54 protein-coding genes (2 of these 54 running past the window's edge) are annotated in these 55346 nt (G+C 64.8%); 34 read left to right on the top strand and 20 right to left on the bottom strand.

From position 1 onward, the window contains the following. The 4 genes from NLY36_RS27955 to NLY36_RS27940 form a co-directional block, all read left to right on the top strand. Positions 1–198, top strand: partial view of a substrate-binding domain-containing protein gene (locus NLY36_RS27955; protein ID WP_023673481.1) — the 3' portion only. The gene continues 750 nt to the left of window position 1, outside the view; the window shows 198 of its 948 coding nt (coding positions 751–948); its start codon lies beyond the left edge, outside the window; its stop codon occupies positions 196–198. Between the two features lie 171 nt (positions 199–369). Further along, positions 370–2001: a sugar ABC transporter ATP-binding protein gene (locus NLY36_RS27950; RefSeq protein WP_502882024.1), complete on the top strand. Its 1632-nt coding sequence runs from the start codon at positions 370–372 to the stop codon at positions 1999–2001. Continuing rightward, positions 1998–3014, top strand: a complete 1017-nt coding sequence (locus NLY36_RS27945) for an ABC transporter permease (protein ID WP_023735429.1) — start codon at positions 1998–2000, stop codon at positions 3012–3014. The genes NLY36_RS27950 and NLY36_RS27945 overlap by 4 nt, the downstream gene beginning before the upstream one ends. 10 nt (positions 3015–3024) lie before the next feature. After that, positions 3025–3522: a GNAT family N-acetyltransferase gene (locus tag NLY36_RS27940; RefSeq protein ID WP_023735430.1), complete on the top strand. Its 498-nt coding sequence runs from the start codon at positions 3025–3027 to the stop codon at positions 3520–3522. A gap of 66 nt (positions 3523–3588) precedes the next feature. Here the strand turns inward: NLY36_RS27940 and NLY36_RS27935 are convergent, their stop codons facing one another. Next, positions 3589–3822 (bottom strand): hypothetical protein, encoded by a 234-nt coding sequence (locus NLY36_RS27935; protein ID WP_031249097.1) that lies wholly within the window; start codon positions 3820–3822, stop codon positions 3589–3591. 147 nt (positions 3823–3969) lie between these two features. Continuing rightward, positions 3970–4599 (bottom strand): glutathione S-transferase family protein, encoded by a 630-nt coding sequence (locus NLY36_RS27930; RefSeq protein ID WP_023735432.1) that lies wholly within the window; start codon positions 4597–4599, stop codon positions 3970–3972. A gap of 210 nt (positions 4600–4809) precedes the next feature. On the opposite strand from NLY36_RS27930, the gene NLY36_RS27925 reads away from it, so the two are divergent. From NLY36_RS27925 to NLY36_RS27895, 7 genes are all read left to right on the top strand, one after another. Then, positions 4810–5796, top strand: coding sequence for a tagatose kinase (locus NLY36_RS27925; RefSeq protein WP_023735433.1), 987 nt, complete (start codon positions 4810–4812; stop codon positions 5794–5796). Continuing rightward, the gene (locus NLY36_RS27920; RefSeq protein WP_023699146.1) at positions 5793–7070 is read left to right on the top strand and encodes a D-tagatose-bisphosphate aldolase, class II, non-catalytic subunit; all 1278 of its coding nucleotides are present in this window, start codon (positions 5793–5795) and stop codon (positions 7068–7070) included. Before NLY36_RS27925 ends, NLY36_RS27920 begins: the two co-directional genes overlap by 4 nt. A gap of 52 nt (positions 7071–7122) precedes the next feature. After that, entirely contained in the window at positions 7123–7713 is a 591-nt protein-coding gene (locus tag NLY36_RS27915; RefSeq protein ID WP_023735434.1) for a DUF922 domain-containing Zn-dependent protease, read from the top strand. Between the two features lie 195 nt (positions 7714–7908). Further along, complete coding sequence (locus tag NLY36_RS27910; protein ID WP_023689809.1) at positions 7909–8994, top strand: ABC transporter ATP-binding protein; 1086 nt, start codon at positions 7909–7911, stop codon at positions 8992–8994. Positions 8995–9033: 39 nt separating this feature from the next. Beyond that, positions 9034–10359, top strand: a complete 1326-nt coding sequence (locus NLY36_RS27905) for an ABC transporter substrate-binding protein (RefSeq protein ID WP_023693796.1) — start codon at positions 9034–9036, stop codon at positions 10357–10359. A gap of 159 nt (positions 10360–10518) precedes the next feature. Next, on the top strand, positions 10519–11418 hold the full coding sequence (locus tag NLY36_RS27900) for a carbohydrate ABC transporter permease (protein WP_502882041.1): 900 nt from the start codon (positions 10519–10521) through the stop codon (positions 11416–11418). 1 nt (position 11419) lies between these two features. Next, positions 11420–12322: a carbohydrate ABC transporter permease gene (locus NLY36_RS27895; protein ID WP_023673469.1), complete on the top strand. Its 903-nt coding sequence runs from the start codon at positions 11420–11422 to the stop codon at positions 12320–12322. Between the two features lie 30 nt (positions 12323–12352). Here the strand turns inward: NLY36_RS27895 and NLY36_RS27890 are convergent, their stop codons facing one another. Next, on the bottom strand, positions 12353–13057 hold the full coding sequence (locus NLY36_RS27890; RefSeq protein WP_023705118.1) for an SDR family oxidoreductase: 705 nt from the start codon (positions 13055–13057) through the stop codon (positions 12353–12355). Positions 13058–13188: 131 nt separating this feature from the next. Here NLY36_RS27890 and gcvA point away from each other — a divergent pair, with 131 nt between their 5' ends. After that, positions 13189–14088 carry a transcriptional regulator GcvA gene (gene gcvA / locus NLY36_RS27885; RefSeq protein WP_023733984.1) on the top strand — a complete coding sequence of 300 codons (900 nt, stop codon included), beginning with the start codon at positions 13189–13191 and terminating at the stop codon, positions 14086–14088. 20 nt (positions 14089–14108) lie between these two features. On the opposite strand, the gene NLY36_RS27880 is transcribed toward gcvA, so the two are convergent. Both NLY36_RS27880 and NLY36_RS27875 read right to left on the bottom strand, forming a co-directional pair. Continuing rightward, positions 14109–15212 carry a flavin-containing monooxygenase gene (locus NLY36_RS27880; protein ID WP_023735436.1) on the bottom strand — a complete coding sequence of 368 codons (1104 nt, stop codon included), beginning with the start codon at positions 15210–15212 and terminating at the stop codon, positions 14109–14111. A 455-nt stretch (positions 15213–15667) separates the two neighbouring features. Further along, positions 15668–16084: a winged helix-turn-helix transcriptional regulator gene (locus NLY36_RS27875; protein WP_023673465.1), complete on the bottom strand. Its 417-nt coding sequence runs from the start codon at positions 16082–16084 to the stop codon at positions 15668–15670. A 137-nt stretch (positions 16085–16221) separates the two neighbouring features. Here NLY36_RS27875 and NLY36_RS27870 point away from each other — a divergent pair, with 137 nt between their 5' ends. Beyond that, the gene (locus tag NLY36_RS27870; RefSeq protein ID WP_023673464.1) at positions 16222–16809 is read left to right on the top strand and encodes a dihydrofolate reductase family protein; all 588 of its coding nucleotides are present in this window, start codon (positions 16222–16224) and stop codon (positions 16807–16809) included. Between the two features lie 95 nt (positions 16810–16904). Here the strand turns inward: NLY36_RS27870 and NLY36_RS27865 are convergent, their stop codons facing one another. Next, the gene (locus NLY36_RS27865) at positions 16905–17333 is read right to left on the bottom strand and encodes a VOC family protein (protein WP_156931523.1); all 429 of its coding nucleotides are present in this window, start codon (positions 17331–17333) and stop codon (positions 16905–16907) included. 247 nt (positions 17334–17580) lie between these two features. Between NLY36_RS27865 and NLY36_RS27860 the strand changes: the two genes are divergently transcribed. Then, the gene (locus tag NLY36_RS27860) at positions 17581–18789 is read left to right on the top strand and encodes an MFS transporter (RefSeq protein ID WP_023735437.1); all 1209 of its coding nucleotides are present in this window, start codon (positions 17581–17583) and stop codon (positions 18787–18789) included. Between the two features lie 30 nt (positions 18790–18819). Here the strand turns inward: NLY36_RS27860 and NLY36_RS27855 are convergent, their stop codons facing one another. Next, positions 18820–21114, bottom strand: a complete 2295-nt coding sequence (locus NLY36_RS27855; protein WP_023735438.1) for a cation:proton antiporter domain-containing protein — start codon at positions 21112–21114, stop codon at positions 18820–18822. Positions 21115–21352: 238 nt separating this feature from the next. Here NLY36_RS27855 and NLY36_RS27850 point away from each other — a divergent pair, with 238 nt between their 5' ends. Continuing rightward, positions 21353–22084, top strand: a complete 732-nt coding sequence (locus NLY36_RS27850; RefSeq protein WP_023673885.1) for a DUF2270 domain-containing protein — start codon at positions 21353–21355, stop codon at positions 22082–22084. A gap of 37 nt (positions 22085–22121) precedes the next feature. On the opposite strand, the gene NLY36_RS27845 is transcribed toward NLY36_RS27850, so the two are convergent. Continuing rightward, positions 22122–22466 carry a PQ-loop domain-containing transporter gene (locus NLY36_RS27845; protein ID WP_023673886.1) on the bottom strand — a complete coding sequence of 115 codons (345 nt, stop codon included), beginning with the start codon at positions 22464–22466 and terminating at the stop codon, positions 22122–22124. Between the two features lie 284 nt (positions 22467–22750). On the opposite strand from NLY36_RS27845, the gene NLY36_RS27835 reads away from it, so the two are divergent. Next, complete coding sequence (locus tag NLY36_RS27835) at positions 22751–23056, top strand: hypothetical protein (protein WP_023689804.1); 306 nt, start codon at positions 22751–22753, stop codon at positions 23054–23056. A 52-nt stretch (positions 23057–23108) separates the two neighbouring features. On the opposite strand, the gene NLY36_RS27830 is transcribed toward NLY36_RS27835, so the two are convergent. Together NLY36_RS27830 and NLY36_RS27825 are read right to left on the bottom strand one after the other, a co-directional pair. Then, positions 23109–23741: a Vgb family protein gene (locus NLY36_RS27830; RefSeq protein WP_023730380.1), complete on the bottom strand. Its 633-nt coding sequence runs from the start codon at positions 23739–23741 to the stop codon at positions 23109–23111. Positions 23742–23770: 29 nt separating this feature from the next. After that, positions 23771–24991 (bottom strand): hypothetical protein, encoded by a 1221-nt coding sequence (locus NLY36_RS27825; protein WP_023685490.1) that lies wholly within the window; start codon positions 24989–24991, stop codon positions 23771–23773. A gap of 389 nt (positions 24992–25380) precedes the next feature. On the opposite strand from NLY36_RS27825, the gene NLY36_RS27820 reads away from it, so the two are divergent. From NLY36_RS27820 to NLY36_RS27810, 3 genes are all read left to right on the top strand, one after another. Then, a complete protein-coding gene (locus NLY36_RS27820) occupies positions 25381–26133 on the top strand; it encodes a DUF899 domain-containing protein (protein WP_023695474.1) in 753 nt (250 codons plus the stop codon). A gap of 86 nt (positions 26134–26219) precedes the next feature. Further along, positions 26220–26492 carry a hypothetical protein gene (locus tag NLY36_RS27815; RefSeq protein WP_023672530.1) on the top strand — a complete coding sequence of 91 codons (273 nt, stop codon included), beginning with the start codon at positions 26220–26222 and terminating at the stop codon, positions 26490–26492. 48 nt (positions 26493–26540) lie between these two features. Continuing rightward, positions 26541–27545, top strand: a complete 1005-nt coding sequence (locus tag NLY36_RS27810) for a zinc-dependent alcohol dehydrogenase family protein (protein ID WP_023672529.1) — start codon at positions 26541–26543, stop codon at positions 27543–27545. 18 nt (positions 27546–27563) lie between these two features. On the opposite strand, the gene NLY36_RS27805 is transcribed toward NLY36_RS27810, so the two are convergent. The 3 genes from NLY36_RS27805 to NLY36_RS27795 form a co-directional block, all read right to left on the bottom strand. Beyond that, a complete protein-coding gene (locus tag NLY36_RS27805) occupies positions 27564–29426 on the bottom strand; it encodes an ATP-binding cassette domain-containing protein (RefSeq protein ID WP_081726142.1) in 1863 nt (620 codons plus the stop codon). Positions 29427–29497: 71 nt separating this feature from the next. Then, positions 29498–30643, bottom strand: a complete 1146-nt coding sequence (locus NLY36_RS27800; protein ID WP_032886623.1) for a sugar ABC transporter substrate-binding protein — start codon at positions 30641–30643, stop codon at positions 29498–29500. Positions 30644–30801: 158 nt separating this feature from the next. After that, on the bottom strand, positions 30802–31458 hold the full coding sequence (locus NLY36_RS27795; RefSeq protein ID WP_023715137.1) for an SGNH/GDSL hydrolase family protein: 657 nt from the start codon (positions 31456–31458) through the stop codon (positions 30802–30804). A 166-nt stretch (positions 31459–31624) separates the two neighbouring features. Between NLY36_RS27795 and NLY36_RS27790 the strand changes: the two genes are divergently transcribed. The 3 genes from NLY36_RS27790 to NLY36_RS27780 all read left to right on the top strand — a co-directional run bounded on the left by NLY36_RS27790 (position 31625) and on the right by NLY36_RS27780 (position 35972). Beyond that, the gene (locus tag NLY36_RS27790) at positions 31625–32860 is read left to right on the top strand and encodes an ROK family protein (RefSeq protein WP_023685483.1); all 1236 of its coding nucleotides are present in this window, start codon (positions 31625–31627) and stop codon (positions 32858–32860) included. A gap of 242 nt (positions 32861–33102) precedes the next feature. Beyond that, on the top strand, positions 33103–35652 hold the full coding sequence (locus NLY36_RS27785; RefSeq protein WP_023705135.1) for a caspase family protein: 2550 nt from the start codon (positions 33103–33105) through the stop codon (positions 35650–35652). A gap of 14 nt (positions 35653–35666) precedes the next feature. Beyond that, positions 35667–35972 (top strand): hypothetical protein, encoded by a 306-nt coding sequence (locus NLY36_RS27780; RefSeq protein ID WP_023705136.1) that lies wholly within the window; start codon positions 35667–35669, stop codon positions 35970–35972. 24 nt (positions 35973–35996) lie between these two features. On the opposite strand, the gene NLY36_RS27775 is transcribed toward NLY36_RS27780, so the two are convergent. Further along, a complete protein-coding gene (locus NLY36_RS27775; protein ID WP_023672522.1) occupies positions 35997–36359 on the bottom strand; it encodes a hypothetical protein in 363 nt (120 codons plus the stop codon). Between the two features lie 134 nt (positions 36360–36493). Between NLY36_RS27775 and NLY36_RS27770 the strand changes: the two genes are divergently transcribed. Beyond that, positions 36494–38590 carry an alpha/beta fold hydrolase gene (locus NLY36_RS27770; protein ID WP_031249098.1) on the top strand — a complete coding sequence of 699 codons (2097 nt, stop codon included), beginning with the start codon at positions 36494–36496 and terminating at the stop codon, positions 38588–38590. 9 nt (positions 38591–38599) lie between these two features. Here the strand turns inward: NLY36_RS27770 and NLY36_RS27765 are convergent, their stop codons facing one another. Further along, positions 38600–39217 carry a TetR/AcrR family transcriptional regulator gene (locus NLY36_RS27765; protein ID WP_023709407.1) on the bottom strand — a complete coding sequence of 206 codons (618 nt, stop codon included), beginning with the start codon at positions 39215–39217 and terminating at the stop codon, positions 38600–38602. Between the two features lie 442 nt (positions 39218–39659). On the opposite strand from NLY36_RS27765, the gene NLY36_RS27760 reads away from it, so the two are divergent. Genes NLY36_RS27760 through NLY36_RS27750 form a run of 3 tightly spaced genes read left to right on the top strand, consistent with a single transcriptional unit; the run spans position 39660 to position 43431 of the window. After that, the gene (locus NLY36_RS27760; RefSeq protein WP_023672519.1) at positions 39660–40154 is read left to right on the top strand and encodes a (2Fe-2S)-binding protein; all 495 of its coding nucleotides are present in this window, start codon (positions 39660–39662) and stop codon (positions 40152–40154) included. Further along, positions 40151–41134, top strand: coding sequence for an FAD binding domain-containing protein (locus tag NLY36_RS27755; protein ID WP_023672518.1), 984 nt, complete (start codon positions 40151–40153; stop codon positions 41132–41134). Before NLY36_RS27760 ends, NLY36_RS27755 begins: the two co-directional genes overlap by 4 nt. Further along, positions 41131–43431: a xanthine dehydrogenase family protein molybdopterin-binding subunit gene (locus tag NLY36_RS27750; RefSeq protein ID WP_023735441.1), complete on the top strand. Its 2301-nt coding sequence runs from the start codon at positions 41131–41133 to the stop codon at positions 43429–43431. The genes NLY36_RS27755 and NLY36_RS27750 overlap by 4 nt, the downstream gene beginning before the upstream one ends. Positions 43432–43615: 184 nt before the next feature. Here NLY36_RS27750 and NLY36_RS27745 read toward each other — a convergent pair whose 3' ends face one another. Next, positions 43616–44626, bottom strand: coding sequence for a zinc-dependent alcohol dehydrogenase family protein (locus NLY36_RS27745; protein WP_023735442.1), 1011 nt, complete (start codon positions 44624–44626; stop codon positions 43616–43618). Positions 44627–44732: 106 nt separating this feature from the next. On the opposite strand from NLY36_RS27745, the gene NLY36_RS27740 reads away from it, so the two are divergent. Next, on the top strand, positions 44733–45680 hold the full coding sequence (locus tag NLY36_RS27740; RefSeq protein ID WP_031249099.1) for a LysR family transcriptional regulator: 948 nt from the start codon (positions 44733–44735) through the stop codon (positions 45678–45680). Positions 45681–45775: 95 nt separating this feature from the next. Then, positions 45776–46276: a hypothetical protein gene (locus NLY36_RS27735; RefSeq protein WP_245260207.1), complete on the top strand. Its 501-nt coding sequence runs from the start codon at positions 45776–45778 to the stop codon at positions 46274–46276. Positions 46277–46416: 140 nt separating this feature from the next. Here the strand turns inward: NLY36_RS27735 and NLY36_RS27730 are convergent, their stop codons facing one another. Genes NLY36_RS27730 through NLY36_RS27720 form a run of 3 tightly spaced genes read right to left on the bottom strand, consistent with a single transcriptional unit; the run spans position 46417 to position 49177 of the window. Further along, entirely contained in the window at positions 46417–47307 is an 891-nt protein-coding gene (locus NLY36_RS27730) for a ribokinase (RefSeq protein ID WP_023735445.1), read from the bottom strand. Further along, the gene (locus tag NLY36_RS27725; RefSeq protein ID WP_023735446.1) at positions 47304–48179 is read right to left on the bottom strand and encodes a MurR/RpiR family transcriptional regulator; all 876 of its coding nucleotides are present in this window, start codon (positions 48177–48179) and stop codon (positions 47304–47306) included. The genes NLY36_RS27730 and NLY36_RS27725 overlap by 4 nt, the downstream gene beginning before the upstream one ends. After that, positions 48176–49177, bottom strand: a complete 1002-nt coding sequence (locus NLY36_RS27720) for a sugar phosphate isomerase/epimerase family protein (RefSeq protein ID WP_023672509.1) — start codon at positions 49175–49177, stop codon at positions 48176–48178. The genes NLY36_RS27725 and NLY36_RS27720 overlap by 4 nt, the downstream gene beginning before the upstream one ends. Positions 49178–49415: 238 nt before the next feature. On the opposite strand from NLY36_RS27720, the gene NLY36_RS27715 reads away from it, so the two are divergent. From NLY36_RS27715 to NLY36_RS27690, 6 genes are read left to right on the top strand one after another with little or no spacing between them, the layout of a single operon-like run. After that, positions 49416–50018 (top strand): CDP-alcohol phosphatidyltransferase family protein, encoded by a 603-nt coding sequence (locus tag NLY36_RS27715; RefSeq protein ID WP_023735447.1) that lies wholly within the window; start codon positions 49416–49418, stop codon positions 50016–50018. Between the two features lie 41 nt (positions 50019–50059). After that, on the top strand, positions 50060–51841 hold the full coding sequence (locus NLY36_RS27710) for a bifunctional alpha/beta hydrolase/class I SAM-dependent methyltransferase (protein ID WP_031249100.1): 1782 nt from the start codon (positions 50060–50062) through the stop codon (positions 51839–51841). A 4-nt stretch (positions 51842–51845) separates the two neighbouring features. Then, on the top strand, positions 51846–53201 hold the full coding sequence (locus NLY36_RS27705; protein WP_023735449.1) for a phosphatase PAP2/dual specificity phosphatase family protein: 1356 nt from the start codon (positions 51846–51848) through the stop codon (positions 53199–53201). Between the two features lie 10 nt (positions 53202–53211). Then, positions 53212–53646: a hypothetical protein gene (locus tag NLY36_RS27700; protein ID WP_023693832.1), complete on the top strand. Its 435-nt coding sequence runs from the start codon at positions 53212–53214 to the stop codon at positions 53644–53646. A gap of 3 nt (positions 53647–53649) precedes the next feature. Further along, complete coding sequence (locus tag NLY36_RS27695) at positions 53650–54318, top strand: lysophospholipid acyltransferase family protein (protein WP_023685463.1); 669 nt, start codon at positions 53650–53652, stop codon at positions 54316–54318. A gap of 20 nt (positions 54319–54338) precedes the next feature. Continuing rightward, complete coding sequence (locus tag NLY36_RS27690) at positions 54339–55268, top strand: phosphatidate cytidylyltransferase (RefSeq protein ID WP_023735450.1); 930 nt, start codon at positions 54339–54341, stop codon at positions 55266–55268. Between the two features lie 10 nt (positions 55269–55278). On the opposite strand, the gene NLY36_RS27685 is transcribed toward NLY36_RS27690, so the two are convergent. Then, positions 55279–55346, bottom strand: the final stretch of a protein-coding gene (locus NLY36_RS27685; protein ID WP_023735451.1) for an FGGY-family carbohydrate kinase. It continues 1540 nt past the right edge of the window; the window shows 68 of its 1608 coding nt (coding positions 1541–1608); its start codon lies beyond the right edge, outside the window; it ends in the stop codon at positions 55279–55281.

The following is a 55346-nucleotide window of genomic DNA, read 5'->3' as shown; positions in this document are numbered from 1 at the left end:
CTGGTCGCCGTGCGCGACGGCAAGCTCGCCGGCACGGTCGAGCAGTTCCCCGGCGAACAGTCGCGCAAGGCGGTGCAGATCGCGGTCGCCTTCGCCAGGGACAAGACCGAGCCGAAGGAGAAGCTGGTGCTGTTGACGCCGATCGTCATCGGCAAGGACAATCTCGACAAGGCGGAGAGGTTGAACGAGACGAAGTGAGAGTAAGGCCCATGACGGGTGGAGGTCGCGCTCTGTCGCGCCCCCCTCTGTCCTGCCGGACATCTCCCCCACTTGGGGGGAGATTGGCCGTCACGTCTGTTTTCGCCAATCGCCAACGCTGTAGAAAAAGTGCTGCCGGCAAAACTGCTGATCTCCCCCCGTGTGGGGGAGATGTCCGGCAGGACAGAGGGGGGCGCTGTCCCCCTGCCTATCGCAATCCGGGAGCAATGCTTGTCCGCCGTTGAGCCCACCGCATCATCGCCCCCGCTCCTTTCCGTCGAAGGCGTGACCAAGCATTTTTCCGGCGTCACCGCGCTCAGCGACGTTTCGCTCGAGGTGCGGCCCAGTGAGATCCTTGGCCTGCTCGGCGAGAACGGCGCCGGCAAGTCGACGCTGTTGAAAATCCTGTCCGGCGTGATGCCGCCGTCAAGCGGCCGCATCGTCTTCGACGGCGCCGACTACGCGCCGTCCAGTCCGCAGGATGCCAAGCGGCATGGCATCGTCACCATCTATCAGGAACTGAGCCTGATCCCGACGCTGACGGTTGCGGAAAACATTTTCATCGGCCGCGCGCCGCTCGGGCCGCTCGGGCTGGTCAGTTGGCGCAGGATGGAGGACGCCTCGCGCGCGATCATCGCCCGCGTCGGTCTCGACATCGATCCGGCGACGCCGGTGTCCTCGCTGTCGGTAGCCGAACAGCAGCTGGTCGAAATCGCCCGCGCTCTGTCGCTGGAAAGCCGCCTGATCATCATGGACGAGCCGACCTCGGCGCTGACCGAGACTGAGGTGCAGAAGCTTATGTCGATCATGGACAGGCTGCGCAAGGACGGCGTGGCCATCATGTTCGTCACCCACCGGCTGGAAGAAGCGTCCGCCATTTGCGACCGCATGACCGTGCTGCGGGACGGCAGGCTGGCCGGTCATCTCGACCGCGACGGCCGGCCCATCCAGATTCCGAAGATCATCGAGAAGATGGTCGGCCGCGCCGCCTCCGAACTCTACGCGCGGCCGACGCAGCGCGACGTCGCCGGCGAGGTCCGGCTCTCGGTGCGAGGCTTGCGAACGGTGCGCGATCCGCTGGCGCCGCACGCCATCGTGCTCGAAGGCGTCGACCTCGATGTGAAGGCCGGCGAAATCCTCGGCGTTGCCGGTCTCGTCGGTTCCGGCCGCACCGAGCTTGCCCGCGCCATTTTCGGCGCCGACCGCATCGCGGCGGGTAACATCACGCTGGACGGCAAGCCGATCGCCCCGGCCTCCCCCGCCGACGCCATCAAACTCGGCATCGGGCTGGTGCCGGAAGACCGCAAGCACCAGGCGATTTTTGCAGCACTTGGCATTCTCAACAATTTCTCCATCGCCTCGCTCGGCCGCTACAGCAATGGCGCCGGCTTCATGGCCGAACGGCGCGAGCGCGAGGCGCTGGCCGGCTATCGCAAGGCACTGTCGATCCGCATGGCTTCGCCCGAGCAGGCGATCGAGGGGCTGTCCGGCGGCAACCAGCAAAAGGTGATCCTGGCCCGCTGGCTGGCGCGCGACCCGAAAGTACTGATCGTCGACGAGCCGACGCGCGGCGTCGATGTCGGCGCCAAGGCCGAAGTGCACCAGATCCTGGTGCAGCTTGCCGCACGCGGCATCGCCATCATGATGATCTCGTCGGAGCTGCCGGAGGTGCTGGCAGTGTCGGATCGCATCGTTACGATGCGGCGCGGCCGTATCACCGGCGAAATGCCGGGCATCGAAGCGACCGAGGAAAAACTGATGGAACTGATGGCGCTCGACCGCAAGCAGGACGCAACGCAATGACCAGCACCACCGAACAGACCCAGCGCAGCGGCATCAACATCGCGCGGCTTCTGATGAGTTTTGGGCCGCTGATGTTCCTGGCGGTGTTGATCGTCATCTTCACCGTGCTGAAGCCGAGCTTCATCGATCCAATCAACCTGTTCAACATTTTGAGGCAGATCTCGATCACCGGGCTGATCGCGCTTGGCATGACTTTCGTCATCCTCACTGCCGGCATCGACCTGTCGGTCGGCTCGCTGCTCGCCTTCTGCGGCATGGTGGCGGCGGTGGTGGCCAAGGGCGGCACCGCCAACACGCTGTCGCTGTCGACCACGGGCACGCAAGGATATGGCTGGTTCGCCGCCTTGCTTGCCGCCGTCATCGTCGGGGCGCTGGCCGGCGCCGTCCAGGGCTTTGCCATCACCAGGCTGAAAGTGCCGCCCTTCGTCGTCACGCTGGGTGGTCTCACAGTGTTTCGCGGCCTGACGCTGACCATCTCCAATGGCGGACCGATCTCCGGTTTCGACGCCTCGATGCGCTGGTTCGGCACCGGGCTCATCGGACCGGTGCCGGTGCCCGCGATCATCTTCGCGGCGGCCGCCATCCTGTGCCACATCGTGCTGCGCTATACGCGCTATGGCCGTGCCGTCTATGCCGTCGGCGGCAATGCCGAGGCCGCACGCCTGTCGGGCCTGCGCGTCGACCGCATTCTGATCTCGGTCTATGTCATCGTCGGCTTCTTCGCCGGGCTGGCCGCCTTCGTTTTGTCAGCACGGCTCAACTCCTCCGAAGCCGTGGCCGGCATCGGCTACGAGCTTACGGTGATTTCGGCCGTGGTCATCGGCGGCACCTCGCTATTCGGCGGCATCGGCTCGGTCGGCGGCACGGTGGTGGGCGCAGCACTGATCGGCGTGCTGCAGAACGGGCTACAGTTCAACAATGTCTCTTCCTACACACAAAGCATCGTCATCGGCCTGATCCTGATCCTGGCCGTGGCCTTCGATCGGTGGCTGAAGTCGCGGGTAAGGCAGTAAGGGATCGGCCATGGTTCAGATCAGGGCGATGACAGAGAACGATGTAGCGTCGGTATCGCGGCTGCTGGGAGAGTCTTGGCGGCGCACCTATTCGTCGATCCTGGGACCTGAAAATACAGCGCGGCTCTCGGACGACAAGCATGCGCCCGAGCGGCTGGCAGAGGAACTTGGGGACGACAACAAGATGTCGTTCGTGGCCGAACGGCCGGACGGTTCGATCGCCGGCTACGCGATGGCGGCGATGGACGATCGTGGCGATGTCCTGCTCGACCGGCTGCACATCGACAAGACAGAGTTCGGCAGCGGGCTCGCCACCGACCTGCTGCACGCGGTGCTTGTCGCGCATGCCGGCATCCCCAGCATTGCGCTGGAAGTGATCGAGGGCAACGACCGGGCGATCGCCTTCTATCGCAAGCACGGTTTCGAAGTGGTCGAGCGCCACACGGCCGCGCACGGCGTTGGCGGCCACGCCTCGCTGATCATGCGCCGGCTGCTGTCGAGGGCGTAAGGGAAGGGAATAGGCCGTAGGGAATAGGGAATAAGGTGGCGCAGACCGATACCCTACGCCTACGGCCTACTGCGACGCCGCTTGCCGGCCGTCCTCGTCGTCCGGCATATCGAGAATTTCGATCAGCCGCGCCACCTTCGTTCCCGGCAAGGGGCGACCCTCGTTGACCAGCGCCTCGTCGGCACCGAGCCAAGCGAACGCCTCGCGCAGTTCTTCAAGGGTGGCGCCGGTCAGCGCGATGTCGGCTATGACCGCCTCGTCTACCGGCCCCAACACCGAAATGATGTCGTCGCGTGTCATGGTCACCTCCATGCTAAGTGCCGGCCGGTCGTCGAGTTGACGCCGGGATCCGGCCATCCAGTCAACGGATTGCGAGCGAAAGCCGCCGACAAAGCAGAATCTGGGTCTTCTTTTCGACTAAGCAAGGTGAACGCGCGCCTTTTGCCGTCAAGCAGCCGAGTGCGGATCGATGCTGTAGAGATGCACGGGATAGCCGGGACCGATGGCGTCGCGCACCCGGTCCGTCCAGGCGAGGACCGCCGGATAAGCCGCCAGCGCAAAGCCGCAATCTTCGGCACGGTGGCCGTAGGCATAGACAGCAATGTCGGCGATGGTGAGCGTGTCGCCGACAAGGAACGGCGTGTCGTTCAGGCTGCGCTCCAGCGCTGCCAGCGTGCGGGCGCCGGCTTCGCGCTTGGCCGGAACCATCGCCTGGTTGCGCTCCAGCCTTCCGGCCAGCGTCCAGAAGCGCAGGGAGCCGATGACCGGCTCGACATGGTACTGTTCGAACAACAGCCATTGCATAATTTTCGCGCTGACATAGCGATCCGCCGGCAGCAAGGGCGTGCCTTCGGCGAGATAAATGAGGATCGCATTCGATTCGGCGATCGCACGGCCATCCTCGAGTTCGAGCACAGGAACGGCGCCGGCCGGGTTGAGCTTCAGGAAGGCGTCGGTGTGGCTCTCGCCCTCGAAAATCGACACCAGGCGGCTTTCATAGGGAATGTTGAGCAGGCCGAGCACGACCCTCGCCTTCCAACCGTTTTGCGACGGCAAATAATCATGAAGCGTGAGCATGGCTGTCCTTTCGCTGCGGTCGACGCCTGATTTGCACGGTGCCACGATACCAGCCACCCGAATCCTGCAATGTGTACGCGCGGAAACAGATAAATTATACGCATGTAGAGTTTTATTGACTTCGCTGTATGTGCGATTTACCCGATAAACACTTGCGTCGGATAACTGCGCGGGCAAGCAATCAGTTTGCGTGTGAGAGGAATCGCAAGCATGAGCCTTTCGCGCCGAAGCGAGATCGCCGCCGAGGCCGTGGGGCCAACGATTGCCGCCGGCGAAATCCTGGTCGAGATCATGGCGACGGAACGGGGTTTCGGCTTCCTCGAGCCGCAATCGCTTGTCGGGCCATTCCCCAGCGGTGCGCCGGCGATCTTCATCGATCAGGTCGCCCGGCTGGGAGGCGGCGCCGGCATTATCGGCTGCGTCGGCCGCGACGATTTCGGCACGCTCAACCTGGACAGGCTGGAGCGCGACGGCGTCGACGTCTCAGCCGTCGATATCAGCGACCGCTTCCCGACGGGATGCGCCTTCGTGCGCTACCGGCCCGATGGTATCAGGGACTTCGTCTACAACATCGCCGAATCCGCCGCCGGGCAGATCCACCTGACCACTGCTGCGCGCCTGCTGGCGGACAGGGCCGGCCATCTGCATATCATGGGATCGACGCTGTCGGTGGCAGGGCTGAAGGAGATCGTCAGCTACGCAGTGCAGGCGGTTCGTGCCCGCGGCGGCTCGACCTCATTCGACCCGAATGTGCGCAAGGAGCTGATCGACGGCTCCGACGGCGCACTGTTTTCCGCACTCATCGACGATGCCGACCTGCTGCTGCCGTCCGGCGACGAATTGCTCGCTACGGCGGGCGTCGATGACGAGCACCGGGCGGTGGCGGCGCTGTTTGCCAGGGGCGTCGGCGAGATCGTGCTGAAGCGCGGTGCTGACGGCTCTTCCTGGTTCGGCGCCGACGGCGCCAGGATCGACTGCGCCGGTTTTCAGGTCGAGGAAGTCGACCCCACGGGCGCCGGCGATTGTTTCGGCGCCACCTACCTGACCTGCCGCCGCCAGGGGATGGAGCCCGGCAAGGCGCTGCTTTATGCCAATGCCGCCGGCGCCCGCAACGTCACCCGGCGCGGCCCGATGGAGGGCGTCACCAGCTTCGACGGACTCGATCAATTCATCAAGGGAACAGCGAGACGGACATGAGCGCCAACCCGCTTGCAGGCCTCGCCAGCGCGCGCAAAAACGGCTCGCCCTACGGCATCACCTCGATCTGCTCCGCGCATCCGCTGGTGATCCAGACGGCGATCAGGCGCGCCGTTGCCGACAGGGAGAAAAACCTGCTGATTGAGGCAACCTGCAATCAGGTCAACCAGTTCGGCGGCTATACCGGAATGACCCCGGCGCTGTTCGTCGCCTTCGTGCTGGAGATCGCCTGCCGCGAGGGGCTGGAAGCCTCGCGTATCATCTTCGGCGGCGACCATCTGGGACCGAACCCGTGGCGCGCAGAGCCGGCGGCGCAGGCGATGGACAAGGCCGAGGCCATGGTCGGCGCCTATATCGCGGCCGGCTTCACCAAGATCCATCTCGACGCATCGATGGGCTGCGCCGGCGAGCCGGCGGCGCTTGACGACGAGACCATCGCCACCCGGGCGGCGCGGCTGGCAAAGGCGGCCGAAACGGGCGCGCACGCCGCAGGCAGCACCTTGCCGGTCTACATCATCGGCACCGAAGTTCCCGCCCCCGGCGGCGTCGACCATGCGATCAGCGAGTTGAAGCCGACCGAGGCGGCGGCGGCGCGGCGCACGATCGAGGTTCACCGGGAGATCTTTGCCCGCGAAGGCCTGACCGAGGCGTTCGGCCGCGTCATGGCCGTGGTGGTGCAGCCGGGCGTGGAATTCGGCAGCCAGAATGTCGTCGCCTACGCGCCCGAAAAATCCAAGGGCCTGACCGGCTTGCTCGATGAGCAGCCGTCGCTCGTCTACGAGGCGCATTCGACCGACTACCAGACCCGTGCGGCTTTGACCGCGCTGGTCGCAAACGGCTTTCCTATCCTCAAGGTCGGCCCCGGCCTGACCTTCGCCTTGCGCGAGGCGCTTTACGGGCTCGACCTGATCGCCTCCGAAATGGCCAGGGACTATGGCGACCGGTCGCTCGCCCGCACCATGGAAAGCGCGATGCTGGCAGCACCCGGCCATTGGCACAGCCACTATCATGGCAACGAAGCAGAGCTCTATGTGCAGCGGCATTACAGCTACAGCGATCGCATCCGCTATTATTGGAGCAACCCCACCGCTGTCGCGGCGGTCGAGCGCCTGCGCAAGGCGCTGGACGACGTTGCCATTCCCGAAACGCTGATGCGGCAATTCCTGCCGGCGCTGCCGGCCGAACTCGGGCCGGCGGGCAATCCCGAGGCTATCCTTCTCGAAGCTGTCGATCAGGTGCTGGCCGACTATGACGCGGCCTGCCGTGGGACCTGAGTGCATTGCGCCGGGTTGATCTTTGCCTCAGCCCAGTGTCTCTGACGTTTCCATGAAACCAGCCATGTTCTTTCTCCTGTTCGCGGCCTCCCTGCTGGCGTCGCCGGCACGCGCCGACTGGAAGCCGGTCGAAAAGGTCGAGACCTACGCCATCGCAGGGCGGACCGGCCCGGAACTCTATGCCGCGATCGGCGAAGCCGGCCCCTTGCTCGGCAAGGGTCGGGTCATTGCGCACACCAATTTCAAGCTGACCTGGACCAGGGACTACAGGCCGCAAGGTGACGCCTGCGTGCTCAAATCGGCGCGCCCGAAACTGATCATCACCTACACCTTGCCAAAGCCGGCCGAACCGTTGCCGGCTTCCGTCCAGAAGAACTGGACGGTGTTCATCGCCGGGCTCGCCGCCCACGAGAGAGTGCATGGCGCAGCCATCGCCGAGATGGTGCGCAAGATCGAGGCGGTGAGCGTCGGCCTGACCGTTAATGATGACCCCGGCTGCAGCAAGATCAGAACCGAGCTGACGAGGCAACTCGTCCAGATCTCGCTGGCACAGCGGCAGGCGAGCCGCGACTTCGACCGGGTCGAATTCGGCCCCGGCGGAAACCTGCAAAAGCTGGTGCCGGCTTTTGTGAATGGGGGGTAGTTTGCCGGTGTGCCGTTCATTGCGCCGAGTGTTTCGAACGACAAGAAAACCGTCCGCATGGCCGCTTTACAGGCAGGCTTGGTAGCGCTACCGTCTGATCGTCACGCGACCTGTTGGGGGAATGGGAGACGGCCGCGAGGCGGGAGAGGAGCGGTTTCCTTCGGGGCGTCGCAAGAAGCATTCGGGAGGAGATCGATGGCGTCTGTCGCGATCGGCGATGTTTACAAATCGTTCGGGACCGTCGAGGTCCTGCATGGCGTCAGTGTGGATATCGACGACGGCGAATTCGTCACGCTGGTCGGCCCGTCGGGTTGCGGAAAATCGACCCTTCTCAGGATGATCGCCGGCCTGGAAAAGATTTCTCGGGGCGAGATCGCGATCGGGGATCGGGTCGTCAACAACGTTGCGCCGAAAGAGCGCGACGTTGCCATGGTGTTCCAGAACTACGCGCTCTACCCGCACATGACGGTCGCCGAGAACATGGCGTTCTCGCTCATGCTCAAAGGTGTTTCGAAGGCCGATTGCGCTACCAGCATTCAGCGCGCCGCCGAAATCCTCGGGCTGGTGCCATTGCTGACGCGATATCCGCGCCAGCTTTCCGGCGGCCAGCGCCAGCGCGTCGCCATGGGCCGGGCGATCGTGCGCGATCCACAGGTTTTCCTGTTCGACGAACCGCTCTCCAATCTCGACGCCAAGCTCAGGGTGCAGATGCGCGCCGAGATCAAGGAACTGCACCAGCGGCTCAAGACGACGACAGTCTATGTCACCCACGACCAGATCGAGGCCATGACCATGGCCGACAAGATCGTCGTCATGCATGACGGCATCGTCGAACAGATCGGACCGCCGCTGGAGCTCTACGACAGGCCCAACAATCTCTTCGTCGCCAGTTTCATCGGCTCGCCCGCCATGAACCTGATCAAGGGCGAGATCGTCACCGACGGGTCTCCGTCCTTTCGCGGCGCCGGGGGAATTTCCGTGCCGCTGGCCGGCGCGCCGGCGGTTGGCAACGGTCATCCGGTGGTGCTGGGAATACGGCCCGAGCATTTGCGGCTATCGTCAGACCAAGGCATTCCAGTCACCGTCGCGGTGGTCGAGCCGACCGGGTCGGAAGTGCAGATCATCGGCCGCACCGCCGGCGGCGACGAGATCGTCGCCAATTTCCGCGAACGCCATGCCTTCACACCGGGCGAATCCATACGGCTCTCTGCCGCGCCTGGCCTGATTCATCTCTTTGACGGCAAGACCGGAACACGATTTGAAACGCGTAACGGATGGTAAGGACCGCATAGCAAGGAAGATAAACCGGAGGAGACGACCATGAAATTCACGAGACGCGATGTAATCCGCACGACCGCAGGTGCCGCGGCGGGAGCTCTGGGAAGCCGGTTCGTCGGCTCGCCGGCTTTTGCCCAGGAGGGCTTGAAATACAAGCCCGAGGAAGGCGCAAAGCTGCGGCTGCTGCGCTGGTCGCCCTTCGTCAAGGGCGATGAGGATCAATGGCTGGCCAACACCAAGCGCTTCACCGAGGCGACAGGTGTCGAGGTTCGTGTCGACAAGGAAAGCTGGGAGGACATTCGCCCCAAGGCAGCGGTCGCCGCCAATGTCGGTTCCGGCCCGGACCTCATGTTCGTCTGGTTCGACGACCCGCATCAATATCCCGACAAGCTGCACGACGTGACCGAGCTCGGCGAGTATCTGGGCTCGAAATATGGCGGCTGGCACGACGGACCAAAGCAATATGCGACGCGGGACGGCAAGTTCGTCGGCCTGCCGCTGGCCACGATCGGCAATGCCATCGTCTATCGCGAAAGCTGGGTGAAGGAGGCCGGCTTCTCCGAATTTCCGAAGGACACGGCAGGCTTCCTCGAGCTTTGCAAGGCGTTGCAGGCGAAGGGACATCCGGCCGGCTTCACGCACGGCCACGGCGTCGGCGACGGCAACAATTACGCGCACTGGCTGCTGTGGAGCCATGGCGGCCAGATGGTCGACGAGAGCGGCAAGGTGGCGATCAACAGCCCCGAGACGCTAAAGGCGATCGGATACGCGCAGGAACTCTACAAGACCTTCATTCCCGGGACCGAAAGCTGGCTCGACGTCAATAACAACCGCGCCTTCCTGGCCGGCGAACTCGGCGTCATCGCCAACGGCATTTCCGCCTACAATACGGCCAAGATCAACAAGGACAACGATCCGAAGCTGGCTGAGATCGCCAAGGACATCCGCACCACCAACCTGCCGATCGGTCCCGTCGGGAAATCGGTCGAACTGTTCCAGGTGACCACCGCCGTCATCTTCAACTACACGCCCTACCCCAATGCGGCCAAGGCCTATCTGCAGTTCATGTTCGAGGATCCGCAGATGACCGACTGGATCACCTCCTCGGCGGGCTATTGCTGCCAGACGCTGAAGGCCTTCGACAACAATCCAGTGTGGACGGCCGACCCGAACAATGCCGCCTATGCCAAGGCCTCGGCGACGCTGCGCCCCAACGGCTATGCCGGGCCGCTCGGCTATGCCTCGGCGGCGACCATGGCCGACTATGTGCTGGTCGACATGTTCGCCAAGGCGGTGACCGGCCAGGCGACGCCGCAGGAGGCGATGGAGGAGGCGGAGAAGCGCGCCAACCGTTACTACCGCGTTTAAGAGCACAGCTGAGCCGGGCAGCAGCCATTGCGCTGCCCGGTCCGGTTCCTGAAATCGCTTGCCCGAAATAGCTTGGCGGTCGCCCGCACCGACCAAGGAGACCTCCTGAGGAAGCTGTCCATGGCCGTGCCGTCCGTTGCCGCCCAGCCGCGTCCGTCGATGCTTTCGCGGATCTCCGAAAGCCGCAACGCGCTGGGCTTCGGCTTCATGCTGCCGGCGGCGGTGCTGCTGCTGGTCTTCCTGACCTATCCGCTCGGGCTCGGCGTCTGGCTCGGCTTCACCGATGCCCGTATCGGCCGCCCCGGCATCTTCATTGGCACCGAGAACTATCAGTATCTGTGGAGTGACGCCGTCTTCTGGCTCTCCGTCTTCAACACCTTGCTCTACACGGTCAGCGCCTCGATCCTGAAGTTCGTGCTCGGCCTGTGGCTGGCGCTCATCCTCAATGAAAACCTGCCGTTCAAATCGTTCTTCCGCGCGATAGTCCTGCTGCCCTGGGTGGTGCCCACCGTACTGTCGGCCATCGCCTTCTGGTGGATCTACGATTCGCAGTTCTCCATCCTGTCCTGGGCGCTGCAGCAAATGGGCCTGATCGACCACCGCATCAATTTCCTCGGCGATCCGGAGAATGCGCGCGCTTCGGTTATCGCCGCCAACGTCTGGCGCGGCATTCCTTTCGTCGCCATCACGCTGCTCGCCGGCCTGCAGACCATTCCGCAGTCGCTCTACGAGGCGGCCACGCTCGACGGCGCCAGTCGCTGGCAGTTGTTTCGTTATGTGACTCTGCCGCTGCTGACGCCGATCATCGCCATCACCATGACCTTCTCGGTGCTGTTCACTTTCACCGATTTCCAGCTGATCTACGTGCTGACCCGGGGCGGACCGGTGAATGCCACGCATCTGATGGCGACATTGTCTTTCCAGCGCGGCATTTCCGGCGGCCAGCTTGGCGAGGGCGCGGCCATCGCGGTGGCCATGATCCCGTTCCTGCTGGCGGCGATCCTGTTCAGCTATTTCGGCCTGCAACGCCGCAAATGGCAACAAGGCGGCGGAGACTGACATGGTCAAGACGGCCGCGACAAGGAAGGCGAAACGTGGGGATATCGACGAAGGCGGCATGGGCTACCTGCAGAGCCTGCCGCGCCGCGTGGTGACGGTCTATCTGCCGCTGCTGGTGTTCGTCTTCGTGCTGTTGTTTCCGTTTTACTGGATGACGATCACGGCGGTTAAGCCCAATCTCGAGATGACCGACTATGCGCAGTTCAATCCGTTCTGGGTGGTGCATCCGACATTGGAGCATATCCGCTATCTCCTGTTCGAGACCTCCTATCCGGGCTGGCTGCTCAACACGATCATCATCTCGACCGCCGCTACTTTCCTGTCGCTGCTGGCGTCGGTGTTCGCCGCCTATGCGATCGAGCGGCTGCGGTTTTCCGGGGCGCGGCAGGTCGGCCTCGGCATCTTCCTCGCCTATCTGGTGCCGCCCTCGATCCTGTTCATTCCGCTGTCGGTGATGGTGTTCAACCTCGGGCTCTACGACACGCCCTTCGCGCTCATCCTTACCTATCCGACCTTCCTGGTGCCGTTCTGCACGTGGCTGTTGATGGGTTACTTCCGCTCCATTCCGTTCGAACTGGAAGAATGCGCGCTGATAGACGGAGCGAGCCGGTGGCAGATCCTCACCAAGATCGTGCTGCCGCTGTCGGTGCCCGGCCTGATCTCCGCCGGCATATTCGCCTTCACCCTGTCATGGAACGAGTTCATCTACGCGCTGACATTCATCCAGTCCTCGGAAAACAAGACCGTGCCGGTGGGTGTGCTGACCGAGTTGGTGCGCTCCGACGTCTACGAATGGGGGGCGCTGATGGCGGGAGCGCTGATCGGCTCGCTGCCGGTGGTGGTGCTCTATTCGTTCTTCGTCGAGCACTATGTCTCGTCGATGACCGGCGCGGTGAAGGAGTGACGCGCCGGCTCACGCGAGGCGACCGCGCGGTCAGATCGCGCCGATGATGCCGCCGTCGACGCGGATGTTCTGGCCGGTGATGTAGCCCGCACCTTCGGAAGCGAGGAAGGCGATGGTCGCGGCAATTTCCTCCGAGGTGCCGTAGCGCTGCATCGGCACGCTGTCGCGGCGCTCCTCGGTGGCCGGCAGGCTGTCGATCCAGCCGGGCAGCACATTGTTCATGCGCACATTGTCGGCGGCGTAGGTGTTGGCGAAGATCTTGGTGTAGGCGGCAAGACCGGCGCGGAACACGGCGGATGTCGGGAACATCGGGCTCGGCTCGACCACCCAGGCGGTCGAGATGTTGATGATGGCGCCGGCCCTCTGCTTGACCATCTGCGGCGCCACGATGCGCACCGGCCGGATGACGTTCATCAGATAGACGTCGAGACCGGTGTGCCACTGCTCGTCGGTGATTTCGAGGATCGGCGCGCGTGGCCCGTGGCCGCCGCTGTTGACCAGCACGTCGATGCGGCCGTAGCGCTCGAGCGTGAGGTCGGCGAGCCGCTGCAGATCGTCATTCGACTGGTTGGAGCCGGTGACGCCGAGGCCACCAAGCTCTTTCGCCAAGGCCTCGCCCTTACCTGAGGACGACAGGATCGCGACCTTGAACCCGTCCGCCGCCAGCCGCTTGGCCGCCGCCGCACCCATGCCGCTGCCACCGGCGACGACCACTGCCACTTTTTCTACATTCATCTTGATTTTCCTTCGCACGGGTTGGCGGGACTCTGAAGCCCATGTTTCCGACCTTCGAGCAATGCTATAAACGGTGTTGCCATCTGGTTCGAACCAGAAAGCCTGAAATCAAGCTGTAGAAAAACTCCTGCATGCCTGAAGCCTTCCTGAGCCTGCCACCATTGAATGCGCTGCGTGCCTTCGAAGCCGCCGCGCGTCATCTCAACTTCCGCATCGCCGCCGAAGAGCTGAACGTGACGCAAGGGGCGGTGGCGCAGCATATACGCGGGCTGGAGGCCGATCTCGGCACAAAACTCTTCGACCGGCTGCCGCGCGGCCTGGCGCTGACCGATGAGGGCCGCGCCTATATGCCCAACATCCGCCGCGCCTTCGAGCTGATCTCGGAGGCCACCTTGCTGCTGCGGCCCGAACCGGCGCGGCTGACGATCAGCGTCACGCCGAGCTTTGCCACCAAATGGCTGATCCCCAAACTGCCGGAGTTCGTCGCCCACAACCCGCTGGTCGATTTGCGAATCCTGGCCAGCGAAAGCCTGTCGAGTTTTCAGGCCGACGGCGTCGACATTGCGGTCAGGCAAGGCCGCCTGCCCTTCGGCGCCGGCCTGATGGTGGATCTTTTGTTTCCACAGCAGATCGTCGCCATCTGCAGCCCTGCCCTGCTGCCGACCGGCGCGAACGAGATCGCGCCGACCGACATCCAGCACCACGTCCTGCTGCACGACGCGCACAATCTATGGCCGGAATTCATGGAAAAGGCGCTCGGCCTGAGGATGGCCGCCGAGGCCAAACGCATGCGCTTCAACCAGACAGGCCTCGCGATCGACGCCGCCATTGCCGGCCAGGGCATCGCGCTGGCCAGCCGGTTTCTCGTATCCGCCGACATTGCCGCCGGCCGGCTGGTGCAGCCGATCAACGCGGAGATGCGTGGGACGCACGATTTCTATGTCGTGATGCCGCGCAAGCAACGGCACCCAGAACCGACGCAAGCCGTGCGGCGATGGCTGCTGGATGAGGGCGATGCGGCGCGGCTGTGATGGATAGCCGATCTCCCCTTTTACCGCCGCCGCGCAATGTCGGCCGCCACCGCCTTCGCCTCCCTGCCGATTTCTCGTAGCAGACCGGTGACCGGATTGTAGAAGCCGACGAGGTAGAGGCCGAGTTGAGAGGCGCGGGCGTTGACGCCACTGCGCTCCGGCTGCAATTCCACGGGCAGAAACTTTTCGTAGCCCGGGCGATAGCCGGTGGCGAGGATGACGGCGTCGAAATTTTCCTGCCTGCCGTCGGTGAACACAGCGCCGCGCTCGGTGAAGCCCGCTATGTCGGGTGCGATCTTGATGGCGCCTTTGGTGATGGCGTCGACCGTGCCGACGTCGATGACCGGGATGCGGCCGATTTCGTCGATCTGCTGCAGGATGCCCTGCTTCGGCCTGACGATGCCGTATTTCTCGAGCTTGCCCAGCGCGAAATCGAGGATGATCGGGAACATCCAGTCGTTCAGCGCCTGCGGCATCGGCCGGCTGGCGATGCCGACCATCTGGATCGGCACGCCGAACAGCTGGCGCGGCACGATGTGGACGCCCTTGCGCACCGAAATGGTCGGACGCGCGCCACTTTCCGCCAAGTCGAGCGCGATCTCGGCGCCGGTGTTGCCCATGCCGACGATCAGCACCGAGCGGCCGGCAAAGGGCGCCGCTTGCGTATAGTCGGCGCTGTGCAGCACCTCGCCCTTGAAAGCCTCGATAGCAGGGAGCCGGGGGACGATCGGCTCGGCATTGTTACCGCTGGCGATGACGACATGGCGCGCCTTGATGTTGTCCGATCCTGTCTCGACCAGAAAACCGCCGTCCCCGAGGCGAATGGCTTTCACCGTCACGCCGAAGCGCGGGCGCAGATCGAATTTTTCCGCGTAGTCGTCGAGATAGCGGACCACCATTTCGCGCGGCACGTAGCGCGGATAATTTTTGGGAAAGGGCAGGAACGGCAGCGACGAGAACGACTTGACCGTATGCAGATGCAGCCGCCGATAGTGCCGCCGCCAGGCGGGCGCGATCTCCTGCGATTTTTCGAGCAGGATGAAATCCACTCCTGCCCGCTTCAGGCAGGCACCGACCGCGAGGCCGGCGGGCCCGGCGCCGACAATAACGACAGTGGTGTCCAAGCGATTCTCCTCCCGCTAGCCTCCTTAGGCTACGCGTAGATGCGCAGGCGGGACAAGGTGCGCCTCACCTTCTCCCCTTGCGGGAGAAGGTGGATCGGCGCGATAGCGCCGAGACGCCTTCGCATCGCGGCGCGCACGCTGCGCATCCTGTCCGGTCTCGGCTCCCCCCGGTGACGAATGTCTATCCCGGCAATCGCCCATGCTGTCGGACGGGCTGCCTGTCGCCGGCCGCACCGCGGTCGAAGAGCTCTACGTGCATGGCGGCATGGGCCAATCGGCATGCATGCCGCCCCCGCCATCGCGCGCTGGCTGGAAGAGGCCGTGGTTCGGGCGATGGCAATCCGAAGCAGACATGGCTCCGGCCACAGCGATTTGCGGGATGGGAAGGGTGAGGCTGCGCGACGTCGTGTCGATGTAGCCCGCCATCGGCCCGAAGGGAGGGCTGGCGTTGCTCCCTAGCCGATATGCTCGGCGCGCAGCTTCTTCTTTATCTGCTCCAGGCCTGCCTCGCCGCCCGTCGCCAGTTCATCGGCGATCCTTGCCAGCTTGTCATCGGCGTTGCGGTATTTGCTGCCCCAGGCGCCGAGCGTCGCCAGCACCGGCAACAGGTCGATGCCCGCCTCGGTCAGCTTATAGATCGCCTTGAGCTTGTGCGTGGGGTCGTCGCTTCTGGTGACAATGCCCTCATCCTGCAAGGTCTGCAGCCGCTCGGCCAGCGTGCGCGACGAGATGCCTTCGCCTGATAGCAGAAACTCCCGGAAGTGCCTTTTTCCCGCGAAAATCATGTCGCGGATGATCAGCAGCGTCCAGCGGTCACCGAGCAATTCGAGCGACAGGCTGATGGGGCAGCCGGATCTTTCCCTGGTCGACATTCTCAATGCTTCCATTTCTAAATCACTTTACTATTGACATCATTTTTCTCTCGTGTCAATGGCTCCGAAAGTAAAGCAATCACCAACGCCGCCTGACCTGGCGCTGGTGACACCAGAGCTCAATCAGGAGAACGACGATGAGAAAACTGATCCTGCAGATGCAGATGTCGGTCGACGGTTTTGTCGGCGCGGCCGGCGATGAGCACTGGCAGCTCTGGGAATGGGGCGCCAACTGCCCGTGGGACGACGACTTGAAGCAGGATTTCAACGCGGTGTTCGCCGGCATCGATACCATTCTGCTCAGCCGCAAGATGGCCGAAGAAGGCTATCTAACCCATTGGGGCAATGCGGCAAAAAACTATCCGCGCGATCCCTTCTACGCCTTTGCGCAGCGCATCGTCGAGGCGCGCAAGGTGGTGCTGAGCGACAAGCTCGCGGCATCGCGGTGGGAGCGCACGACGCTTGCCAGCGGCGACCTGCCGCGCGAGGTCAAGGCGCTGAAAGCTGAAGGTGAAGGCGACATGGCGGTATTCGGCGGCGCCGGCTTTGCCTCGGCGCTGATTGCAGCGGGACTGGTCGATGAGTTCCAGCTGTTCATCAATCCGGCCGCGCTGGGCGACGGCGAGCGGATTTTCGACTGTGGCGGCTTCCTGAAATTGCGCCTGCTCGGCTCTAAAGCCTATGCCTGCGGAATGGTGGTGAACCGCTACGCGCCGGCAATGTGAAGCAGTTCAGCGATTGAATCCGTGGACCGCTTCAACTCTTTGTTTTTACGAGAACTCCGGACGGATCACCGCAACCCGCTCCTCGTGAACCTGCGCTAGAAATTGATCTCGACCGAAGCGGCACTTCGCTTTGCCGGCCCGTGAAACACCGCCTCGATGTTGTTGCCGTCGGGGTCGAGCAGGAAGGCGGCGTAGTAGCCGGGGTGGTAGGGCCGCTCACCCGGCGCGCCATTGTCGGCGCCGCCGGCATCGAGGCCGGCCCTGTAGAAGGCATCGACCATGGCGTTATCCCTGGCCTGGAAGGCCAGATGATGGCGCCCGGTCAGCTGTCCCCTCGCCGCCCGGCTGTCGAGGCTTGAGATGAACAGCTCGTCGGCCCAGAAATAGTCCTCGGCCTCGCCGCCGATCGGAATGCCGAGCACCTTGAAGACGGCTTCATAGAAGCGCCGGCTCGCCTTGAGGTCCCTGACCACCAGCTGGACGTGGTCGATGAGGCGGCCGCGATGCAGTTCCATGAGCGATATCTCCCGTCGCGAGACCACAAAGCTAGTGCCGCGGAGCGGCTCGTCAATTCGGCAGTCTATCTTGTCGGCGCGCTTGGCAGCCTTACGCCCCTGCTTTTGTCATATCCGGATGGACTTCCACGCAGACCGGATAAAAAATGCAATCGGATCGTCGGATTCGAAATCCCGCCAACGTCCTTCGGACGCAAGCGGCGCAACGGAGCTGGAGCGAGTGGCGCCGCATCGAAACCGATCTCGGGAGAAGAGCATGAACAGTTCCTACCGTTGGGTGATCGTCGCGTGCGGCGCGCTGATGACCTGTGTGGCGCTCGGCGCGATGTTTTCGCTGGCGATCTTTCTCGAGCCGATGGCGCTCGACACCAACTGGTCGCGAACCGGCATTTCCAGCGCCATGACGCTGAATTTCTTGGTGATGGGCGCAGGCGGTTTCGCCTGGGGCGCCATCTATGACCGTGTCGGCGCCCGCCCGGTGGTTTTTGCCGGCGCGGTGCTGCTCGGTCTGTCGCTGGTGGTGGCAAGCCGAGCCCAATCGCTGCTGGTCTTCCAGCTGAGCTATGGCGTCATCGTCGGGCTGGCGGCCAGCGCCTTCTTCGCGCCGATGATCGCGCTGACCACCGCCTGGTTCGAGACCCATCGCAGCCTGGCCGTGTCGCTGGTCTCGGCCGGCATGGGCGTGGCGCCGATGACCATTTCGCCCTTCGCACGCTGGCTGATCACGGCCTATGACTGGCGTACCGCCATGTTCGACATCGGGATCATGGCTTGGGTGCTGTTGCTGCCGGCCGTCTTCCTGGTGCTCCAGCCGTCGGCGGCGGTCGCGGCAGCGGATGGCAGCGCGCCCGCACCTGCCGCGGCCCCCGGCATGTCAGTCGGCCAGGCGTTGCGCTCGCCGCAATTCCTGGTGCTGGGCATGACCTTCTTCGCCTGTTGCGCGGCGCATTCGGGGCCGATCTTCCACATGGTGAGCTATGCCATGTCGTGCGGCGTGGCGCCGATGGCAGCCGTGTCGATCTACAGCGTCGAGGGCCTTGCCGGCCTTGGCGGGCGCGTGCTCTACGGCGTGCTCGGCGACAGGCTGGGCGCCAAGCCGGTGCTGATCGTGGGCCTCGCCATCCAGGCGGTGGTGATCGCCGCCTATCTCGCCGTCGGCAATCTCGAGCAGTTCTATCTCCTGGCGATCATCTTCGGCGCCACATATGGCGGCGTCATGCCGCTCTATGCGGTTCTGGCGCGCGACTATTTCGGGCCACGCATCATCGGCACGATACTTGGCGCCGCGACCCTGTTGTCCAGCCTCGGCATGTCGTTCGGCCCGCTCGCCGGCGGCATGATCTTCGACGCCTATGCCAGCTATTCCTGGCTGTTCATCGGCTCGGCGCTGATCGGCCTCGGTGCTGCCGGCATCGCCATCGCCTTCCCGCCGCAGCCCGGCCGAGAGAGGCTGCAGGCGGCATGAGCGAAATTTCCCCTCGAGGGGAAATACTCATCACCCTGTCCCCGTTCCCGAGCGCAGCTCTTCTCTGCCCTCGTCGTCGCGGCTGAGCCTGGCGTCCGAGATCAGCACCACCGGGCATTGGCAGCGCTGCAGCACGCCGGTGGTCGTCTCGCCGAAGAAGAGTTCCTCGCCAGGGCGCCGCGCCACGCCCATGACGATCAGCGCCGCCCCCCTGCCGGCCTGGCGGGCAATGGCATCGGCGGCGGCGGCCCGGCTGCGGATGGCCGTCTCGATCTCGACGCCATAGCGGTCGGCTAGTGCGACGGTATCCTTCAGCACCGCCTCCCTGCGGCGATGCGAGACAGTGTCGCGCGGTTCGTCGCGGCCGACGCGCGCGACATAAAGTATCTTGACCCGCGCACCCGTGACCGCTGCAATCGCCAGCGCCATTTCGGCACCCCGGCGGGCGATCGCGGTGCCGTTGACCGGAACCAGAATCTTCCCGCCTTCAGGTCCTAGCCTTGGCATCTGGCGGCCGGCGCCGGTCGCCTTCAGCACCAGGCATAGCGGGCCCTCGAAGGCGCCGGCGATCTCGTTGATGCGGCGGGCAAACCCACCTTTCGACGTGACCGCGCGGCCGAGCCCGATCAGCAGCAGCCCATAGCCTTTGCGCGCCTCCTTGGCAACCGTTTCGGCCGAAAGCTCGGCCTCGTGGCGCCGCGTGACAGGCGCCGCGCGGGCCAGCTCCTCGTCCGAACTCCTGGCGGCCTCGCGGCTGTCCTCGGCACCCTTTTCGATCGGCTCGAGCTTCGCATCCGTGCCGGGCTCGGCCTCCTCCCCCTCGCCTCGGGCATGCAGCACCGTCGTCGGCCTGCCGGCGCCCACGACTCCTGCGAGGTAAGCAGCAAAGCGGCCGACAACGCCCTCATCGGTCACCACCAGCAGTCGTTCCAGATTGGCGATGAAGCCGCGTTGGTCGATCTCCTCGCGCTCCAGACGCTTCTTCTCGTTCTCGCCCATCGGCAAGCGGCCGAGTGCCCAACGCAAGGTCGGCGGCATGGCGAGCGTGGTGATGACGGCCATGGTCACGATCATGGTGAAAAGATCGTGCGACAGAACGCCGATCGACAGGCCAATCGAGGCGACGATGACTTCGGTCGAGCCGCGCGCGTTCATGCCGCAACCGACGGCGATGCCTTCCTTGCGGCTCATGCCGGCAAGCTCGGCGCCGATGAAGGCGCCGGCGAATTTGCCGAAGCTGGCGATCAGCACCAAAGCGGCCGTGAGTAGCGCAAGCTCGTGGTCGACAAGCACGGTGAGATCCGCCGAAAGGCCGGCGACGCCGAAGAAAACCGGCATGAACAGCGCCATGATGACGCCGCGCAATTGCCCTTCGATATGACGCGACAGGATCGGCGATTCCCCAACCAGTATGCCGGCGACGAAGGCGCCAAGCACGGTGTGGACGCCGATCAGATCGGTGATCAGCGCCATTGCGCCCATGATGGCGAGAATGACGGTGACGACGGCGTATTCGCTGCGGAACGTATCGTTGGTCCAGCGGATGGCGTCGAAGACGATGCGGCGGCCAATCGTGAAGGAAAACCCCATGAAGGCGGCAACGCCGACAATGGTGAAGGCAAGGCTGCCGAGCTCGAAGCGCCCCTTGGTGGCGATGCCGATGGTGATGGCGATGATCACCCAGCCGATCGTGTCCTCGATGATGGCCGACGAGACGATGGTCTGACCGAGATCGCGGCGCATGAAGTTCATCTCGCGCACCACCATGGCGACGATCTTGACCGAGGAGATCGACAGCGCCGTGCCGAGGAAGAGACCGGCGACAATGCGCTCGGTTCCGTCGGCCAGCAGCGAGGCCGGCATGAGCTGTGCGGCGGTGAAGCCGAGCGCGAAAGGCACGGCGACGCCCGCGGCGGAGATGGAAAAGCACGCACGGCCGACCCTGCGCACCAGCCGCAGATCCGTCTCCATCCCGGTGAGCAACAGAAGCATCAACACGCCGAGCTGTGCGATGGCGCTGATCATGCTCTTTTGGGTGGCGTCGCCTGAAAAGATCACGCGTTCTGCTTCCGGCAATAGCCAGCCGAGCAGCGATGGCCCGAGCAGGATGCCGCCGATGAGCTGACCCATCACCGCCGGCTGGCCGAGACGCTCCAGCAATTCGCCGATGCCGCGGCCGACGAGAAGCAGAAGGAGGATTTCGAGAACGAAAATGCCCTCGCTGGACATGCCGGTCTTTTCGGCTGCCAACGATGCGGCCGGCATGAATGCGAAGGCTGCCGCGGCAAGCGCGACCGACCGGCGCCGGTTGACCACGAAGGACATGCACCCCCTCATCGTGCCCGGTATAACGTTTGCGGGCGAGATCGGTTGCACGCCACGCTCCCTTGGCGCGCCGCAGGTTCCTCCTTACCTGAATCGCATAACGGGCCTATCTGACTGCGGATAAACCGCCGAGACCCGGGCCGGCGACGGAACATTTTCAACCGATTGCGCGTTGCGCGGATGGGGATGACCGGCGTCGTTTCGGCCGGCCATGGCGTTGGGAGGCGCGTGGCAAGGGATGTCCCAGGTCAAGACCGTGAAAACCGACGAAGCGGCTGCAGCGCCGCGGGCCTCTGATGCGTTCGCGCTGAAGCTCACCTCATCGGAATTCGTGGCCACCATGTCGCATTTCCACCGCGCCGAAATCGCCCGCATGGCCGGCTGGCGCGACCGGCTGGACCGTACCAGCAACTGGGCGATTACTGTCGTCGCCGCCATGCTCTCAGTCTCACTCTCGACGCCCAGCGCCCATCATGGGGTGCTGCTCTTTGCCATGCTGCTGACCACGCTGCTGCTATGGATCGAGGCGCGGCGCTATCGTTTCTTCGACGTCTACCGGGCCAGGGTGCGCCAGTTCGAGCGCTATTATTTCGCGCAGATTTTCTCGCCGCAGCCCGACTACGCCTCCAACTGGCTGGCCATCGTCGGCGAAGGCCTGCGTTCGCCGCGCTTCCTGATCTCGCAACGCGCGGCGTTGGTGCGCCGGCTGCGCCGCAACTACATTTTCATGTACACGATCCTGATGCTGGCGTGGGTGCTGAAGATCACGACGCCCAGTCTGCAGCGCGAAGGGTCGCCGATAGGCTTGGGCGCGTCATTTCTCGACGCCGCGCGCGTGGCGCAGCTCGGCCCGGTTCCAGGCATCTATGTCGTGTGCATGGTCGGGCTGTTCTATGTCGGCCTACTCGCAGCCGCTTTCCTCATCTCAAGCGACGAGGGCGAGCTTTCGCATGGCACCGTGCATGTCTGAGAGCGGCCTCGAAAAGCGCAATCTGCCGCGGTGATCTTCAGCAGACATTGTCGACCATCAGAGCGGTCGCTTCCGACCGGCTTGCGGCTTCCTCAACCGGAAGCCGTGCGCGATGGCGCTTGTAGGCGGTGAGCGCGATGACCAGCACGCAGCATACGGCGTTCAGCCAGTTGATCGCCGCCAGAGCGGGATCGTTCAGATTGATGTGGGCGTAGAGTCCCGTCGTGGCGTTGGCGCCTGTCCACAACAGCCAGGTCGCGTAGGAAATCGCCGACGCCCCGTGCCTGTCCCGGGCCACCCGCACGATCTGCGGCAGGTAGGACACCACCCGCAAGCCATTGAAAATAGTGAAAAGATAAAAAGACAGATCAGCAAGTGTCATCCGAAACCCCTGTCATGGCCGGACGTCCCATAGCGTTCCTTGCAGTGGCGGCATGTGAGCCCGTTCACATGCCGGTTTCGATTTTCCTGTTGCGGCCCGGCATCCGGATTCTTTCGCCATGGGGGCGTTCGCCGTGAGCCAGCCCGACGAGGTCGACATGAACCAGATCTTGTTTCGGCCGACGGCGCGGGAGTGCTAAACAGATCTCGTGCTTGGGCAAAGTTCGGGTTGACCGCTGCCAAGCGCGCGGCGACTATCCCTGCAACGTGCAGGAGGACATGAGAATGGACGAACCCGATCGCTGGCGGCACATGGCGAGCGCCCCCAAGGACGGCAGCCGCATCCTGGTCACGGTCAGGCCATCGGAACAGGGGCCGGCCGAGGTCGACCTCGCTTACTGGTCGCGCGCCGACCAGTTCGGCACGGAGGGCTGGCGCTCTTCCGATTCGTCGCCAGGACGGGTGATCGAATACCCCGAACCGGAGTTGAAATGCTGGATGCCGCTGCCGACGGCCAATCTGAGCCGGGCTTCAATGCCAAGTCCGTGGCAAGGCGAAGACGTCCCGCTGCTCGACGGCTCCGGGATATGATCTCGGCGGGATGACCGTAGGAAATACGCTGCCGGCCCAATACTTGACGGCCTTACTTCGGCCGACGCACCGATCGCACCATGCCGCCAGGGCCGCTGCCGCAAAAGAAGCGGTCGCCGCCGTCGGATTCGAGCCCGGAAACGCCCACCCCCGCCGGCATGTCGAGCCGTTCCAGCACCTTGCCAGTTTGCGGATCGACGCGCCGGACATCGCTCTGGTCGCCTTCCCAGGTGCCGTGCCAGAGCTCGCCATCGACCCAGGTCACTCCGGTGACGAAGCGGTTTGAGTCGATGGTGCGCAGGATTTTCCCGGTCTCGGGATCGATCTGGTGGATCTTGCGCTCCCGGTTCTGCCCCACCCAGAGCGTGCCCTCGGCCCAGGTCATGCCGGAATCGCGGCCGCCGCCGGGCGCCGGGATGGTGGAGAGCACCTTGCCGGTATCGGGGTCGATCTTCTGGATGCGGTCCCCGGCGAGCTGGAACAGATGCCGGCCGTCATAGGCGGTGCCGGCATGTGCCGCGACATCGATCGAGCGCAGCGTCTCGCCGCTTGCCGGATCGAAGGCGGTCAGCCGCTCGCCCGTCGCAAACCAGACATTCTGTCCGTCGAAGCTCACGCCGTGCACGGTGTCGACATCAGGAAAGGGCCCGTATTCGCGCAGGATTTCCGCTGCTGAATGTTTCATGTCCTGGTCCTCGATCATGGTCACCTTTCCTAGCCGTTCGGCAGCGGCGACGGGAGTAACAAGGTGGTCGTGAAACCAGCGACCGGTGGCGTCATCCAGCGCCGCGCCCGGCCGTGGCCGAAGGACTGCACTTTGCCGGTCTCGGCCAACTGCTCGAGCGCCCGCTGTACGCTGCGCTGTCCGGCGCCCAGCGCCAGCGCCAACGCCGAGCTGGCCCAGGATTCACCATCGGCCAGGAAGGCCAGCACCGCGGCGTGCCGCTCCTCGATCGGCCGCGCCAGCACCGCCACGGAGCCTGCTTCGCGCGGCTTTAGCGCAAAGCCCTGGCTGGTCGCGCCGATGCCCGCCAGCGGCCGCAATTCGGCGCGCAGCCGGCCGATCTCGACCCGCAGCCTGGCGCGATGCGATTCATCGGCATGCCGGCCGCCAAAGGCGCGGGCAATCAGCGTCGCCCTCGGCACATCCGCCGGCCAGGCTTCGGCAAGCGCGCGCGCCAGCGCAAACAGCACCGGCCGCGTTGCCAGCGAGATCGTTGTTTCCTGCTTGTGCACGATATAGCGGAACGTATCGACGACCAGCGCGCGCGACGCCTGCAGCGCCTCGACTTCTTCGAGCAACAGCGGATGCTCCTCGCCGCCTGCGATCAGCCGCGCCGCCGGCGTCTCCAGCGCCAGGAAGGCGCTGTCGACCTCCGCCATGAGACCCGGAATGCCGGCCCGGCGGGCGGCATGGCGCGCCCACTCAAGGGCTGCGCGCGCGGCCTTCGTCTTCAGGCGCCGCATGGCGATGCCGGCAACCGCGAGTTCATGCGCGGCGCGTGAGGCCGGCGGAAGCGGCGACGGATCGAGCCCAGCCAGCACGTCTTCAGCCTCGTCGAGGCGGCCGATCAGCAGCAGGCGGCGCACTTTGAGATGCCCGGCATGCGCCGCGTTCAGCCGGTCGCCATGCTTTTCCAATGTCGACCGCGCCGCGTCGAGCGCCTTGGACGGCCAGCCGAGATCACGCGAAACAAGTGCGATCTCGGCTTCGGCGACAACGCACCTGGCGCGCGCCACCGCCTCCTTTGGACCGAAGGCACGGCCGGCCCTACGCAACAGTACTTTGGCGCGATCGAAATCGCCGAGCTGCGCCATGGCAATGCCGCGCAACGCCAGCGCCGGGGCATCCTCGCGCAAGGCGACGCGGTCGAGTGCCGCCAGCGGATTGCCCGCCGCCAGCGCCAGCCCTGCCGCGGTGATCAGCGAGTCCATGCAAATCCCGTCACATTTGTAACTCCCACCGCTCCCCTTATCGGCCCTAACTTAAGTCACCACCGCCAAGCAGCAAGCCGCGGACGGCGACCTAGCCATCTGGACTGGTTGAAGACGCCCAGGCCTGCGTTGACGGCAATATTCGCATTCGCTAGCCTGAGCATCTCAGACAGTCGCGTTAAGCTTCTCAATAAGGAAAAACCGACCATGCCTGCTTCCGAGGACTTCGAGCCCACCGTGCGGCCTCGCCACCCCTGCTGCGGTGGCCCGCCTGCAAATGCCGTCACATTTGTAACTCCGCCCTCGCCGCCTCGCGGCCCTAGCCTGCCTCACGATCAACAGGCAACGACAAGCCACAACGGCTCAACAACTGGCAAAGGAAACAAGCAATGACCAAGCACGTGGCAATGAAGACCCCACCGGTCGTTTCAAGGCAAGAATGGGAAGCCGAGCGCGAAAAGATGCTGGTGAAGGAAAAGGCAACGATGCGCGCCAGGGACGCGCTGTCGGCCGAGCGCCGGCGCATGCCATGGATGGAAGTAGACAAGGCCTATGTGTTTGAAGGTCCCAACGGCAAAGCGAGCCTGCTCGATTTGTTCGAGGGCCGGCGCCAGTTGATCGTCTACCGCGCCTTCTACGAACCCGGCGTCCACGGCTGGCCCGAACATGCCTGCCGCGGCTGTTCGCTCGGCGCCGACCAGGTCGGCCATCTCGCCCATCTCAACGCCCGCAACACCACGCTTGCCTATGCCTCCCGCGCGCCGCAGGCCGACATTGCCAGCTTGAAGCAGCGGATGGGTTGGGAGATGCCCTGGTACACAATCACCGACAGTTTCGACAAGGATTTCGGCGTCGACGAATGGCACGGCCACAACGTGTTCATCCAGGACGGCAAGAAAGTGTATCGCACCTACTTCATCAACAACCGCGGCGACGAGCAGATGGGCACGGTCTGGAGCTACCTCGACGCAACGCCGCTCGGCCGCCAGGAAATCTGGGAGGATTCGCCCGAAGGCTATCCGCAGACCGAGCTCTACAGCTGGTGGAACTGGCACGACAATTACGACGCCGCACCCGACAAGACGTGGGAGGAAGTGTCGGCGGCCGGCGAAGCCGCGTTCCGCAACAAGGACGGCAAGTAAGGACCTGGAGCGGCGCCCATCCAGCTTGGTTTCCTGTCCCTCACGGGACAGGAAACCCGGGCATTGATCATCAAGGGATTACGACCATGAGCGATATCGGCACAGGGACCGACAGTGAGGTCCCTAAACGCTCCGATGCAGTTTCTCTCCGCACCGCCGACTGGCTGTGCCTCGCCGCGGCCCCTGTTTTCGCCGTGATGGCGCTGCTTACCTGCATTCACGCTGGCGACGGCGTCATGTCGTGCCTGGGGGCCGATGCCTCCCCGCTCACCGGCATGCCGCTGATGTATCTCTTGATGAGCGCCGTCCATCTGGCGCCTTGGCTGCGCGTGATTTCCGGCCGGCCGGTCCGGCGATAGGCTGGACCGCCGCCGCCATGCTAACGCTCTTTACGTCGGAGAGAGACTATGAAGCTGGTCAGGCTGAGAGCGCCGGGCGGGTTGGACAAGCTCGACCTGGTCGAGGTGGATCAGCCCCGGCCTGGGCCGGGAGAAATGCTGGTCAGGATTCGCGCCTGCGCGCTGAACATGCGCGACGATTTCGCCGTACAAGGCAAGGTGCCGCTCGCCGAAGGCCGCGTGCCGCTGTCGGATGGCGCCGGCGAGGTGATCGCGATCGGTGACGGCGTCGACACGTTCAAGCCGGGCGACAGCGTCGTCAGTGTTTTCTACCCCTGGTGGCTGGCCGGCGACATGAGATCCGATACAAGCCGCGACATTCCCGGAGACAGTTTCGACGGCTTCGCCAGCGAGTATGTGTGCATGCCGGCGCACGCATTCACCAGGGCGCCGGCGGGCTATACGCATCTCGAGGCGGCAACGCTGACCTGCACGGGCGTCACCGCCTGGCGCGGGCTGGTGACATGCGGCAAGGTAAAGCCCGGCGACACGGTGCTGATCCTTGGCACCGGCAGCGTGTCATTGTTTGCGCTGCAATTTGCCAAGGCCGCCGGCGCAAGGGTCATCGCCACCTCGTCCGATGAAGGGAAGCTGGAGAAGCTCAGACGACTCGGGGCCGACAGCGTCATCAACTACAAGGCGGTGCCGCAGTGGGGCGGCAGGGCCAGGGAACTGACGGACGGACGCGGCGTCGATCATGTGATCGAGGTCGGCGGACCGGCGACGCTGGCGCAGTCGATAGCGGCCTGCCGGACAGGCGGGCATATCGCACTCATCGGCGTCCTGACCGGCTTTGCAGCAGAAGTTTCAATCCCGGCGCTGTTTTCAAACCAGATCCGCATCAGCGGAATTTCCATCGGCAGCAAAGCCGACCAGCAGGACATGATCCGTGCGATAGAGGTCAACCGCCTGAAGCCTGTCATCGACAGCAGCTTTCCACTGCAGGATATCGCCGCCGCCTTCAGGCACTACGAAGCGCAAAGGCATTTCGGCAAGGTCTGCCTCGAGCTTTAGATCCTGCGATCGGCATTCCTACCCAGCGGCCGGCGCCAGCGTCCCGCTTGCCATCAGGCCCCAGAGCTGATCGGCGGTCAGCTGTTTGGCCGAGCCGTCGTAAGCCACCCTGCCGAGGCTGAGCACGACGATCCTGTCGGCCAGCGCCCTGACCGTCGACAGGTCGTGCGTGACCAGGATGACGCCGGTGCCGCTGGCGGCGATCGAACGGATCAGCTTGACGACCTGCGCGGTCTGCTTGACGCCGAGCGCGGCGGTAGGCTCGTCGAGGCAGATCAGCTTGACGTGATCGGCAAGCGCGCGGGCAATGGCGATGGACTGCCGCTGGCCGCCCGACAGCGAGCGCACCAGAACGTTTTCGTCGCGAAGCGTGACGCCCAGCGCGGCAAGCCGGGCACGACACTGCTCGGCGGCCTTTCGGTCGTCGCGAACCGGGAAGACACCGAGCCAACGCCGCGTTTCCTCACGCCCGAGGATCATATTGTGGGCGACGCTGAGGTTCGGGCAGAGCGCCAAATCCTGATAGACGGTCTCCAGGCCGGCGCCGCGTGCATCCTGCGGGCTCCTGAAGGAAATCGGCTGGCCCTCGAGGGTCATCGCGCCGGCATCGGGCTGGATGGCGCCCGAAATAATCTTCACCAGCGTCGACTTGCCGGCGCCATTGTCGCCGAGCAGACAGACGATCTCGCCTTTGCCGACCGTGAAACTCGCCTCTTCCAATGCCGTCAGCGCGCCGTAGGATTTGCGGGCGCCGGCAATCGAGAATGCCGGACCTTGCGGGGCCTCTCCATTGCCCTCCGTCACGGCAGGGCCGGCCGAGGCGACGGCACCATTGTCCGCCACCGTGAAGTTGGTCGCGGCGGCCCGAGCGCGCCGGCCGCGAAAACCGATCGCAGCCTGGTCGGCCACCAACGCCAGCAACAGCATGCTTCCCACCGAAATGGATTGCCACCATGATTGCAGGCCGACGAAGATCAGTCCTGCATTGAGGATGCCGATGGTGGCAACGCCGATGGCGATGCCGAGCGGCCGGCCGGAGCCGCCGGAAAAAGCGACGCCGCCAAGGATCGCGGCGGTGAGCACGTCGAGCTCGAAGCGAACGCCGATGGTCGGCGTGATGCTGCCGAGACGACCGGCGATCAGAACCGAGACCAGGCCGATCAGCAAGCCATTGGCGGCGTAGAGGCCAACCACCGTGCGCCCCACCGGAATGCCGCAGAGTTCGGCTGCGCGCGGGTCGCCGCCTATGGCGTAGAGCCTCAAGCCGGTGACCGTGCTGGTCAAGATAAAGGCTCCGATGACAAAGACAGATGCGGCGATGATCACGGTGTACTGGATGCCGAAGATCTTGCCCCGCCCCAATTCGAGCAGAGCCTCGGGAAAACCATAGACCGCGGTGCTGGAGACGACGAAGGCAAGGCCGCCATAGAGCGCCAGCATCGCCAGCGTGACGATCAACGGCGAGATGCTCAGCCTGCGCACCAGCAGACCGTTGAGCAGACCGAGCAAAAGGCCGAGACCCAGGCCGACGCAGATTGCCAGCGGCGCGCTCTGCGTCGCCACCGCAACCTTGGCAGTGATGATGCCGATCAAGGCGACCATGCTGCCGATGGAGAGGTCGACATAGCCGGCGATCAGCAGCGCGGAGGTGCCGAGCACGGCGATCAGGATCGAGGTCGAGTTGACGCCGATGACGACGAAATTGTCGAGGCTGAAGAACGATTTGTTCAACAGCGAGAAGGCGATGATCAAGCCCAGCGCGACCAGCGCCAGCCCGATGCGGCCAGACGCTTCGCCCGGCGCCTTGACGCCCGGCAGCAAGGATGAAAACCGGCCCGTTTGCAGCGGTGTCGTCCCCGTTCGAAGGCTGTCTGTGCTCATGCTTGCCTCTCACTGAAGCGGGCGGTTTCAGGTCAGGCTGAACCGCCCGTATCGCGCGGGAAAAACAGGCGCTACTTTGCCTCGGATGACCAGGGGAAATTCACATACTGGTCGCGCGTATCGTAGCAGATGTTGCCGTACATCCTGAGATAGATATCGCGGCGCTTCGGGTCCTTGTAGACCGCGGCCGGGTCGGCGACATCGGCCTCGTACTGGGCCATGTAGTCGCTGGTCAGCGCCACGGGCAGGATATCCATCGCCTGCGGGATGCTCTTGCCCTCCAGCCAGTCGGCCGCGTGCTGGCCCATGGCATAAGCGAAGACTGGCGACGCCAGGCTGATGCTTGCCTTGTAGGGACCGCCGCCTTTCTTGATCGCGGCGACTGCCTCCGGTTCGCCGTCGATGCCGCCAAGGAACTGGTCCGGCCGCGCCTTGCCCGCCGCTTCCAGGGCAGCCAGCGCGCCGAGCACGACCGTGTCGGCGCCGAGCACGACATCGACGTCGGGATGGGCCTGGAGAATGGTGCTCATCGTGGCAAAGCCGCCTTCCTTGTTGACGGGATTGGGTGAGATGTCGGCGACGATGGTGACATCAGGCATGGCCTTGAAGATGTCGCGCATGGCGGCAAAGCGCGGCGCCAGGAATTCCATGCTGTCATGGGACAGGATGACGACATTGGCCTTGCCGCCGAGCTTGTCCTTTATGTAGGCTGCGGCCGCTTCGGCCAGCACCTTGCCGGTCTCGTATTGCGGCGCATTGAGCAGCGACGTGGCTGGCGGCGGCACGATGGTGCCGACATAGGCGCCCGACCAGATAAGCTCCTGCAGGCTGCGGCTCATGGAGGCCGGGTCCACAGGCGCCGCCACCAGACCGCCGATCTTGGAGGCGAGAAACAATTGCACCTGCTCGACCCCCTTGGCGGCGTCATTGTTGGCAAGCGCGCGGCGATATCCCAGCCCGCGATCCTTGGCGGCGGCGGCCAGGCCGCGGTCGACGCCCTGCATGAATTCACGCTCGTTATCCTGCGCGAAGGCCAGCACCTTGTTCAGGCCGGGCGGTGGGCTGCAGGCCGGCGCCTTCGGATCGAACGGCGCAAATACCGCCGGCTTGGTGAGCCCGGCCGGGCCGTCCTGCGCGCCTGCCAGAATGGTACCGCCCGCGAGCACACCGGCAACGCCGAGCAGCGTCGCCAGCATCATGTTCCTGTCAGATCGCATTTCACTTCCTCCCTGTCGTTGATTGTTGCCGCGCATCGCAAGCCTCGCGGTCGCTACTCTTCCCAGTCTCCCCAGATACCCACCTTCCCGCTCGCAAGTCAAAACTTTTTCCAGTGGAATTAATTAATCAGAGATAGTCGGGTGACTCGCCCACGCGATCACGCCTTGCCGATCAGCGACTGGACGACTTTGGCCAATTCCGTGCCGAGCACGCGATGCGCGTCGCTGTCGAGGTGAATGCCGTCTACCGCGCTCGACTCGACGACATCGCCGGCGTTGAAGAACGCGGCGCCGGCGCGCCGGGCGGCATCACGGAACAAGCCGGCAAAGTGCATCGACTTTGAAGCGCCGCCCAGGAACATCTGGCCGAACCAGTCGACCTCCAGCATCGGCGGCGGCGCAACAATCAGGACCGCGGGCGCCACGCCTGCGGGGCCAGCTTCGCTGCGCAGCACAATTCTGGCCAAGATCTCAATAGAATCAGCGACATCATTCGGCGTTACCGAGAACCTATGCTTGAGATCGTTGGTGCCGAGCATAAGGATGACGAGGTCGAGCGGCATATGCGTTTCCAGGCACACCGGGAGCGATTTGAGCCCGTTCTTGTGGAGACCTTCGATCGGATCGTCGTGCACGGTGGTGCGCCCGCCCTGCCCTTCTTCGATCACATCCCATCCGCTGCCGAGCTGGCGGCGCATGATGCCCGGCCAGCGCCGGTCGGGCGTGAAGCGGTGCCGTCCGACCCGGGCCAGGGTGGGAATGGCGCCATAGGTATTGGAATCGCCAAAGCACATGATGGTCCGGGTCTGCGTCACGGCATTGCTCCTCCAGGCCTGCATACTTTGAACGACAGCGGGCCGGCCGGCGTCAACTACATTTTTCCATCGGGTGGATTTAAATGTTGCCTTGCCAGGCCCGCATTGCTACGTCAGCGCTTTGATCGGCTCGCCTTGCGGCCAAACTCCTTGCGCAGGGGAAAGCGTGACCGGAACCAGCTTCTTCAGTCTCGAAAAGATCGCCGAGGGCCGCAGCGGCGGAACCACGCAGGCCGAGAGCCGCATCTACAACGAACGCCTGATCGTCTCGCTCATCCGCCGGCACGGGCAGCTGGCTAAGACCGATTTGACGCGGCTGACCGGGCTGGCCGCGCAAACCATCACCACCATCGTCAACCGCGCCGCCGACAACAAGCTGCTGCTGCGCCTGGAGCCTTTGCGCGGACGGCTGGGGCAACCCTCGGTTCCCTATGCGTTGAACCCGAAAGCCGCGTACGCCTTCGGCCTCAAGGTCGACCATCGCAGCGCCGATGTCGCCCTGGTCAATTTCGTCGGCGACGTGATGTCGTTCGAACGCACACTGTTCGACTATCCGACGCCCGTCGAGGTGATGAAATTCGCCAAGGGCGCCATCGCGCGCATGTGCCGCAAGCACAGATCGATAGAGCAAGACCGCATCGCGGGTCTTGGCATCGCCTCGCCATTCCATCAGTGGAACCTGAGCGAAGAGGGCGCGGTGCCGGCGAGCAGGCTGGATGCCTGGAGGGAAATCGACATTCGCGCCGAACTGGACCGGGCGTTCGACTGGCCGGTGTTCCTCTACAACGACGCCACGGTGTCGGCCGCGGCCGAACTGATGTTTGGCGCCGGCGGATCGCGCGCCGACTTTCTCTATGCCTATGTCGGGCACTTCATCGGCGGCGGCCTGGTGCTCGATCATCACTTGTTCCCCGGCCGCAACAAGCTGGCCGGGGCGCTAGGCGACATGCCGGTGCCCGCGCCGGGGCGCAGGGGCGACCGGATGACGCCTCTGCTGCGCGTCGCTTCGCTGCATTCGCTGGCCGGCAAGCTCAACGACCAGGACAATGGGGAGAAGGACGCCGGCCGCATCTGGTCGTCGCCCGACGATTGGGGCGACCTTGGAGAGCCGGTCACCGCGTGGATCGATGAGGTTTCGGACGGGCTTGCCTATGCCGCCCGCAGTGCCGTTGCCTTGCTCGACATCGACAATGTGGTGATCGATGGCGCCATACCCAATGGCGTGCGCAAGGAGATCGCCAAGGCCATGCGCAGAAAGCTGGCACGGATCCTTGTCGATCGCCCCGAGCCGTTCTCCGTCATCGAGGGGACGTTTGGCCATCTCGGCCCCGTTATCGGCGGCGCCAGCATTCCGTTGCTGGTGAAATATTCGAACGACAAGGAACTGCTCTTCAAGGAATAGGCGCGCAGCCGCCGGCACCAGGCATTCCCCAAACAGCGAACTGTGAGACTTGTCACATACCTGCTCGTGAAGCGCGTGCTACTTGCACCCTGCGGTCGGTCGACGCCGAAAGAAATCGCCTGCCATGGTCTGGCGGTGACGGGCCTTTCACTTTATGCTGTGGCAGGTTGCGTACTCTCAACGGACCTTGATGCCGCAAGCGGTGTTCTCGTCGGCGTCAGGCCGCGACCAGGAGTTTTGTCATGCTCCGACTTTGCGGATTCATCGCGGCCTTCATCCTTGCCGGCTTCACAAGCTTCGAGGCCTGCGCCGATCGAAGGGTCGCGCTCGTCATCGGCAATTCCGATTATCGCGACATCCCGGCGCTGAAGAACCCGGCCAAGGATGCCCAGGACGTATCGGCCACGTTCCGGCTGGCCGGCTTCGAGGTTTTCGTCGCCGAGAACCTCACCAAGCAGCAGTTCGAAGGCCAGTTCCGGGACTATCTGGCCGCCGCCGACGGCGCCGATCTCGCCGTCGTCTACTATTCCGGGCACGGCTTTCAGATCGGCGGCGAGAATTTCCTGATACCCGTCGACGCCTCGTTGAAGAAGGCGGCCGACATCGAGGTCCAGGCCATCAAGCTCAACGACGTGCTGGAGCAGCTGCGCTCGAAGTCGAAGATCCAGGTGATCATCCTCGATGCCTGCCGCAACAACCCCTTCCCGCGCAACAATTACTGGCTGCGCGACCAGCTTGTCACCGCCGGCAATACCGGGCTGGCGCAGGTGCGAAGCTCGCTCAACACGCTGATTGCCTTCGCCACCGAACCAGGCGCGGTCGCCTATGACGGCAGCGGCGACCTCAGCCCGTTTTCATCGGCCTTTTCGCGGCGCGCGCTGGCGCCGAACCAGGAGATCCGCACGGTCATGTCGGCGGTGCGCCGCGATGTCGTGCAGGCCACCAACGGCATGCAGGTGCCCTGGGAAAATTCCTCGCTGATCGATGACGTGGTGCTGGTGCGCCGCAACAACCGGCCTTCGCTGCCGCCAGTGCTGGAGAAGGTAGTGCTCTCGGGGGTCGGTCCTGTCGCTCTCGGCCTGCCGGAGCCGGTCGATGTCGATGGCGGCGCTATCAGCGTCAGCATCGAACGTCCGCCGGCAATGGGCCGTCTGGTGCTGGACGGCAAAGACGTCGCGGTGGGCGAACCGATCGCCGGCAAGGACCTGCCGCGCCTGCAAATGGATGTCCCCAAAGGCGCCGCCACGCAGGACGAGGTGGATATGCTGGCCTATGCCACGCATGACAATTGGGGCGGCGGGAGCCAGGGCATACTCGTGTTCCGCGTCAAGAGCGGCGAAGGTGCGGCGGGTCAGCAGATCATGGCTTCGCTCGAGGCCGAGCAGAAGCAGCAGGTGCTGGATCGCGGCATCCACATCACCGGCGCTGCCGAAGCGATCGAGAACCGCAAGCTTGATATTCCCGTCGGCGTCGGCCCGGTCGCGCTCAATCTGGATTTCCCCACCGACGATCCGGCGGTCAGCCTGAAGGTCACGGGGTATCCGGCAACGGGAACGCTGTCATTGCCTGATCGAACCTTGTCGCCGCAATCCAGCCTTCTGGCCGGTGAAGTCGACCATCTCCGTTACGAGCCGCAGATCGGCGCCGGCGCGCCGGTCGAGGTCGGCTTCGAAATCCGGGCCGACAGCAGCTCGGCTAAGCCCGCGACAATGAAGCTGTCGCCGACGGTCGATGCCTGCGATACCGCCGCCGGCGAGCCTCTCGACCTGCAAGGGGTGGTGCCCGGCCTGCTGCCGAACGAGATCGGCGCCGGTGCGGTGGCAGCCTGCGAGGCGGCCGTGAAAACCTATCCAGACGTCGCCCGCTTCCACTACGAGCTCGGCCGCGCCCTGCTTGCGGCAGGCAGGGTCGGCGAGGCCAGGTCAGCCATCGAGGACGCCGCCAAGAAAGGCCATGTGCGCGCCGTCTTCGAACTCGGCTATCTCAACGCAACCGGAACCGGAACGACCATAGACCGCACCCAGGCCAACGCTCTCTACAAGGCTGCCGCCGACAAGGGTGATCCTTACGGTATGACCTCGTGGGGACGCGCGCTGTTCAATGGCTATGGCGTCAACCGCGATACGGCCAAGGGCCTCGACCTGCTGCTCAAGGCGGCGGCCATGGGGCACACCTATGCCATGAACGATCTTGCCGCCATCTTCACCGAGGGCCGCAATGGCGTGCCTGCCGATCCGGCCCGCGCCGTCGCCTTCCTGCAAGCGGGGGTGCAGCGCCAAGACATGTATTCGATGAACCTGCTCGGCCGCAATTACCTCGCCGGCCAGGGCATCGACAAGGATCCGAAGACGGCGCAGGCCCTGTTCCAGCAGGCCACCGATCTTGGCCAGCCCTACGCGCCCGGCAGCCTCGCCCGCATGTACAGGGATGGCGCCGGTGTGCGCCAGGACCCGGCGGAAGCGCAAAGGCTGTTCGAACTGGCGACCACGCGCGGCGATCCGTCGAGCGCCTATGATCGCGCGGCGCTTGAAATGGCGAAAGGCGACAAGGCCGATCAGGCTGTCGCGGTGCGCTTCCTGGCATTCGCCGTCGCGCTCGATCTGCGCAAGGAGCTGCCGGACGCCAAAAAGGGCCTGGCGCAGTTCGGCACCAAGCCGAAAACGGCAGCTTTGGACGCCCTGCGTCGAGAGCTCAAGTCGAAGATTCCCGCGTCCGGTTCGCTGGACACGCAACTGGTCAATGCGGCCCGGGGGGTCTGGGAAGAAGCCAATCCGCGTCGGGATTTGTTCTGAACAATAAGGAGGCCATGGTGGGCAAGGCATTCAAGCAGACATTCGGGCAGGCATTCATCGGGATAATTCTATCCGGCGTTCTGGCCGGGCTCATGGGCTGCACCTCGGTGTCGCCGATGTTTGAGCCGGCGCCGCCGGTGAACCATCGCAAAGTGGTTCGCGTAGCACCTCAGCCAAAGGTGGTCAGATACAAGAAGGCGGCCACCGGCAAAGTGGTCAAGCCGGCCGAGGAGATCCCGCAAAAGCCGCCCGTGATTCCTTCTCTCGGCGGCAGCGGAGGCGGCGGTGGGGCTGGCGGCGGCGGCGGCGGTTGGGGATGAGATCGTCGACCAAGGGCGCTGCACTCAGCGGCCCCAAAGGGTCTTGCTAAATTCCGCATGAGCCTTGGACAACGTCAAGCCGAAATCGTCCATCCCTGTCGCGGCATCGGTTGGCCAGCGGACAATTCGGCGCAGCGCTGCACGGAAAAGGCAGCGGACGAACGCTGCCAGTGCAGAGGCCACGACCGCCGCCGGATCGAGTCTGCGAGCCGCCAATGCCCGATGGGCCTGTTGTGTTTCGAGATAGCGGGCCAGCGCAATATCGTGACGCGATGGTGCGCCAAGCTCCTGCCGGTCGCGCCCGGGGTCGTCATGCCAGATGGGCCACTCGGTCGGGCCAGGGTGATGCACGGTATCCTCCTGCGAAAAGAGATCCAGTGCGAACAATCTCCTCAAGCGCCGTGAGCAACGCGTGGGAACCTGCGTGATGGAATCGTGAAAAGCGCCTCGGCGGCGGAATAAGTGTTGAAATGGACCGAGCTTGAGCGGATCGTCGTCGCGCTGTGACCGTGGCGGATCCGATGACCGGACCTTATCTTCACCTGCTGGGTGGTTTCGACTTTGCTGGCGTCGGGGCCACGGTTCCAGCCATCAGCCGCAAGGCGCGTGCGATGGTCGCCTATCTCGCGCTGCAGTCGGGGCATTCGCAGTCGCGCGAGAAGCTGGCGACCCTGCTCTGGGGCATCAACAGCGAGGCGCAGGCGCGAATGAGCCTGCGGCAAGCGGTATCGTCTGTCAGGAAGGCCATGCAGACGTGCGGCGGCGGCCGCTTCCTCACCGATGGCAACAGCGTCGCTCTGCATCTCGACGGCCTTGATTTCGACGTCGCGCGGTTCGAGGCGCTGGTCGCCAGCCCGGCACCCGAAGACCTCGAACTGGCGCTCAATGTCTACCGCGGCGACCTGCTCGACGGCTTCGGCCTGAAGGAGGAGCCATTCGAGGACTGGCTGAGGATCGAACGCGAGCGGCTGCGGGCACTGGCCGTCGCGGCGCTCGACAGGCTCGTCGCGCATTATGCCGCGACGAACGATCCTGCCGCATGCGTGCGCGCGGCGGCGCGCCTGCTGGCCATGGACCCGTTGAGGGAGGATGTCCACCGTGCCCTGATGCGCGCCTATGCGGCGCAAGGCAGGACCAATCTCGCGCTGAAGCAATATGAGCACTGCCGCACCGCGCTTCTACGCGATCTCAAGCTGCAGCCGGAGCCGGAGACGCGGCAATTGTTCGAGACGCTGCGCACACGCCGCACAATGGCGCCGGCACGGCCACCCACGACTGATGCGGATGACGCTACCGGCTTCAGCCACGAACTCGCAGCCCCCCCGACCCACTATGTCAAATCGGCCGGGATCAACATCGCGTATCAGGTGACCGGCGAGGGTCCGGTCGACCTGATCCATGTGCCGGGATGGGTCTCCAACCTCGACCACGCCTGGGGCTCGCCGCGGCTTTCGCATGTGCACCGGCGGCTCGGCACTTTCTCGCGCCTAATCCGCATGGACAAGCGCGGCACCGGGCTCTCGGACCGCAATGTCGGTCTGCCGACCCTGGAAGAGCGGATGGAAGATGTGCGGGCAGTGCTGGATGCGGTTGGCTCGAAGCGCACGGTGCTTTTCGGCAGCTCCGAGGGCGGCCCGATGTGCATGCTGTTCGCGGCGACCTATCCCGAGCGCACAGCGGCACTCGTGCTCAATGGGGCCTACGCCCGCGGCAGGTGGTCACAAGACTATCCGTGGGCGAAGACAAGCGAGCAGGTGGAAGAGGATCTGGCGATCGTCGAGAAAGAATGGGGAGCGGCGGCGGATATGAGCAACGCGGCGCCCAGTCTGATGAGCGACACGTTCGAGACAGAATGGTTCGCCGCCTATCTCAGGAATTCTGCCTCGCCCGCCGACGCGATCGCCCTGTGGCGCTGGGGAGCCGAAATCGATGTTCGCGACATTCTGCCTGCTGTCCATGTTCCGACACTGATCATGCAGACGACTGGCGACGGCTGGGTGAAGCGGGAAGAAGGACGTTACCTGGCGACGCACATCGAGGGCGCCCGATACATTGAGTTCGCCGGCCGCGACCACGTCATCTGGGGCGAGAATTCCGATCGGATCGTCGACGAGATCCAGGCTTTCGTCACCGGCGCCTTGCCGGCGGCCCCAGGCGAACGGCTGCTTGTGTCGGTGCTGTCCCTCGATATGACGGGCTCGCCTTTCGGCATCGACCCGGCCGAGCGGCACGCCGAAGCGCTCCGTGGCGAACTCCTCGCGGCCGAAGGCAGAGAGATCAGCCGATCGGACGGCAAGGTGCTCGCGGTGTTCCAGCGGCCAACGCGGTCGATCCAGTGCGCGATCGCCATCCGCGATCGCTTGCGGCAATCCGGTGTCGAGGTCCGCTCGGCGGTGCATATCGGCGAGTGCGAGCAGCGGGGCCATCAATTTTCAGGCGCGGCGATCGAACTGTCATCGCGTCTGCTTGACCATGCGCGGCCGGGCGAAATCATCGCATCAAGGACGGTGCGCGATCTCGTGGTCGGCTCCGGCCTGCGGTTCGAGGAGCGTGGCGAAATGGCGGCAAGCGGGCTGCCCGGCGCGTTTCGGTTCTATGCGGTCGATGGTTCGGCTTGAGCCGCTAGGTCACCTCTTCCCTGCCCCGAACCGCAGCCCGTCCATCAGCAGCTTGACCAGCCGGCGCGAGCGGTCGCGCCAGTCCTTGGTGTCGGGGGCCGAGTAGATGCCGCCGAGTGCGTGCAGCACATCGGAGGCGTCGACGTCGCTGCGGATCGAGCCTTCGGCCACCGCCGCCTCGACCAGTTGCCGCAAGGCCAGCGACACCCGGCCCGACATGTCGGAGAACACGGCGGAATTGGTGTTGAACAGGATGCGCAGGCTGGCCGCCAGGCCGCGCTTGGTGGCGATGTAGTCGACGAAGCGCTGCATCCACTGTTCCAGCGCCATGTCGGCCGAATGGTGGCTGGCGAGGTCATCGGCCGCCGCACAGAGCGCCTCGACTTCACGCCGGTAGACCACTTCGACCAGATGCTCGCGGGTTGGGAAATGCCGGTAGAGCGTGCCGATGCCGACGCCGGCCTGGCGCGCGATCTCCTCCAGCGAGGCATCGACACCGTGCTCGGCAAAGGCCGCTGCCGCAACCTCGACCAGCCGGTCGCGGTTGCGCTGCGCATCGGCGCGCAGCGGCCTTGGCGCTGCGGCTTCGCGCTTCTCGTCGGCAATTGCTTGCGACTGCTCGGTCAATTTTTTCTCCACTGTCGATATATGGGGGCTTGAACCCAAAGGGGTAAGTCCCCAACTAGATAAACGGAGGCGCCTCCGTTTTAGTGGAGCAGTCTTATCATATAATCAGGGGAGCCGGTATGTCACGTGTTGAGATTGTGAAGACTGAAGCATCCCTGCCCGCTGGAGAGTTGGGGCGGCAGAGCTGCCAATCTCCCCACTCGTGGGGGAGATGTCCGGCAGGACAGAGGGAGCGCTGTCCCGCCGACCAACACCCGCTTGGAAAGGTCTATTTCGACGCATGTAAATCGGGAACGTCGCATTCCTTCGCGCCCCCCTCTGCCCTGCCGGACATCTCCCCCACAAGGGGGGAGATTAGGCGCACCGTCGCCTCTTCCCTTGTCCTCTCCCACTCGAGCCCATTTCAATCCCCTAGCGTCAAGCAACTGGAGCCAGACGCCTCATGACCGACCAAACCAAATCCACCACTATCCCAATCCGTCTCACCATCAACGGACACAGTCACGAACTGCAGGTCGAGCCGCGCGTCACGCTGCTTGACGCCTTGCGTGATCGCCTCGACCTGACCGGCACCAAGAAGGGTTGCGACCAGGGCCAGTGCGGCGCCTGCACGGTGCATGTCGAGGGACAGCGCGTGCTGTCCTGCCTGACGCTTGCAGCACAGGTCGAAGGCCGCGAGATCACCACCATCGAAGGATTGGCCGGCGATGACGGCACGCTCAACGCGGTTCAGGCTGCTTTCCTCGACCAGGATGCTTTCCAGTGCGGCTACTGCACGCCGGGACAGATCATGTCGGCGGTCGCCTGCATCCGCGAGGGCCATGCCGGCTCGGATGACGAGATCCGCGAATACATGGCCGGCAATCTGTGCCGCTGCGGCGCCTATCCGCACATCGTTGCCGCCGTGCGCCAGGCGGCACTGGAGGTCGCGTCATGAGGGATTTTTCCTACGTTCGCGCCGATAGCATCGATGCGGCACGACAGGCAGCCGCCCTGCCTGGGGCCATGCTGCTTGCCGGTGGCACGACGCTGGTCGATCTCGCCAAATGCGGCGTGGCCGAACCCGACAGCCTGGTCGACATCACCCATCTCAAAGGGCTCGACGCCATCAAGGTCGACGCTGACAGTGCCATGATCGGCGCGCTGGCCAAGATGAGCCACGTCGCCGACCATGCCGAGATCAAGACCCGCTTTCCCGCGGTCTCCGAAGCGCTGTGGCAGGCGGCTTCCGCGCAACTGCGCAACATGGCGACCATCGGCGGCAATCTGATGCAGCGCACGCGCTGCCCCTATTTCCGCGATCCCGCGAATTTTTCCGCCTGCAACAAGCGCTCGCCCGGCACCGGCTGCTCGGCGATCGGCGGCGTCACCCGCGGCCATGCCGTGCTCGGCACCAGCGACGCCTGCATCGCCATGTATCCCGGTGACCTCGCCACCGCGCTGGTCGCCTTCGATGCCGTGGTTCATCTTGGCGAACGCCAGGTTGCCGTCGACGACTTCTTTCTCCTGCCCGGCGCCACGCCCGACAGGGAACATGCCATCCAACCGGGCGAGATGATCACCGCCATCAGCATACCGGCTTCCGGCACGGCCCGGCGTTCGACCTATCTCAAGATCCGCGACCGGCAGTCGTATGAGTTCGCGGCTGCAAGTGCCGCAGTCGGCATCGACTTCGAAGCCGATGGCCGCACCATTCGCGACCTGCGCGTCGCGCTGGGCGGCGTCGCGACGAAGCCGTGGCGGGCGCACGCCGTGGAAGCGGCGTTGAAGGGCAAGGTGCTCAGCGAAGACAGGGTGCGGGCAGCCAGCTTGCTCGCCGTGGAAGGGGCCATCGGCCACGGCGCCAACCACTACAAGATCGAACTGGCGCCGCGCGTCGTCGCCCGCGCCATCCTCAAGACGGGAGCCATGGCATGACCATTCACGACCCCAGGACACGGCACGGCGACGCTTCGGACGGCACTGCCGATCAGGTTGGCGGGCGGCTGTCGCGCGTCGACGGCCCGGCCAAGATTACCGGTGCGGCAAAATATGCCGTCGAGCAGCAGCTCGACGGGCTAACCTACGGCGTCCTGGTCGAAAGCACGATCGCATCAGGCAAGGTGCGCTCGATCGACACGTCAGCCGCCGAGGCGGCACCTGGTGTGCTCAAGGTGCTGACGCCGGACACCATCATGCCGCTGAAGACTGCATCGGACTGGTTCGGCACACCGCCGCCGGACAAGCCCTACTGCCCGCTGGCGCGCGATATCACCTTTTCGGGCCAGCATGTCGCCGCGGTCATCGCGGAGACCTTCGAGCAGGCCGTTGCGGCCGCAGCCCTGGTCAAGGTCAGCTATGACGAGACGCCGGCCATCGTCGACCTCAGCGACGCCAAGGCGGGCGACGGCATTCCGATCGCCGCCATGACCAAGGAATGGGGCGATGCGCAGGCCGCTTTCGCCGCTGCCCCGGTGCGCGTCTGCGGCGCCTACAACACGCCGCGCGAATATCAGGCGCCGATGGAGCCGCATGGCCTCATCGCCCGCTGGGAGGGCGACAAGCTGACCGTGTGGGAACCAAGCCAGTGGCTCGACGGTATGGCCCGCACCTATGCCGAATGGTTCGGCCTGCCTTTCGAGAATGTGCGGCTGGTCTCGCCCTATATCGGTGGCGGCTTCGGCTCCAAGGCGCTGGCGCTCGGCCACGGCGCGGTAGCGGCTGCCGCAGCCAAGATGCTGGGACGGCCCGTGAGGGTGGTCATGACTCGGCCGCAGACTTTTACCGGCTATGGCGGCCGCGCCGCGACCCGCCAGACGGTGACGATCGGCGCCGACCGTGACGGAAAAATCCAGTCGATCGTGCATCGCGGCGTCAATGAAACGTCGATCGACGGCATGTGGGTCGAGCCTTTGGGCGTGGTCACCTCGATCATGTATGCGACGCCCAACTTCTCCTCGAAGCAGAATGTCGTGCGGGTGAATTCGGTGGTGCCTGGCGCGATGCGCGCGCCGGGCGAAAACCCTAGCGCCTTCGGCATCGAAAGCGCCATTGACGAGCTCGCCTACGAGGTCGGCATCGATCCGCTGGAGATCCGGCTGAGGAATTACGCCGAGCAGGATCCGCACGCAAAAAAGGCTTGGTCGACGCGGCAGTTGCGCGAGGCTTTCGCGGCTGGCGCCGAACGCTTCGGCTGGGCCCAGCGCACGCCCAAACCGCGTTCGATGCGCGACGGCAACCAGCTGATCGGCTGGGGCGTCGCCGCCGGCACCTATCCGGTACGGCGCGCTTACGGCGAGGCCATCGTGCGTATCCTTGCCAACGGCTCGGTCGAGGTCGAAAGCTCCTCGATCGACATGGGCCAGGGCACCTACACGATCCTTGCGCAGACAGCGGCCGAAACGGTAGGCGTGGCGGCCGACCATGTCGTGGTGAAGCTCGGTGATTCCCGGTATCCCCGCGCCGGCGTCGCCGGCGGGTCGCGGCTGGCCGGCGTGATGACGGGCGCGGTCTACAAGGCGGCGACATCGGCGCTCGACCAGCTTGTCGGGCTGGCGATCAGCGATCCGCGCTCGCCCTTCCACGCGCTGCAGGCCAACACGCTGGTCGTCGCCAATGGCCGCATCAGGTCGCCGCGCGGCGATGGTCCCGATGTCTCGATCGCCGACCTGCTGGCCAGCGTCGGCCGCGACCGCATCGAGGCCACCGGCGACACCATGCCGGCGAACTCGACCGCCGAGGATCGCTACAAGAACTACACCACCATCGCGGCGGCGCTGCCGCACACCGAGGGCGACTATTCGCGCCACTCCTGGTGCGCGCATTTCATCGAGGTGCGCGTCGACGAGGATTTCGGCACCGTGCGCGTGTCGCGCGTGGTATCGGCGCTGGATTCGGGCCGGCTCTACAACCCCAAGCTGGCCGAAAGCCAGTGGAAGGGCGGCATCATCATGGGCATCGGCCAGGCGCTGCTTGAAGAAGGCATTGTCGACCGCAGGCATGGCCGCATCGTCAACAACAATCTCGGCGACTATCTGGTGCCGACCAATGCCGACATCCCCGATATCGAGGTCATCTCGGTCGGCGTTCCCGACCTGCACTCTTCGGTGCTCGGCGGCAAGGGTGTCGGCGAACTGGCCATCGTCGGCGTAGCGCCGGCGATCGCCAATGCGGTGTTCCATGCGACGGGAAAAAGAGTGCGGGACTTGCCGATCACGCTGGAGAAGTTGATCTAGGAAGCGGCGTGCGTAATCTCCCCCCTCGAGGGGGAGATGTCGCCGAAGGCGACAGAGGGGGTCGCCTCTCGTAGAGCGCCAACCTCCTTCCGCCGCAGTAGGTCGAGCCCGGTCGGACCGACCCCCTCTGCCCTGCCGGGCATCTCCCCCTCAAGGGGGGAGATTGGCAGCTCGCGCGCCTCGGTTACCAGTCGAGCTTGAACGCAAGCTTGCCGAAATGCTGCCCGCCTGCCGCCATGTGCGCGTAGGCTTCGGCCGCCTGCTCCTGGCTGAACACCTTGTCGACGACCGGGTCGATGCGGGCGGCGGCGATGGCGCGGACGGCGGCGCGAAGGTCAGATACCGACCCGGTGTTGTTGCCGATCACCTTCAGTGCCTTGATGATGATCGGCAGCAGGTCGACCGTGGCCTCAGCGCCGGTGACGAAACCGATGGTGAACAGCGTGCCGCCAGGCGCGGTGGCGTTGACGGCGCGGGCGAAGGTGGCGGTGCCGGCGGTCTCGACGACGAGGTCGGCGCCGAGGCCGCCGGTCAGTTCCAGCACCTTGCCGTCCCAGTCGGGCGTCGCGCGGTAGTTGATGAGATGATCGGCGCCGAGTGCCTTCGCCCGCCCCAGCTTCTCGTCCGACGAAGAAGTGATGATGACGGTGGCGCCGGCGGCTTTCGCCAGCTGCAGGGTGAAGATGGAGACGCCGCCGGTGCCGAGCAGCACGACGACCGAGCCCGGCCCGACATCGGCGGCGCGGACCGCGTTCCAGGCGGTGGTCGCGGCGATCGGCAGGGTCGACGCCGCCTCGAAAGAGAGACGAGCCGGTACCGGCACGAGCGAGTTGGCCGGCAGCGCGACATATTCGGCGAGCGACCCCGGCAGCGAAATTCCGCGCATCTGCGTCATCTCGTTAGGCCGGGGCGGACCGCCGATCCAGCGCGGCTTGGCATGGGCAATGACGCGATCGCCGACGGCGAAATCCGTAACGCCCTCCCCCAGCGCGACGATCTCGCCGGCGCCGTCGGCGACGGGAATGAGCGGAAAGCCGGGCACGCGATAATTGCCGCTGGCCACCGCCACATCGACGAAATTCAGGCTCGCGGCGCGCTGGCGGATCAGCACTTCGCCGCGCTGCGGTTCAGGCGTGGCAATGGTGGTGGCGCGAAAGGCGTCCAGTTTGGCGGCGGTCAGTTCGATGGCTTTCATGGCTCACGCATTCCTGTTTAAGGGGTCAATCGTCAGGATTGAGTGAAGCTATCTGCTGCGCTACAAGCAGATAATCCGGAATTTTTACATTTGAGTACTGTGCATTATGCAGCAATCACACGACCCCGCCAGCCTTGCCGAAATGGCCGCCTTTGCGGCCATCACCGAAGCGCGCTCCTTCACCAAGGCAGCGTTGCGCGTCGGGCGCGACCCGACGATCCTGTCACGCCGCCTGCAATCGCTGGAGCAGCGGCTCGGCGTGCGGCTGCTGCACCGGACCACCCGAAGCGTCTCGTTGACGGAGGCCGGAGCGGAGTTCCTGGTACGCGTCCGCGCCATCCTGGCCTCGGTAGACGAAGCCGAGGCAGCTGCTTCCGCGCATGCCAGCGGGGCGCCGCGGGGCTTGCTGCGGCTGGCGCTGCCGGGAACCTTTGGCCGTATGTGGATCGGGCCGCTGTTGCCGCAATTTCTAGCGACGTTCCCGGATGTCCGCATCGAGGCCGAGTTCTCCAACCGGTTCGTCGATCTCGTTGCAGAGAACTTCGATGTCGCCGTCCGTCTCGGCGCGCTGGAGGACTCGCGCCTGGTGGCGCGCAAGATCGCGACACGGCGGCGGTTGCTGTGCGCTGCTCCCTCCTACCTCGCCCGCCGGGGCACGCCGGAAGCGCCGGAAGCGCTCACAGAACACGCCTGCCTCGGCTTCTCCGGCTTCCAGACCTTTCCAACCTGGGAGATGACCGACAGTTCGGGACGCCGCGTCAACGTCGACGTCTCGGGGCCGATGGTGTGCGACGATGCAGAGGTGCTGGTCGAAGCCGCGGTGCAGGGCCTCGGCCTGATGATGAGCACCGACTGGCTGGTCGGACGCGAACTCGCCGACGGACGGCTGGTGCCGGTGCTGGCGGACTGGACGCTGGCCGACGAAGGCGCGGTCTATGTCGTCATGCCCTCGGCCAAGGGACAAGCCGCCAAGACACGCGCCTTCGCCGAGTGGATCGGCAAGCGCTTCGCGCCGGAGCCGCCCTGGACGTCAAGGCCGGTCTCAAAGGCTTGATCAATGGGGCGCGCCGGGGGCTAAGACGGCATATGCCGCTATCACCAGGCCTTTTGTCCTGTATGATCTCGTTGAAGGAAGCTTGGGAGGTGATCATGCAAAGTGCATTGGCGAAGTTCATGATGGCAGGTTCCGTTCTGGCCGCGCTGCAAGCCGCGCAGCCGGCTTTTGCCGCGTCCTGCAACTGGAGCGCCAAGATGGAAGAAGACGAAGGCGGCAGCGTGCTGACGGCTTCGGTGTGCGGCGGACCGAAGGCCGATGCGCATCTGATGCTCGTCTGTTTCGACAAGCCGGTGCTGAGCTACGATCTGGGTGGGGCCGGCCAGCAGCTGGAGCCCGGCATCAGCGCTTCCTTCACCTTCAAGGGCGGTGACAAGAGCGTGACCAAAAAGCTCGACCTCGAGGCCATGTATAATTACTTCACGGCTGAGCTGAGCAAAGACGATCCACTGCTCGGCCTGTTGCGCGGCAAGGGCGACGTCACGGTTACGGCCGACAAATATGGCGGGAACAGCTTTCCGCTGACCGGCTCGAGCGCGGCCATCGGCAAGGTGCTGACGCAGTGCGGCAAAGGTTCGGCCGGCGAAGCGGACTGAAGCTCCCTACTTTCGACCACGCAGCTTGGTCCCGCGCCTCCATCAGGGCAAAGCCAAGCAGGTTCTCGCCGCGCCCGGTTTGCCGTTTCGCTCATCGACGGGGGCACGGGTTTGGAGGCGGCAATATGCGGCCTGAGTTTTCAACGCGAGCTGCGCTTTCCCTCCGGTGTCGCCACCAGCGAGGCGGCGGCGGCATTGGCCGTGGCGATCGCCGCTTCCATCGGATGGCCACGGGCGAGGCCTGCCGCGAAGGCGCCGACGAATTCGTCGCCGGCGCCATGGGTGCTGACGACCTTGACCGGGACGGCCGCCAGTGCGAAGGCCGCGCCGGTCCGGTCGCAATAGGCGACACCTTCGCCGCCGGCGGTGACGATCGCCGAGGGGTAGGCATCGATCAGCCGCCGCGCGGCTTCGGTTGCGCCGGCGAGCGTATCGACAACCGGAACGCCGGCCAAAAATTCCGCTTCGATGGCGTTGACGATGACGATGTCTATCAGCGCGGTCAATTCGGCCGACAGTGTTCGCGCCGGTGCGGCGTTGAGCACGACGCTGCCGCCGGATGCCTTCACCGCGCGCGCGGCAGCGATGTTGGCGGCATCGGGCACTTCGTTCTGCAGCAACAGCACTGCCGTCTGTACCACCACCTCGCCCGCAGCCGCGATGTCATCACCGCCCAGGGTGAGATTGCTGCCGGAGACGATGACCGCACCGTAGTCGCCATCGCTGTCGAAGATCGCCACGCTCATGCCGGAGCCTGCGCCTGCCGCCACGCGCACGAAGCGGCGATCGACGCCGGCGCGATCTAGATTGGCCAGCAGCGCCGTGCCGAAATCGTCGTCGCCGACGGCGCCGATCATCGCCGCGCGCACGCCGGCGCGTGCCGCCGAGACCGCCTGGTTGCCGCCCTTGCCGCCGCATTTCGGCTGCCAGGCACGGCCGGTCACCGTCTCGCCCTTGCGCGGACGGTCGGGCGCGTCGACCATGATGTCGTAATGCAGGCTGCCGAAGACGATGACCAGCGGAACCGTCATGTGCCCCGGTCTTTTCGCTTCGAGGTGACCGCCGACATGGTGCGGCCGAGATTGCGCTCCGCCGCCTGGTAGTCGCGCTGTGCCACCGCCACGAACAGCGCGTCGAGAATGTTGAGCTGCGCGATGCGCGCCGCCGCGTTCTCGCCCATCAGCGGCGATCCCTGCGCGGTCGAGCACAGCACGATGTCGGCAATCTGGGCCAGCGGCGAGTTGTCGTAATTGGTGATGGCCAGCGTGCGGGCGCCGTTCTTGCGGGCAAGATGGATGGCGTCGATGACGGCCGACGTGTTGCCGGAATGCGAGAAGCCGACGGCTATGTCGTCGGCCCCGAGCAGCGAGGCCGACATCAGCATCATGTGCGAGTCGTCATAGACCGATGCGCGGATGCCGATGCGCAGGAATTTGTGCGAGACATCGCGGGCGATCTGGGCGGAGCCGCCGACGCCATAGAAATCGCGGTTCCTGGCGCGGTAGAGCAGATCGGCGGCACGGTCGAAATCGTCCATGTCGAGGATCGCGAGCGTCTCCTCCAGCGCCTGGATCGAGGTGCGGAACACTTTCTGCACGATCTCGGCCGAGCTGTCGTCGACCGACAGTTCCTGGTGCATCTCGGCGGTCGGGAGGCGGCTGTATTCATAGACGGCGGTGCGGAAGTCGCGGTAGCCGGAGAAGCCGAGTTTCTTGGCGATCTTGACCACCATCGCCTCCGACACGCCGGCCTCCTCGGCGATCTGCTTGAGCGGAATGGTCTCGTCGAAACCGCGCCGGCCGAAGACGGTTTCCACCACCTTGGCCTCAAGCGGGGTGAGATGCGGCATCATCATGCGGATGCGCGGCCCCACGGCTTTCAGATCGAGATTGCTCAACGTCATCCACGTCCCCTCGTCTCCGGCCCGAGCATGGCTTCCTGGACGATAGCCTGCGACGTCACGGCGTCCTGGCTGGCCATCGCGGCGGACAGGCGGTTATCCTTCTCCAGCCGGTCGACAACGCGCAGCAGGCGCTTGACGGTGGCGATGTTGACTTCGCATTCGCGCACCGGATCGAGCCCGGTCATGTCGGGGAAAGTGTCGAAGTAGATGGCGCCGGCGTAGCCGTCGCGACGGATCTGGCACAGCAGTTCGATGGTCTGCAGCGTGTGCACCGCGCCGACCATCAGGCCGTCGTCGCGCTTGGCATAGCCATCGTTGAGATGGACGCCGAGCAGCTTGCTGTGGCGAGCGATCAGCGCCGCGGCGAAGGCCGGCTGTTCGTCGGCATAGAGCACATGGGCGAAATCGAGCGTGACGCCGAGATTGGGTAGGCCGACCTCGCGGATCGCCAGCAAGGTGGTCGCCGCATCCGGCATCAGCGAGTAGGAGCGCGGTTCGTTAGGCTTGTACTCCAGGCTGATCTGGCAGCCGGGATCATGCGCGGCAACTTCACGAATCCCCTCGATTTCGTGCTGCCAGAGCGTCGCATAGTCAGTTTGAAATGCATAGTCGAAGCCATCCTGGCCCAGCCACAGCGTCATCAGACTGGCGCCGGCCGCGCGCACCGCATCGATACCGGCCTTGGTCAAGTCGATGGCTTCGCGGCGCACCGCCGGGTCCGGATTGGTGAAGGCGCCGAGCTTGAAGGCCGGATTGGAGTAGTAACGCATGGCAAAGCCATTGATGGAAAGCCCGAAATCGCCGAGCTTTCGGGCGATTTCAGCCGGCTTTTCACTGACATGATCGGGGAAATTAAGATCAAGATCGGTCAACCCGTCGACCTTGGCCGCGCGAGTGGCCATCTGCAGCATGGACGGCTTGCCGGTGAGATCAGGCCATTCGGCTTGCGGCCGCGAGGCGAAGGAATTCAGGCGGGTGGCGAAGCGACTGTTTGTCATGATCGACCTTTCAGTGATTTACTTCACATAAATACGAGTATTTGTAAAGTTATCATTTGCGAGGCGGTTTGTAGCGCGCAACATCCTGCTTGGCCGAGATCTTCGGCTGCGCCTCTGCATCCATGCCGGGAGTTTCGAGTCCCGCAACGGTGCGGATGCTGGTGCGAGCCCTTGCGCCCTGCCTGCCGATTGACCAATCTGGCCGACACTGTCATGAGCCGCGGTTGGGGGATCGCACATGCCAACGCTTTATCAACTGAAACCGGCCTTTCAGGCCAGGCTGCGGCCGTTGGCCGACCGGCTGGCCGATGCCGGCGTCACCGCCAACCAGATCACGCTTCTCGCGGCAGCACTGTCCATCGCCACAGGCCTGGTGGTCACTGCCTTTGCCTTCCATCCCCTGGTGTTCCTGTTGATGCCGGTGGTGCTGTTTGTGCGCATGGCGCTCAACGCCGTTGACGGGATGCTGGCCAGGGAACATGGACAAGCATCAAAACTCGGCATGTATCTCAACGAACTCTGCGACGTCGTCTCGGACCTGGCGCTGATCCTGGCCTTTGCCACCTTGTTCCCGGCCTGGGGTGTCGTCGCCTTCGCTATTACCGCCATGCTGGTCGAGTTCGCCGGCGTGCTTGGCGTTGCCGCAGGCAGCGGGCGCAACTATGCCGGGCCGTTCGGCAAGAGCGACCGGGCCCTGGCGCTCGGCGTCATCGCCTTCCTCATCGCCTGCGGCCTGTGGTTCCAAGCGATTGTGCCCTTTGTGTTTCCGGTCATGGCTACACTGTCAGTCGTAACCGCCATCAACCGGATACGCGGCGGCCTTAGAGCGGGCGGCGCATGATGCCAAAGCGTCAGGCGCCCGACCGCCAGAGGGAAACCATGATCCACCAGACCATTGCAGCCGGAGCACCGGCAAGCCTCGAGCGCATCGCGCTGGAGCGCACGTTCAAGAGCCATGACGGCACCGAGATCTTCTACCGCTACTGGCCGGCCGCCGGGTCGGCGCCAAAGGGTGCGATCCTTCTGTTCCATCGCGGCCACGAGCATGGCGGCCGCATGGCGCATCTGGTCGACGAACTCGCCATGCCCGACCATGCCTTCTACGCCTGGGACGTGCGCGGCAATGGCCGCTCGGCCGGCGAGCGCGGCTATGCGCCATCCTTTGCCGCCCTGGTTCGTGACATCGACTGCCTGGTGCGTGAGATCGGCCGGGATGGTTTTGGCCAGCGCGACATCGCGCTGATCGCGCAGTCGTTCGGCGCCGTGCTGGCTGCTGCCTGGGTGCATGACTATGCGCCCGACATCCGCGCGCTGGTGGTGGCTTCACCGGCCTTTTCGGTCAAGCTCTACGTGCCCTTCGCCAAAGAGGGCATTGCGCTGTGGCAGAAGCTCAAGGGCCGCTTCTTCGTCAATTCCTACGTCAAGGCGAAGTTCCTGACGCATGATGCCGAGCGCATCGCTTCCTTCGACGCCGATCCGCTGATCACGCGACCGATCGCCTCCAACATCCTGGTCGAGCTTTACGACCACGCTGCCCGCATCGTCTCGGACGCGCGCGCCATCACCGCGCCGACGCAGCTCTTGATCTCCGGCAGCGATTGGGTGGTGCGGCATGGACCGCAGCACGAGTTCTTCGTCAATCTCGGCAGCAGCGCCAAGGAGCGGCATGTGCTGCCCGGCTTCTTCCACGACACGCTGGGCGAGCGCGATCGCCAGCAGGCGCTGGACCTGATCCGGCCATTCCTCGAAAAGCAATTTGCCACGCCGGGGAGAACCATCGACTTGCTTCAGGCCGACCGCGCCGGCTACACCCGCGACGAGGCCGAGAGGCTCGCCTCGCCGCTGACGCTGCTGTCGCCCAAGGGTATTTTCTGGGCGATGAGTCGCGCCTCGATCCGCATGGGCGCCTGGCTGTCTTCGGGCATGAAGATCGGCATCGCCACCGGCTTCGATTCCGGCTCGACGCTCGACTATGTCTACGAGAACGATGCGCGCGGCACCGGCTTCATCGGCCGCATGGTCGACCGCACCTTCCTCGACGCCATCGGCTGGCGCGGCATCCGCCAGCGCAAGCTGCATCTGGAAGAGCTGATCGGCAACGCCGCCGCCAGCCTGAAGGCAGCCGGCCGTCCCGTCCACATGCTCGACATCGCCGCCGGTCACGGCCGCTATGTGCTCGATGCCGTCGCCAAATGCACTGAACCACCAGCAAGCGTGCGGCTGCAGGATTATTCCGAGCTCAATGTCGGGTTGGGTTCGAAGCTGATCGCCGAGCGGCGTCTGCCGACCAGCGTCAGCTTCCACCAGGCCGACGCCTTCGATGCCGACATGCTGGCCGGGCAAAAGCCGGCGCCGGACCTCGCCATCGTCTCCGGGCTTTACGAATTGTTCGCCGACAACACGATGATTTCCCGCTCGCTCGGCGGGCTGGCCAGCGCCATGCAGTCCGGCAGCCTGCTCGTCTACACCAACCAGCCATGGCATCCGCAGCTGGAGATGATCGCGCGCAGCCTGACCTCGCATCGCGGCGGCCAGGCCTGGGTGATGCGGCGGCGCACGCAGGGCGAGATGGACCAGTTGGTGACGGCTGCCGGTTTCGAAAAGATCGACCAGCGCATCGACCAATGGGGCATCTTCACCGTCTCGGTCGCACGGCGCGTCTGAGACCATGGCCCTGCCTGTCACTGACCCTGCCCCGGCGCGGGAACCCTATTTGGGCATCGTGCTGAGTGCCGCCCTTTGGCTGGCCCTGCTGGCGCCGTTCTTCTACTCGACCTATGGCTTGGCCAACTGGCTGGCGTCGCGGCGCGACCATGTCGGCAGCATCGTGTTTGCCTGGGAACACGCCATTCCATTCCTCGCCTGGACGATCGTGCCCTACTGGTCGATCAATCTGTTCTACGGCCTGTCGCTGCTGCTCAACACAACCAGGCGCGGCGTCGACCGGCTCGCCGGCCGCTATCTCTCGGCGCAGATCATTGCCGTCGCCTGCTTCATCGCGTTCCCGCTAACGGCGACCTTCGTGCGGCCGGAAACCACCGGCCTGCCGGGTTTCCTGTTTGCGGTGCTTGGCGGCTTCGACAAACCGTTCAACCAGGCGCCATCCCTGCACATCGCGCTGCTGCTGATCATCTGGGATCACTGGCGTCACGTTCTGGTGCGCCACCGTCTCGGCGCCATTCTCGGACCCGTTTGGCATGTCTGGTGCTTTCTGATCGGTGCCTCGGTGCTGACGACCTGGCAGCACCATTTCATCGACATCCCGACCGGCGCGCTGCTCGGCCTGTTTGCGCTATGGCTGTTTCCGTTCAAGGGCGAATTGCCTTTCTGGGGTTTTCGTCTGACCGCCGACCCCAAGGCGCGGCGGCTGGCGGGCTACTACGCGCTGGGCGCCGCCCTTGCCTTGGCCGGCGCTGCCGGCGGAGCGTTTGTCTCCGCCGATTTTCTCATCCTGTTGTGGCCGGCATTGGCGCTGGCCATCGTCGCCTTCGCCTATGCCGGGGCCGGCGCCAAAGTGTTCCAGAAGGCGGCCGATGCCAGTGTCTCACTGGCCAGCCGCATCCTGCTCCTGCCCTACCGGCTTGGCGCCCGGATCAATGTGTGGGTATGGACCCGCCAACTGGCGCCGCAAGCGGAGATCACCGACGGTGTTTTCCTCGGCCGGTTTCCGAGTGCCGACGAGGCCAACCGCTTCGGCACAGTGATCGACCTTGCCGGCGAGATGGAACGGCCGCGCGGCGTGACCTGCCGCTGGATCAGCTACGCGATGCTCGACCTCGTGGCGCCGCCTCACGACAGGCTGGAGCGAGCGGTGGCGGCGATCGAGCTGGCGCGCCGGCGCGGCACCGTCCTGGTCTGCTGCGCGCTCGGCTTCCAGCGCAGTGCAGCCGTCGTCGCCGACTGGCTGGTGGTGACGGGGCGCTCGTACACAGCTGCACAGGCGCGCAAGAAACTCGCCGCGTCGGGCAGGCCCGTGCACCTTCAGATCGGGCTGGATGAACCGGGGCTGGAAGAACCGACATGAGTTGGCCGGCATGAGTGGCGACAATTTTCCCGAGAAGGCCGAAATATTCGCCGCCGGGCTGATGGTGCAGGCGGTGTGGCCGATCCTGCTGGTGGTCGCGGCTGTGATGGCAGCGCCGGTCATCGGCCTGGTGGCCGGACCGCAGACGACAGCGCTGTCCGCGGCGGCCTGGCTGGTCGCGGCGGCGAGCGCCGTGGCCACGCTGGCTCTTTCGGCCTTGCTTTTGTTCGATGCGCTGCTGTTCCGGCTGATGGCAAGCCACGCCAGCGAGGCCGCCGGAGGTGCCGCGGTCGACGATGTGCTGGCGCGCATGCGCCTGAAATCCACCACTGCCGGCGGCCGCTCGCTCGACCATCGCATGGCAGGCACGCGCCGCCTGCTGACAAGGCAGCGCATGGCGCTCGCCATGTTTGCTGCGGCATCCCTTTTCGCAGCATTTGTTTGAGCCATGACAAAACTTCACCTGCGCGCCAACACCTTCACCTTGCTGCAGACGGTGACGTCGGTCGGCCTGTCGGCGGCGGCCTGGGTGGTAACCGGCGTCAGACCAATCTGGAACGGCAGCCAGCCGTCGGAGCGGCAGCGCATCTACTTCGCCAACCATGCCAGCCATGGTGATTTCATCCTGCTGTCGGCTTGTCTGAGCGAGAAAGTGCGCGCCCGCACCCATGCGATCGCGGCGGCCGAATATTGGGGCAAGTCGCGGCTGCGCCGCTTCATCGCGCAGGACATGCTGTCGTCCGTGCTCATCCACCGGCAGTGGACCGACGAAACGCAACACCCGATCTCGATCATGCTGTCGGTGCTCGACGACGGCCACTCGCTGATCCTGTTTCCCGAAGGCACTCGCAACACGACGGAGGCGGATCTGCTGCCGTTCCGCTCCGGCCTCTACAATCTGTCGATGGCGCGGCCGGATGTCGAACTCATCCCGTGCTGGATCGAGAACATGTCGCGCGTGCTGCCCAAGGGCCAGTTCCTGCCGGTGCCGCTTCTGTGCCGCGTCGTCTTTGGTCCGCCGGTGGCGATCGCGCCCGGCGAAGAACGCCGCACCTTCCTCGAGCGCGCGCGCCAGACGCTGCTGTCGCTCAACCCGCGTCCGGATCGAGACGACTGATGCCACTCACGCTTCCACCGATGCATGAAACCGTCATCCTGCTGGTCGGCCTTGTCTGCGTGCTGACCACGGCGAGCGTCATTGCCGGCATCCTGTCGTGGCGGGCGCCGAAGCCGTTGCCCTCGACGCTCGTCAACTTGAACCAGCGCATCAACGCCTGGTGGGTGATGGTGCTGGCGATCACCGTCGCCTTCTTCTTCGGCCGCACCGGCATGACCATCCTGTTTGCGCTGATCTCGTTTGCCGCGCTGCGCGAGTTCGTGACGCTGACGCACAGCCGGCGCAGCGACCACTGGGTGCTGCTCGGCATGTTCGGCATCATCATTCCCTTCCAGTACTGGCTGGTGTGGACCGCCTGGTACGGGCTCTTCACCATTTTCATCCCCGTCTACTGCTTCCTCTTGATGCCGGCGGTCACCGCGCTCAACGGCGACACCGAGCGCTTCCTCGAGCGCGTGTCCGCGCAGCAATGGGCGGTCATGATCTCGGTCTACTGCGTCAGCCATGTGCCGGCGCTGCTGACCCTCAACGTGCCCGGTTTCGAGGGCCGCAACCTCCTGCTGATCGCCTTCCTGATCATCACCGTGCAAGGCAGCGATGTGCTGCAATACATCTTCGGCAAGCTGTTCGGCCGGCACCTTCTGTCGCCTTCCGTCTCGCCGTCAAAGACCTGGGAGGGGCTGGTCGGCGGGCTGGTGGCATCGAGCCTGCTCGGTGCGCTCTTGTCGTTCCTGACGCCGTTCTCGCCGCTGGCGGCGGCAGGCGTCGCCTTCATTGCCTGCCTGATGGGGTTCCTCGGCGGGCTGGTGGCGTCGGCGATCAAGCGCGACCAGGGGGTCAAGGACTGGGGCCACCTCATCGAAGGCCATGGCGGCATGATGGACCGCGCCGACAGCTTGGTCTTCGCCGCGCCGGTGTTCTTCCACATCGTCCGCTATTTCTGGACGTGAGCGAAGCCGCTCAATCGCGGATCGCGCGGCCCGCCTGCTGCAACAGTTCGAAGGCGGCGAAGCGCTTGTCGTGCCAAG

This window comes from Mesorhizobium sp. C399B (assembly GCF_030323185.1).
GTDB lineage: Bacteria > Pseudomonadota > Alphaproteobacteria > Rhizobiales > Rhizobiaceae > Mesorhizobium.
Note: the sequence above shows the minus strand (reverse complement) of the source record. Positions and strands in the feature narration are given on the sequence as shown.

Excerpts from the sequence above, each read along its gene's own strand:
- NLY36_RS27925 (WP_023735433.1), top strand. The coding sequence starts at position 4,810 with ATGAGCCTTTCGCGCCGAAGCGAGATCGCCGCCGAGGCCGTGGGGCCA.
- NLY36_RS27850 (WP_023673885.1), top strand. The coding sequence starts at position 21,353 with ATGTCCCAGGTCAAGACCGTGAAAACCGACGAAGCGGCTGCAGCGCCG.
- NLY36_RS27845 (WP_023673886.1), bottom strand. The coding sequence starts at position 22,466 with ATGACACTTGCTGATCTGTCTTTTTATCTTTTCACTATTTTCAATGGC.
- NLY36_RS27800 (WP_032886623.1), bottom strand. The coding sequence starts at position 30,643 with ATGCGATCTGACAGGAACATGATGCTGGCGACGCTGCTCGGCGTTGCC.
- NLY36_RS27820 (WP_023695474.1), top strand. The coding sequence starts at position 25,381 with ATGACCAAGCACGTGGCAATGAAGACCCCACCGGTCGTTTCAAGGCAA.
- NLY36_RS27940 (WP_023735430.1), top strand. The coding sequence starts at position 3,025 with ATGGTTCAGATCAGGGCGATGACAGAGAACGATGTAGCGTCGGTATCG.
- NLY36_RS27905 (WP_023693796.1), top strand. The coding sequence starts at position 9,034 with ATGAAATTCACGAGACGCGATGTAATCCGCACGACCGCAGGTGCCGCG.
- NLY36_RS27770 (WP_031249098.1), top strand. The coding sequence starts at position 36,494 with ATGACCGGACCTTATCTTCACCTGCTGGGTGGTTTCGACTTTGCTGGC.
- NLY36_RS27730 (WP_023735445.1), bottom strand. The coding sequence starts at position 47,307 with ATGACGGTTCCGCTGGTCATCGTCTTCGGCAGCCTGCATTACGACATC.
- NLY36_RS27910 (WP_023689809.1), top strand. The coding sequence starts at position 7,909 with ATGGCGTCTGTCGCGATCGGCGATGTTTACAAATCGTTCGGGACCGTC.
- NLY36_RS27915 (WP_023735434.1), top strand. The coding sequence starts at position 7,123 with ATGAAACCAGCCATGTTCTTTCTCCTGTTCGCGGCCTCCCTGCTGGCG.
- NLY36_RS27785 (WP_023705135.1), top strand. The coding sequence starts at position 33,103 with ATGCTCCGACTTTGCGGATTCATCGCGGCCTTCATCCTTGCCGGCTTC.
- NLY36_RS27890 (WP_023705118.1), bottom strand. The coding sequence starts at position 13,057 with ATGAATGTAGAAAAAGTGGCAGTGGTCGTCGCCGGTGGCAGCGGCATG.
- NLY36_RS27830 (WP_023730380.1), bottom strand. The coding sequence starts at position 23,741 with ATGAAACATTCAGCAGCGGAAATCCTGCGCGAATACGGGCCCTTTCCT.
- NLY36_RS27930 (WP_023735432.1), bottom strand. The coding sequence starts at position 4,599 with ATGCTCACGCTTCATGATTATTTGCCGTCGCAAAACGGTTGGAAGGCG.
- NLY36_RS27725 (WP_023735446.1), bottom strand. The coding sequence starts at position 48,179 with ATGACGTTGAGCAATCTCGATCTGAAAGCCGTGGGGCCGCGCATCCGC.
- NLY36_RS27835 (WP_023689804.1), top strand. The coding sequence starts at position 22,751 with ATGGACGAACCCGATCGCTGGCGGCACATGGCGAGCGCCCCCAAGGAC.
- NLY36_RS27720 (WP_023672509.1), bottom strand. The coding sequence starts at position 49,177 with ATGACAAACAGTCGCTTCGCCACCCGCCTGAATTCCTTCGCCTCGCGG.
- NLY36_RS27805 (WP_081726142.1), bottom strand. The coding sequence starts at position 29,426 with ATGAGCACAGACAGCCTTCGAACGGGGACGACACCGCTGCAAACGGGC.
- NLY36_RS27900 (WP_502882041.1), top strand. The coding sequence starts at position 10,519 with ATGCTTTCGCGGATCTCCGAAAGCCGCAACGCGCTGGGCTTCGGCTTC.
- NLY36_RS27860 (WP_023735437.1), top strand. The coding sequence starts at position 17,581 with ATGAACAGTTCCTACCGTTGGGTGATCGTCGCGTGCGGCGCGCTGATG.
- NLY36_RS27740 (WP_031249099.1), top strand. The coding sequence starts at position 44,733 with ATGCAGCAATCACACGACCCCGCCAGCCTTGCCGAAATGGCCGCCTTT.
- NLY36_RS27935 (WP_031249097.1), bottom strand. The coding sequence starts at position 3,822 with ATGACACGCGACGACATCATTTCGGTGTTGGGGCCGGTAGACGAGGCG.
- NLY36_RS27920 (WP_023699146.1), top strand. The coding sequence starts at position 5,793 with ATGAGCGCCAACCCGCTTGCAGGCCTCGCCAGCGCGCGCAAAAACGGC.
- NLY36_RS27700 (WP_023693832.1), top strand. The coding sequence starts at position 53,212 with ATGAGTGGCGACAATTTTCCCGAGAAGGCCGAAATATTCGCCGCCGGG.
- NLY36_RS27705 (WP_023735449.1), top strand. The coding sequence starts at position 51,846 with ATGGCCCTGCCTGTCACTGACCCTGCCCCGGCGCGGGAACCCTATTTG.
- NLY36_RS27695 (WP_023685463.1), top strand. The coding sequence starts at position 53,650 with ATGACAAAACTTCACCTGCGCGCCAACACCTTCACCTTGCTGCAGACG.
- NLY36_RS27825 (WP_023685490.1), bottom strand. The coding sequence starts at position 24,991 with ATGGACTCGCTGATCACCGCGGCAGGGCTGGCGCTGGCGGCGGGCAAT.
- NLY36_RS27815 (WP_023672530.1), top strand. The coding sequence starts at position 26,220 with ATGAGCGATATCGGCACAGGGACCGACAGTGAGGTCCCTAAACGCTCC.
- NLY36_RS27895 (WP_023673469.1), top strand. The coding sequence starts at position 11,420 with ATGGTCAAGACGGCCGCGACAAGGAAGGCGAAACGTGGGGATATCGAC.
- NLY36_RS27810 (WP_023672529.1), top strand. The coding sequence starts at position 26,541 with ATGAAGCTGGTCAGGCTGAGAGCGCCGGGCGGGTTGGACAAGCTCGAC.
- NLY36_RS27855 (WP_023735438.1), bottom strand. The coding sequence starts at position 21,114 with ATGTCCTTCGTGGTCAACCGGCGCCGGTCGGTCGCGCTTGCCGCGGCA.
- gcvA (WP_023733984.1), top strand. The coding sequence starts at position 13,189 with ATGCCTGAAGCCTTCCTGAGCCTGCCACCATTGAATGCGCTGCGTGCC.
- NLY36_RS27690 (WP_023735450.1), top strand. The coding sequence starts at position 54,339 with ATGCATGAAACCGTCATCCTGCTGGTCGGCCTTGTCTGCGTGCTGACC.
- NLY36_RS27755 (WP_023672518.1), top strand. The coding sequence starts at position 40,151 with ATGAGGGATTTTTCCTACGTTCGCGCCGATAGCATCGATGCGGCACGA.
- NLY36_RS27715 (WP_023735447.1), top strand. The coding sequence starts at position 49,416 with ATGCCAACGCTTTATCAACTGAAACCGGCCTTTCAGGCCAGGCTGCGG.
- NLY36_RS27750 (WP_023735441.1), top strand. The coding sequence starts at position 41,131 with ATGACCATTCACGACCCCAGGACACGGCACGGCGACGCTTCGGACGGC.
- NLY36_RS27760 (WP_023672519.1), top strand. The coding sequence starts at position 39,660 with ATGACCGACCAAACCAAATCCACCACTATCCCAATCCGTCTCACCATC.
- NLY36_RS27780 (WP_023705136.1), top strand. The coding sequence starts at position 35,667 with ATGGTGGGCAAGGCATTCAAGCAGACATTCGGGCAGGCATTCATCGGG.
- NLY36_RS27745 (WP_023735442.1), bottom strand. The coding sequence starts at position 44,626 with ATGAAAGCCATCGAACTGACCGCCGCCAAACTGGACGCCTTTCGCGCC.
- NLY36_RS27950 (WP_502882024.1), top strand. The coding sequence starts at position 370 with ATGTCCGGCAGGACAGAGGGGGGCGCTGTCCCCCTGCCTATCGCAATC.
- NLY36_RS27735 (WP_245260207.1), top strand. The coding sequence starts at position 45,776 with ATGCAAAGTGCATTGGCGAAGTTCATGATGGCAGGTTCCGTTCTGGCC.
- NLY36_RS27945 (WP_023735429.1), top strand. The coding sequence starts at position 1,998 with ATGACCAGCACCACCGAACAGACCCAGCGCAGCGGCATCAACATCGCG.
- NLY36_RS27875 (WP_023673465.1), bottom strand. The coding sequence starts at position 16,084 with ATGTCGACCAGGGAAAGATCCGGCTGCCCCATCAGCCTGTCGCTCGAA.
- NLY36_RS27870 (WP_023673464.1), top strand. The coding sequence starts at position 16,222 with ATGAGAAAACTGATCCTGCAGATGCAGATGTCGGTCGACGGTTTTGTC.